The sequence below is a fragment of the Micromonospora chokoriensis genome (assembly GCF_900091505.1).
Classification (GTDB): Bacteria; Actinomycetota; Actinomycetes; order Mycobacteriales; family Micromonosporaceae; genus Micromonospora; species Micromonospora chokoriensis.
The window spans coordinates 4,945,240-5,000,973 of record NZ_LT607409.1; the positions used below are offsets into that span (position 1 = coordinate 4,945,240).

Annotated in this window: 55 protein-coding genes and 4 pseudogenes (1 of these 59 only partly in view); 17 read left to right on the top strand and 42 right to left on the bottom strand. The window is 71.8% G+C overall.

Annotation, left to right across the window (positions count from 1 at the left end; genetic code table 11):
* The first annotated feature begins 89 nt into the window (after positions 1–89).
* Both GA0070612_RS22940 and GA0070612_RS22945 read left to right on the top strand, forming a co-directional pair.
* The gene (locus GA0070612_RS22940) at positions 90–413 is read left to right on the top strand and encodes a DUF6355 family natural product biosynthesis protein (protein WP_088989793.1); all 324 of its coding nucleotides are present in this window, start codon (positions 90–92) and stop codon (positions 411–413) included.
* A gap of 227 nt (positions 414–640) precedes the next feature.
* Complete coding sequence (locus GA0070612_RS22945; protein ID WP_231924690.1) at positions 641–742, top strand: SDR family oxidoreductase; 102 nt, start codon at positions 641–643, stop codon at positions 740–742.
* Between the two features lie 145 nt (positions 743–887).
* Here GA0070612_RS22945 and GA0070612_RS22955 read toward each other — a convergent pair whose 3' ends face one another.
* The 8 genes from GA0070612_RS22955 to glgX all read right to left on the bottom strand — a co-directional run bounded on the left by GA0070612_RS22955 (position 888) and on the right by glgX (position 12,044).
* A complete protein-coding gene (locus tag GA0070612_RS22955; protein ID WP_088989794.1) occupies positions 888–2,138 on the bottom strand; it encodes a helix-turn-helix domain-containing protein in 1,251 nt (416 codons plus the stop codon).
* Positions 2,125–2,286 carry a hypothetical protein gene (locus tag GA0070612_RS31935; RefSeq protein ID WP_167393664.1) on the bottom strand — a complete coding sequence of 54 codons (162 nt, stop codon included), beginning with the start codon at positions 2,284–2,286 and terminating at the stop codon, positions 2,125–2,127. The genes GA0070612_RS22955 and GA0070612_RS31935 overlap by 14 nt, the downstream gene beginning before the upstream one ends.
* 124 nt (positions 2,287–2,410) lie before the next feature.
* The gene (locus GA0070612_RS22960) at positions 2,411–3,601 is read right to left on the bottom strand and encodes a helix-turn-helix domain-containing protein (RefSeq protein ID WP_088989795.1); all 1,191 of its coding nucleotides are present in this window, start codon (positions 3,599–3,601) and stop codon (positions 2,411–2,413) included.
* Between the two features lie 115 nt (positions 3,602–3,716).
* Entirely contained in the window at positions 3,717–4,280 is a 564-nt protein-coding gene (locus tag GA0070612_RS31580; protein ID WP_157742572.1) for a hypothetical protein, read from the bottom strand.
* Positions 4,281–4,429: 149 nt separating this feature from the next.
* On the bottom strand, positions 4,430–5,620 hold the full coding sequence (locus GA0070612_RS22965; RefSeq protein WP_088989796.1) for a helix-turn-helix domain-containing protein: 1,191 nt from the start codon (positions 5,618–5,620) through the stop codon (positions 4,430–4,432).
* 277 nt (positions 5,621–5,897) lie between these two features.
* The gene (gene treZ, locus GA0070612_RS22970; RefSeq protein WP_088989797.1) at positions 5,898–7,622 is read right to left on the bottom strand and encodes a malto-oligosyltrehalose trehalohydrolase; all 1,725 of its coding nucleotides are present in this window, start codon (positions 7,620–7,622) and stop codon (positions 5,898–5,900) included.
* Positions 7,619–9,925 carry a malto-oligosyltrehalose synthase gene (treY, locus tag GA0070612_RS22975; RefSeq protein ID WP_088989798.1) on the bottom strand — a complete coding sequence of 769 codons (2,307 nt, stop codon included), beginning with the start codon at positions 9,923–9,925 and terminating at the stop codon, positions 7,619–7,621. Before treY ends, treZ begins: the two co-directional genes overlap by 4 nt.
* 1 nt (position 9,926) lies before the next feature.
* On the bottom strand, positions 9,927–12,044 hold the full coding sequence (gene glgX / locus GA0070612_RS22980) for a glycogen debranching protein GlgX (RefSeq protein WP_088989799.1): 2,118 nt from the start codon (positions 12,042–12,044) through the stop codon (positions 9,927–9,929).
* A gap of 313 nt (positions 12,045–12,357) precedes the next feature.
* Here glgX and GA0070612_RS22985 point away from each other — a divergent pair, with 313 nt between their 5' ends.
* Both GA0070612_RS22985 and GA0070612_RS22990 read left to right on the top strand, forming a co-directional pair.
* Positions 12,358–13,815 carry a glycosyltransferase family 4 protein gene (locus tag GA0070612_RS22985; RefSeq protein WP_088989800.1) on the top strand — a complete coding sequence of 486 codons (1,458 nt, stop codon included), beginning with the start codon at positions 12,358–12,360 and terminating at the stop codon, positions 13,813–13,815.
* A 698-nt stretch (positions 13,816–14,513) separates the two neighbouring features.
* Complete coding sequence (locus tag GA0070612_RS22990; RefSeq protein ID WP_088989801.1) at positions 14,514–15,158, top strand: maleylpyruvate isomerase N-terminal domain-containing protein; 645 nt, start codon at positions 14,514–14,516, stop codon at positions 15,156–15,158.
* A 479-nt stretch (positions 15,159–15,637) separates the two neighbouring features.
* On the opposite strand, the gene GA0070612_RS23000 is transcribed toward GA0070612_RS22990, so the two are convergent.
* The 5 genes and pseudogenes from GA0070612_RS23000 to GA0070612_RS32160 form a co-directional block, all read right to left on the bottom strand.
* On the bottom strand, positions 15,638–16,921 hold the full coding sequence (locus tag GA0070612_RS23000) for a citrate synthase (protein WP_088989803.1): 1,284 nt from the start codon (positions 16,919–16,921) through the stop codon (positions 15,638–15,640).
* A gap of 317 nt (positions 16,922–17,238) precedes the next feature.
* Positions 17,239–19,338, bottom strand: coding sequence for a sulfatase-like hydrolase/transferase (locus tag GA0070612_RS23005; RefSeq protein WP_088989804.1), 2,100 nt, complete (start codon positions 19,336–19,338; stop codon positions 17,239–17,241).
* The gene (locus GA0070612_RS23010) at positions 19,331–20,761 is read right to left on the bottom strand and encodes a methyltransferase domain-containing protein (protein ID WP_088991701.1); all 1,431 of its coding nucleotides are present in this window, start codon (positions 20,759–20,761) and stop codon (positions 19,331–19,333) included. The genes GA0070612_RS23005 and GA0070612_RS23010 overlap by 8 nt, the downstream gene beginning before the upstream one ends.
* A 17-nt stretch (positions 20,762–20,778) precedes the next feature.
* Complete coding sequence (locus tag GA0070612_RS31940) at positions 20,779–20,928, bottom strand: hypothetical protein (RefSeq protein WP_165947858.1); 150 nt, start codon at positions 20,926–20,928, stop codon at positions 20,779–20,781.
* 271 nt (positions 20,929–21,199) lie between these two features.
* A pseudogene (locus GA0070612_RS32160) lies at positions 21,200–21,502 on the bottom strand (glycoside hydrolase family 15 protein); the annotation flags it as partial.
* On the opposite strand from GA0070612_RS32160, the gene GA0070612_RS32620 reads away from it, so the two are divergent.
* Positions 21,470–21,913 (top strand): aromatic acid exporter family protein, encoded by a 444-nt coding sequence (locus tag GA0070612_RS32620; protein WP_231924304.1) that lies wholly within the window; start codon positions 21,470–21,472, stop codon positions 21,911–21,913. The pseudogene GA0070612_RS32160 and the gene GA0070612_RS32620 sit on opposite strands and share 33 nt — an antisense overlap.
* Here the strand turns inward: GA0070612_RS32620 and GA0070612_RS23025 are convergent.
* The 3 genes from GA0070612_RS23025 to GA0070612_RS23035 form a co-directional block, all read right to left on the bottom strand.
* Complete coding sequence (locus GA0070612_RS23025) at positions 21,876–23,381, bottom strand: sensor histidine kinase (RefSeq protein WP_088989805.1); 1,506 nt, start codon at positions 23,379–23,381, stop codon at positions 21,876–21,878. The two genes, GA0070612_RS32620 and GA0070612_RS23025, sit on opposite strands and share 38 nt — an antisense overlap.
* Complete coding sequence (locus tag GA0070612_RS23030) at positions 23,359–24,099, bottom strand: response regulator transcription factor (RefSeq protein WP_408630578.1); 741 nt, start codon at positions 24,097–24,099, stop codon at positions 23,359–23,361. Before GA0070612_RS23030 ends, GA0070612_RS23025 begins: the two co-directional genes overlap by 23 nt.
* Before the next feature lie 119 nt (positions 24,100–24,218).
* Positions 24,219–24,449 (bottom strand): hypothetical protein, encoded by a 231-nt coding sequence (locus GA0070612_RS23035; RefSeq protein ID WP_088989807.1) that lies wholly within the window; start codon positions 24,447–24,449, stop codon positions 24,219–24,221.
* Between the two features lie 347 nt (positions 24,450–24,796).
* On the opposite strand from GA0070612_RS23035, the gene GA0070612_RS23040 reads away from it, so the two are divergent.
* From GA0070612_RS23040 to GA0070612_RS23050, 3 genes are all read left to right on the top strand, one after another.
* On the top strand, positions 24,797–25,729 hold the full coding sequence (locus GA0070612_RS23040; RefSeq protein ID WP_088991702.1) for a serine/threonine-protein kinase: 933 nt from the start codon (positions 24,797–24,799) through the stop codon (positions 25,727–25,729).
* Between the two features lie 68 nt (positions 25,730–25,797).
* Complete coding sequence (locus GA0070612_RS23045) at positions 25,798–26,223, top strand: OsmC family protein (protein ID WP_088989808.1); 426 nt, start codon at positions 25,798–25,800, stop codon at positions 26,221–26,223.
* Positions 26,224–27,012: 789 nt separating this feature from the next.
* A complete protein-coding gene (locus GA0070612_RS23050) occupies positions 27,013–27,864 on the top strand; it encodes a hypothetical protein (protein WP_167393665.1) in 852 nt (283 codons plus the stop codon).
* 30 nt (positions 27,865–27,894) lie between these two features.
* On the opposite strand, the gene GA0070612_RS23055 is transcribed toward GA0070612_RS23050, so the two are convergent.
* From GA0070612_RS23055 to GA0070612_RS23075, 5 genes are all read right to left on the bottom strand, one after another.
* Positions 27,895–28,416 carry an ATPase gene (locus GA0070612_RS23055; RefSeq protein ID WP_088989809.1) on the bottom strand — a complete coding sequence of 174 codons (522 nt, stop codon included), beginning with the start codon at positions 28,414–28,416 and terminating at the stop codon, positions 27,895–27,897.
* A 114-nt stretch (positions 28,417–28,530) separates the two neighbouring features.
* On the bottom strand, positions 28,531–28,977 hold the full coding sequence (locus tag GA0070612_RS23060) for a response regulator (RefSeq protein ID WP_088989810.1): 447 nt from the start codon (positions 28,975–28,977) through the stop codon (positions 28,531–28,533).
* Positions 28,978–29,044: 67 nt separating this feature from the next.
* Complete coding sequence (locus tag GA0070612_RS23065; RefSeq protein WP_088989811.1) at positions 29,045–29,395, bottom strand: STAS domain-containing protein; 351 nt, start codon at positions 29,393–29,395, stop codon at positions 29,045–29,047.
* A 119-nt stretch (positions 29,396–29,514) separates the two neighbouring features.
* Positions 29,515–30,552 carry a cobalamin B12-binding domain-containing protein gene (locus GA0070612_RS23070; RefSeq protein WP_088989812.1) on the bottom strand — a complete coding sequence of 346 codons (1,038 nt, stop codon included), beginning with the start codon at positions 30,550–30,552 and terminating at the stop codon, positions 29,515–29,517.
* Positions 30,549–32,306: a PP2C family protein-serine/threonine phosphatase gene (locus tag GA0070612_RS23075; RefSeq protein WP_088989813.1), complete on the bottom strand. Its 1,758-nt coding sequence runs from the start codon at positions 32,304–32,306 to the stop codon at positions 30,549–30,551. The genes GA0070612_RS23070 and GA0070612_RS23075 overlap by 4 nt, the downstream gene beginning before the upstream one ends.
* Positions 32,307–32,477: 171 nt before the next feature.
* Between GA0070612_RS23075 and GA0070612_RS23080 the strand changes: the two genes are divergently transcribed.
* A complete protein-coding gene (locus GA0070612_RS23080; protein ID WP_088989814.1) occupies positions 32,478–32,801 on the top strand; it encodes an STAS domain-containing protein in 324 nt (107 codons plus the stop codon).
* Positions 32,802–32,871: 70 nt separating this feature from the next.
* Here GA0070612_RS23080 and GA0070612_RS23085 read toward each other — a convergent pair whose 3' ends face one another.
* Entirely contained in the window at positions 32,872–33,186 is a 315-nt protein-coding gene (locus GA0070612_RS23085) for a hypothetical protein (RefSeq protein ID WP_088989815.1), read from the bottom strand.
* 201 nt (positions 33,187–33,387) lie between these two features.
* On the opposite strand from GA0070612_RS23085, the gene GA0070612_RS23090 reads away from it, so the two are divergent.
* From GA0070612_RS23090 to GA0070612_RS23100, 3 genes are all read left to right on the top strand, one after another.
* A complete protein-coding gene (locus GA0070612_RS23090) occupies positions 33,388–34,365 on the top strand; it encodes a DUF2267 domain-containing protein (protein ID WP_088989816.1) in 978 nt (325 codons plus the stop codon).
* Between the two features lie 115 nt (positions 34,366–34,480).
* A complete protein-coding gene (locus GA0070612_RS23095) occupies positions 34,481–35,266 on the top strand; it encodes a spermidine synthase (protein WP_088989817.1) in 786 nt (261 codons plus the stop codon).
* Between the two features lie 58 nt (positions 35,267–35,324).
* Positions 35,325–36,419, top strand: coding sequence for an AI-2E family transporter (locus GA0070612_RS23100; RefSeq protein WP_088989818.1), 1,095 nt, complete (start codon positions 35,325–35,327; stop codon positions 36,417–36,419).
* On the opposite strand, the gene GA0070612_RS23105 is transcribed toward GA0070612_RS23100, so the two are convergent.
* Both GA0070612_RS23105 and GA0070612_RS23110 read right to left on the bottom strand, forming a co-directional pair.
* Positions 36,390–37,691: an NAD(P)/FAD-dependent oxidoreductase gene (locus GA0070612_RS23105; protein ID WP_088989819.1), complete on the bottom strand. Its 1,302-nt coding sequence runs from the start codon at positions 37,689–37,691 to the stop codon at positions 36,390–36,392. The genes GA0070612_RS23100 and GA0070612_RS23105 overlap by 30 nt on opposite strands.
* Positions 37,692–37,770: 79 nt before the next feature.
* On the bottom strand, positions 37,771–38,298 hold the full coding sequence (locus GA0070612_RS23110) for a GNAT family N-acetyltransferase (RefSeq protein ID WP_088989820.1): 528 nt from the start codon (positions 38,296–38,298) through the stop codon (positions 37,771–37,773).
* Positions 38,299–38,434: 136 nt separating this feature from the next.
* Here GA0070612_RS23110 and GA0070612_RS23115 point away from each other — a divergent pair, with 136 nt between their 5' ends.
* Complete coding sequence (locus tag GA0070612_RS23115; protein WP_088989821.1) at positions 38,435–39,079, top strand: hypothetical protein; 645 nt, start codon at positions 38,435–38,437, stop codon at positions 39,077–39,079.
* A gap of 28 nt (positions 39,080–39,107) precedes the next feature.
* On the opposite strand, the gene GA0070612_RS23120 is transcribed toward GA0070612_RS23115, so the two are convergent.
* The 6 genes from GA0070612_RS23120 to GA0070612_RS23145 all read right to left on the bottom strand — a co-directional run bounded on the left by GA0070612_RS23120 (position 39,108) and on the right by GA0070612_RS23145 (position 43,294).
* Positions 39,108–39,767 (bottom strand): hypothetical protein, encoded by a 660-nt coding sequence (locus tag GA0070612_RS23120; RefSeq protein ID WP_088989822.1) that lies wholly within the window; start codon positions 39,765–39,767, stop codon positions 39,108–39,110.
* Positions 39,768–39,875: 108 nt separating this feature from the next.
* Positions 39,876–40,169, bottom strand: a complete 294-nt coding sequence (locus tag GA0070612_RS23125) for a DUF6510 family protein (RefSeq protein ID WP_088989823.1) — start codon at positions 40,167–40,169, stop codon at positions 39,876–39,878.
* 24 nt (positions 40,170–40,193) lie between these two features.
* Positions 40,194–40,958 carry a ferredoxin reductase gene (locus GA0070612_RS23130; protein WP_088989824.1) on the bottom strand — a complete coding sequence of 255 codons (765 nt, stop codon included), beginning with the start codon at positions 40,956–40,958 and terminating at the stop codon, positions 40,194–40,196.
* 7 nt (positions 40,959–40,965) lie between these two features.
* Positions 40,966–41,565, bottom strand: coding sequence for a sulfite oxidase-like oxidoreductase (locus GA0070612_RS23135; protein ID WP_088989825.1), 600 nt, complete (start codon positions 41,563–41,565; stop codon positions 40,966–40,968).
* A gap of 75 nt (positions 41,566–41,640) precedes the next feature.
* Positions 41,641–42,666, bottom strand: coding sequence for a TerC/Alx family metal homeostasis membrane protein (locus GA0070612_RS23140; protein ID WP_088991704.1), 1,026 nt, complete (start codon positions 42,664–42,666; stop codon positions 41,641–41,643).
* 217 nt (positions 42,667–42,883) lie between these two features.
* A complete protein-coding gene (locus GA0070612_RS23145) occupies positions 42,884–43,294 on the bottom strand; it encodes a DUF2267 domain-containing protein (RefSeq protein WP_088989826.1) in 411 nt (136 codons plus the stop codon).
* Positions 43,295–43,449: 155 nt separating this feature from the next.
* On the opposite strand from GA0070612_RS23145, the gene GA0070612_RS23150 reads away from it, so the two are divergent.
* On the top strand, positions 43,450–43,722 hold the full coding sequence (locus tag GA0070612_RS23150) for a DUF2795 domain-containing protein (RefSeq protein WP_088989827.1): 273 nt from the start codon (positions 43,450–43,452) through the stop codon (positions 43,720–43,722).
* A gap of 42 nt (positions 43,723–43,764) precedes the next feature.
* Positions 43,765–44,430, top strand: a complete 666-nt coding sequence (locus tag GA0070612_RS23155) for a DUF1345 domain-containing protein (RefSeq protein WP_197699222.1) — start codon at positions 43,765–43,767, stop codon at positions 44,428–44,430.
* A gap of 347 nt (positions 44,431–44,777) precedes the next feature.
* Here the strand turns inward: GA0070612_RS23155 and GA0070612_RS23160 are convergent, their stop codons facing one another.
* The 6 genes from GA0070612_RS23160 to GA0070612_RS23185 all read right to left on the bottom strand — a co-directional run bounded on the left by GA0070612_RS23160 (position 44,778) and on the right by GA0070612_RS23185 (position 50,312).
* Complete coding sequence (locus tag GA0070612_RS23160; protein ID WP_088991706.1) at positions 44,778–45,446, bottom strand: hypothetical protein; 669 nt, start codon at positions 45,444–45,446, stop codon at positions 44,778–44,780.
* Between the two features lie 216 nt (positions 45,447–45,662).
* Positions 45,663–46,637, bottom strand: coding sequence for a pirin family protein (locus GA0070612_RS23165; RefSeq protein ID WP_088989828.1), 975 nt, complete (start codon positions 46,635–46,637; stop codon positions 45,663–45,665).
* A 346-nt stretch (positions 46,638–46,983) separates the two neighbouring features.
* Entirely contained in the window at positions 46,984–47,952 is a 969-nt protein-coding gene (locus tag GA0070612_RS23170) for a hypothetical protein (protein WP_231924305.1), read from the bottom strand.
* 165 nt (positions 47,953–48,117) lie between these two features.
* On the bottom strand, positions 48,118–48,381 hold the full coding sequence (locus GA0070612_RS31590) for a hypothetical protein (RefSeq protein ID WP_157742573.1): 264 nt from the start codon (positions 48,379–48,381) through the stop codon (positions 48,118–48,120).
* A gap of 45 nt (positions 48,382–48,426) precedes the next feature.
* Positions 48,427–48,984 (bottom strand): hypothetical protein, encoded by a 558-nt coding sequence (locus GA0070612_RS23180; protein WP_088989829.1) that lies wholly within the window; start codon positions 48,982–48,984, stop codon positions 48,427–48,429.
* A 1,016-nt stretch (positions 48,985–50,000) separates the two neighbouring features.
* Positions 50,001–50,312, bottom strand: a complete 312-nt coding sequence (locus tag GA0070612_RS23185) for a MazG-like family protein (protein ID WP_088989830.1) — start codon at positions 50,310–50,312, stop codon at positions 50,001–50,003.
* Positions 50,313–50,839: 527 nt separating this feature from the next.
* Here GA0070612_RS23185 and GA0070612_RS23190 point away from each other — a divergent pair.
* Positions 50,840–52,210, top strand: coding sequence for an alpha/beta hydrolase (locus GA0070612_RS23190; protein ID WP_088989831.1), 1,371 nt, complete (start codon positions 50,840–50,842; stop codon positions 52,208–52,210).
* Positions 52,211–52,268: 58 nt separating this feature from the next.
* Here the strand turns inward: GA0070612_RS23190 and GA0070612_RS33130 are convergent.
* The 4 genes and pseudogenes from GA0070612_RS33130 to GA0070612_RS23205 all read right to left on the bottom strand — a co-directional run.
* Positions 52,269–52,709 (bottom strand): annotated as a pseudogene (locus GA0070612_RS33130) (hypothetical protein); the annotation flags it as partial.
* 80 nt (positions 52,710–52,789) lie between these two features.
* A pseudogene (locus tag GA0070612_RS33135) lies at positions 52,790–52,982 on the bottom strand (hypothetical protein); the annotation flags it as partial.
* A 436-nt stretch (positions 52,983–53,418) separates the two neighbouring features.
* A pseudogene (locus GA0070612_RS31945) lies at positions 53,419–54,124 on the bottom strand (DUF3626 domain-containing protein).
* Complete coding sequence (locus tag GA0070612_RS23205; protein WP_088989833.1) at positions 54,093–54,563, bottom strand: VOC family protein; 471 nt, start codon at positions 54,561–54,563, stop codon at positions 54,093–54,095. Before GA0070612_RS23205 ends, GA0070612_RS31945 begins: the two are co-directional and overlap by 32 nt.
* Before the next feature lie 48 nt (positions 54,564–54,611).
* Between GA0070612_RS23205 and tsaA the strand changes: the two genes are divergently transcribed.
* Positions 54,612–55,040 (top strand): tRNA (N6-threonylcarbamoyladenosine(37)-N6)-methyltransferase TrmO, encoded by a 429-nt coding sequence (tsaA, locus tag GA0070612_RS23210; protein ID WP_088989834.1) that lies wholly within the window; start codon positions 54,612–54,614, stop codon positions 55,038–55,040.
* Between the two features lie 48 nt (positions 55,041–55,088).
* On the opposite strand, the gene GA0070612_RS23215 is transcribed toward tsaA, so the two are convergent.
* Entirely contained in the window at positions 55,089–55,718 is a 630-nt protein-coding gene (locus GA0070612_RS23215) for an MBL fold metallo-hydrolase (protein WP_088989835.1), read from the bottom strand.
* On the bottom strand, positions 55,718–55,734 hold the end of the coding sequence (locus GA0070612_RS23220; protein ID WP_088989836.1) for an S-(hydroxymethyl)mycothiol dehydrogenase. It continues 1,069 nt past the right edge of the window; the window shows 17 of its 1,086 coding nt (coding positions 1,070–1,086); its start codon lies beyond the right edge, outside the window; the stop codon is at positions 55,718–55,720. The genes GA0070612_RS23215 and GA0070612_RS23220 overlap by 1 nt, the downstream gene beginning before the upstream one ends.

A 55,734-nucleotide genomic window follows, 5' to 3' on the forward strand; every position in this document is an offset into this window, starting at 1 on the left:
CAGCCAGTCAGCATCATCTAGGCCGCAGCGGCGGCTGACAGGAGACCATTGTGAAAATGTGGTGCAGAACGGCGTTTCGGATCTCGGCAGTGACCGCGGTCCTCGGCGCACTCACCCTGTCCGGGACCGTGGCACAGGCAAGTCCGGGTGCCGGCTCCCGCCTGTCCCAACCCGAAACCACAGCGGTTTCGGAGCAGGCCAAGCCCGGCAGCGACTTCGCCCCGCAGGTTTGCGGCTACTACGAAGACGCGGTGACGGCCTGGTACAACCACTGCGGGAGCACCCATGTGATCATCTACGTCGACGCGACGTGGCCCCGCAACGACTGGAGCTGGTGCATCGGCCCGGGAACGTGGGACATCGGCGGCGCCAACGCCGTATCCAACGCCTGGTACTCGGGTCAAACGTGTTGAACCGCCAGCCGAGCGCTGCGCGATTCTCCACCTGCGTTCGATGGTTGCGGATCGGGTCAGCGAGGCACATGAGGGCGCGGTCGGACACGGGAATCGCGGCAGGGTAGGACAACAGCGAGGCTTCCGGTCGGGGCATCGGATCTTGGTCGACTGCCGCCTTACCGGGAGCCTCGCCCCACGTCGATCCCTGCCGGCTCGGGCAACCCGCCGACATCACCGCGACGCTGCTGTTCCTCGCCTCACCCGACGCCGCGTTCATCACCGGCGCCGAGCACATCGTCGACGGCGGGCTGCTCCTCGGACCCGCCCTGAAGAACGAGGCCGGATGACGTCGCTGTCGCACCTACCGCCGGAGATCAGGCGAGCCGTCGAGATCACGCCCGCCGCCGGCACCCGCGAACGGATCGTGGACATCACGACCACCGGCCGGCCCCGCCGCATCGAGACCTTCTCCGACCGCGCGGCGATTGAGTCTCACCGGGTGAGGCCGACCAGCGTCGCCAGTCGCGCCACGCCGGCCGGCGCTGGCTGCGCGCGGGCGACATCCGCGATGACGGTACGCGCCGACGCCCGGCACCGAACCTCAGCCGGCGCGACACTGTCCGCGTCCACCAGGGCCCGTGCCGCCCCGCGCACGTCGCCCAGGTGCAGGTACGCCCGCGCGACGTCGACCAGGTACGCACCCCGATACTCGGCCGGCAACCGCCGCCACCCCTCCCGCCGCACGACGCTTGAGTGCCTCCGTAACACCTCTGCGGCGTCACCACGTTGTGCCGCAACGAGAACCCGAGCCAGCTCGACGGCGACCGGCCCGAAGCTGGTGCGGTGAGTGTCGTCGTACCCCCGCAGGCTGGCGGCGACGCCCGCAGCCCGCTCGATCAGCTCGTCGGCGCGGCGGTACTCGCCGCACCCAGAGGCGGCCAGCGCGGCCTGCACCAACAACGTCCCACCCACCGCCCACTCCCCCGGCGACCCCGCCGCCGCGAACGCACCCCCGCCCCCGCCGCGTTGATCATGAGGTTGACGGGCGAGTTGATCTCCACCAGACCCGCCAACCTCATGATCAACGGGGTGGGACCGGGCCGGGAGGAGGCGGTTGGCTGTTGGGAGGGCCGCTTTCAGGGCCAGGGGGTTGCGCTTGTTGGCCCGGAGGGCCTCGGCTACCGAAATGGTCGCGCTTGCCGCCAGGATCGGGTCGTCGCCGGCGGCGGACATCGCGCGGTCGGCGGCCAGCCACGCCAGGTCGGCCTCGTCGAGCTTCACCAGTACGGACGAGGTGATCCGGTACGCCTGCACCAGCACCTCTGCTCTCTGCGCGGCCCGAGCGGCGTCGAGCAGACCCGGCACCACCCGCACCAACTGCCCGTAGTGCGCATGCTGGTAGGTCAACCACGCATGCCCGACCTGCCGTCGCAGCTCATCCGTCTGCGGTGGAACCTCCGGGCTGTCGTAGCGGGCGAGCGCGGCCCGGATGTCATCCACCCCGTCCGGCGTGCCCGCCGGAGTGCTCTGCGGCTGGCCAAGCAGCACCTCCGGCTCCACCCGCAGGACGTGGGCCAACTCCTGGATCACCGAGTACCGGTCCAGGGTGCGGGCACCCCGCTCGATCTTGTCCACCCAGCTCTTCGACCTGCGCAGCCGGTCGGCAAGCATCTGCTGCGTCATCGACCGCCGTACCCGCCACCGGGCCACCCGACGACCGATCGGGAGGTCATCGCTGGTCACGCCGCCACCGCCGGTCCGGGACCGCGCGGGTCGTGTCGTCCACGGGTACGCGTTCCGCCTCGGCCTGCGCCAGAAGGCGCTGCTTGGCAGCCTCCCGCTCGGTCCCCTCAGGGCTGTTCTCCGGAGCGTTGTCGTCCTGACCGCTCATCCCCGCCTCCTTCGGTGGAGGCCCAGCAGCTCAGGTTCGACCGTTGCCCTGCTGGACCATCGGGACGTGCTCACGTCCCAAACCGGACAGTAGGGCGAATTGGTGATGCGGTGATTACTTGCAGTTATGCGGCGAGGCTGATGCCGATACGGCCAGCAAGTAGGCGCAGGTCGTCGGGGATGGCTCGGCGCTGGGCACGCTGAGCGAGGGTCACCACGGCATCGCGGGCAAGGGGATTGATGGCGAACGGGATCGGTGCGGCGCGCTCGGCCTGCACGAATGCGGCCAGCGCCTCGACGTCACGGCGGCCGCCGTCCGCCAAGGCACGGCCAAGGTCGAGCCAGTAAGACTGTTGGCGGATGGAAGCCGCGAGCACCTGCGGTCGGACCGTCTTCGACAGTTCGATGACCCGGCCGGACTCGCCCTGCTCGGCGGCGATGGACATCTCCCACAGCCCGACGTTGGTTGGTCCGAACCCACAGCCGTTGAAGCCAGCCCCGTCGACCGGATCGCCGAGCGTTGCCGCCTCGCGGGCGGCCTCAGCGAGGTGGTCGCGTGCGACGTCCAAGCGACCGCTCACCGACGAGGTCAGCGCAGCGGAGAGGTGAAGCTGTCCGAGCATCTGCCGGACTCGCTCGTCCGACGCATCGACCTGAAGCTCGGCGAGAGATCGGTCGGCAGCGCGGGCCGCGACGGGGGCGGACTCGATCGGCAAGCTCTGCGCGTAGGCGAAACGGGATGCTGCGATCCATGCTGGATCATCGGCTTGCTCCGCGACCGCCCCGGAGAGCCGGGCAGCGTTGAGGGCCAGGTGGCGGTATCCGAGGTTCCGCAGGCAGGTGGCGGCCTGGTAGGCCACCTGGACGAGCGCGGTACCGCCCACGGCGGCGGCTTCGAGCAGCAACGCGGGGAGCAAACGAGCCATCGCTGGGTAGTTGCAGGACGTGCGGAGTTGTTCGGCACGAGCGATCTCGGCGGTCAACCGCTCCGCTGTGTATGTCGACGGGCGGCGCTCGCCGTCCTCGATCTCGATCAGGGCGGACCAGATGGCTGGCACACACTCGGCGGCGCTCTCGCGGGCCGGGTCGCCGGGCTCGGTGCCCTGACCGAGCAGGTCCGCCACCGTGACCTGGAGGGCGGCGGCTAGAGCGACCAGAGTGGAGCGACGGTCGATGGTCTTCCGACCCGACTCGACCTGTGACACGTAGGACTGAGTGACGCCAGCGAGCCCGGCGAGGACGGCCTGAGTCATCCCGCCACGGCGCATCCGCCAGTACCGAATCCTGGCGCCGATGGTGTCCGGCTTCGTCACCATTCTTCGCCCACCCCCAGGTAGAGGACCGGGACAGCGACTACGCCAAGCTGCCCCGCACGTTGGACGGTACACCGAGAGAGCGTACAAGTGACGGCAGCCACTACAGGGTTTGTTTTTACCCGGTAGGCGCATCGTTATCTATCGAAGGTCCCGCATCACCCCGACCCTGCCGGGGAGATACAACCTTACGAGAGGGGGACCCTTCGAACCACGCTTCCTGCTGCTCGTTGCCATATATCGATTCATACTGCACGCGAATTCTGATTCGCTGGGTCACCGCTGTCCAGAATTCGACATCTCTCTCGTCGTCGTAATCCTCCAACGCAAGGAGCATCAGTTCCTGGCCGACCGGGATGGGCTTGCCCGGACGGAGGGTTGAAAAGTTTGGCCAGACCGCGAACGTACCGCGCAGTGGGTCGACGACCTGCTTCTCCCACGGCCCGACTTCCTCGCCGTCGAAATAAAACATAGTTACCCGAATGATAGCCGGGCCAAGGCCGGCATTTCGGATCCGGATGCCGGCGAGACCGCTATTCAGCCGCAGGCAGTCCAGGCTCAACAATGGGCGAACTGATTGGAAGTTATGTCTTCGGCTTGCTCTTGCCTCTGTAATCGAAACCACGAGCGAAGCTACGGCGATCACCGTTGCGGAGATGGCAGTAACCGAATTCGCGTCCACAACTCTCCTTATCAAACGGTGCGGCGGGCCTACTCTCGATCGGGAGGCGCCACCCCTCAAGCTACGTCGCTCAGACAACCGTCAGTGGACACGTGCTCGCATCCCAAACCGGACAGTATGGCTGATTAGTGATGCGGCGATACTGGCAGTTATTCGGCCAGGTTGATGCCGATACGGCCGGCAAGCAGGCGCAACTCGTCGGGGATGGCTCGGCGCTGGGCACGCTGAGCGAGAGTCACCACTGCGTCCCGGGCGAGAGGGTTGATGGCGAACGGGATCGGCGCGGCCCGCTCAGCCTGCACGAATGCGGCGAGGGCTTCGACATCACGACGACCGCCATCCGCGAGCGCTCGCCCGATGTCGAGCCAGTACGACAGTTGGCGATTCGACGCCTTAAGCACCTGCGGTCGGATCGCCCTGGACAGCTCGATCACCTTGCCGGACTCGCCCTGCTCGGCGGCGATTGACATCTTCCAAAGCCCGACATTCGTCGGCCCGAAACAGCAACCGTTGAAGCCGCCGCCGTCGGCCGGGTCTCCGAGACTCGCCGCCTCGCGCGCTGCCTCCGCAAGGTGGTCACGAGCAACATCCGGGCGAGCGTCCACGGTCGAGGCCAGCGCAGCCATGAGGTGGAGCTGACCGAGCATCTGCCGTACCCGTACGTCGGCGGCATCTCCTTGCAACTCCTCCAGCGACCGGTCAGCGGACCTCGCCGCCAAGCGGGCTGACTCGATGGGCAAGCTCTGCGCGTACACGAACCGGGACGCACCGATCCACGCTCGGTCCTCGACGCCCTCGGCAGCCGAAACCGAAACCCGGGCGGCACTGAGGGCCAGATGGCGGTAGCCCAGGTGCCGAAGGCAGGTGGAGGCCAGATAGGCGACCTGGGCGAGCGCCGTCCCACCCAGGGCGGCAGCTTCGAGCAGCAGGACCGGGAGGATACGGGCCAAGGCCGGGTAGTTGCAGGCATTGCGGAGCTGATCAGCGCGGGCGATCTCGTCCGCGAGGCGTTCCGCTGTGTAGGTCGATAGGCGGCGCTCGCCATCCTCGATCTCGATCAGGGCCGACCAGATCGTCGGAACACACTCGGCGGCGCCCTCGCGGGCCGGATCCCCGGATTCGGTGCCCTGGCCAAGCAGGTCAGCCACCGTGACCTGGAGTGCAGCAGCAAGAGCGACCAGAGTGGAGCGGCGGTCGATCGTCTTTCGGCCGGACTCCACCTGCGACACGTACGATTGGGTGACGCCAGCAAGCCCAGCGAGGACAGCCTGAGTCATCCCACCACGGCGCATTCGCCAGTACCGGATCCTGGCACCGATGGTGTCTGACCTCTTCACCATGCCTTCACTCACTTCCAACAGTGGACCGAGAGCGCGACCACGCCCTACCAGCCAGCACCGTTCGGACGGTACACCGACGGAGCGACCAACCCATGATGTTGATTGCCCGAATAACCGCACCTTGCGCAGTCACACCGCGCCAAAGCGTCAAGGTTGGCTACGGTCGCCTTGCGACTATGGCCGGCGGTCCGGCACCGAGCAGATCAGCGACCTGAGTCAAGCGGCGGCAGCTAGACGGCGCAGCCGTCACAGGATCCAGTCAACGATCCGCGCCAGATCAAAGCGCCACGATCGCCGCAGTCTCCGCAGGCAGCTCGATCCGGTCCCGCATCACCGTGACCCCCTCCCCCGTAGCCAGCAGCACCCGCCGAGCCACCCCAGGCATCGACACCCCTTGCCCCCGCCCAGCGAAGTTCGCCACCACAAGCGTGTCCCCCCGCCGCATCACCAGGAACTGGTCCCCGTGCTGCACAGAAACCGCGTGCAAACGAGGATCCGACAGGTCCGAATTAGAACGACGCAACGAGATCAACCGCTGGTAGAACGACAGCATCGAGGCATGCTCGGGCTTGTCCAGCTCCGCCCAGTCCAGCCGCGACCGGGTGAACGTCTCCGGGTCCTGCGGGTCAGGCACGTCCCCCTCCGGCCACCCGTGCGACGCGAACTCCCGCCGCCGCCCGGTCCGCACCGCAGAGGCCAACTCCGGCTCCGGGTGCGACGTGAAGAACTGCCACGGCGTGGAAGCGGCCCACTCCTCCCCCATGAACAACATGGGAGTGAAGGGCGCGGTCAGCAGCAGCACAGCCCCGACCCGCACCAGCGCAGGCGACAGCGAGGCAGAGATCCGATCCCCGGTGGCCCGGTTCCCGATCTGATCATGGTTCTGGAGATATGCGACGAGCCGGTGCCCCGGCACCCGCGCATCCAGCGGTCGCCCGTGGTGCCGGTTGCGGAAGCTCGACCAGGTGCCCGCGTGGAAGAACCCGCCGGTCAGCACGTCCGACAGCGTCTCCAGGGAGCCGAAGTCCCCGTAGTAGCCCTGCCGCTCCCCCGTCAGCAACGTGTGCAGCGCGTGGTGGGCGTCGTCGTTCCACTGGGCGTGCAGCCCGAACCCGCCAGCCTCCCGAGGGGTGATCAGCCGGGGGTCGTTGAGGTCGGACTCCGCGATCAGCGACAGCGGCCGTCCCAGATGAGTCGACAAGGATTCAACAGAAACCGCCAGCTCTTCGAGCAGAGGAACCGCCCGGGTGTCGGGCAACGCGTGCACGGCGTCCAGGCGCAGCCCGTCGACGTGGTAGTCGCGCAGCCACATGAGCACGCTGTCGATGATGTAGCGGCGTACCTCGTCGGAGTGCGGGCCGTCCAGGTTGATCGAGCGGCCCCAACTGTTGCTCTGCTCGGCCAGGTAGGGGCCGAACCGCGGCGCGTAGGCCCCGGAGGGCCCGAAATGGTTGTAGACAACGTCGAGGATCACCCCCAACCCCTTGGCATGGGCGGCGTCGACGAACCGTTTCAGGCCGTCGGGACCGCCGTAGGGCTCGTGCGGGGCATACCAGCAGACGCCGTCGTACCCCCAGTTGTGTTCGCCGTTGAAGGCGTTGACCGGGAGCAGTTCGATCAGGTCGACGCCGAGGTTCACCAGGTGGTCGAGGCGGTCGATGGCCGCGTCGAAGGTGCCCTCCGGGGTGAAGGTGCCGATGTGCAGCTCGTAGAGGATGCTGCCGGGCAGCTGCCGGCCCGTCCAGGAGGAATCACTCCACTGGAACGCAAGATGGTCGTAGCGGCGGCTCGGCCCGTGCACACCCGCAGGCTGCCACGGGGAACGGGGGTCGGGCAGCGGGGTTTCGTCGTCGTTCAGCAGAAAGGAGTAGTCGGGGCCGGCGTCGGGAACGTCGACCCGCCACCAGCCGTCAGCGGCGGCGTTCATCTCGTGGTCGGTGTCGCCGGCCAGGCGCAGTCGCACCCGGGTGGCGTCCGGCGCCCAGACGGAGAATTCGGTCATGAAGCGGCCTCCTCGGCGGCGGTGAGAGGAGCCAGGAGAGCGACGGGGTAGTCGGCCAGAAGATTGTCCAGCGGAATCTCCTCGCCACTGTAGACCCGCCCGGTGAACAGGTCCTTCACATCGTGAACAGGAAGCGACAGGGCTGTGTCACACCACCCGCCGGCACGGGCCAGGCGCAGCGGCAGGCGGGTCGCCACGGTGATCGCGCCACCCCGGTCGAACGCCACCACGTGGCGGCTCACCCGCCCGTGCGCGGCCACCGGCCGGTAGGTGGTGAACAGCTCCGGGTGCGCCCGCCGCAACCGCAGCGTCCGCGACACGACGAGCAGCTTCGCCGCTCCGTCGGTGTCGACCGGGGGACGCCAGCCGCCGTCGAGGCGTGCCAGCAGCTCTCGGCGTACGTCGAAGTCGACCGGCCGGCGGTTGTCCGGGTCGACCAGGGAGTTGTCCCACAGCTCGGTGCCCTGGTAGGTGTCCGGCACCCCGGGCATGGTGAGTTGGATCAGCTTCTGCCCCAGCGAGTTGGACCAGCCGGCCGGGGTGATCGCGGCGGCGAGTTCGGTCAGCTCGTCGTGCAGGCTCGGGTCGTCGTACATGCGGTCGACCACGTCGTGCAGCGCCTGCTCGAAGACCGGGTCCGGGTCCGCCCAACTGGTCGAGGCCGCGGCCTCCCGGGCGGCCTTCTCGACGTACGCGTGCAGCCGCTCCCGCTCGATCGGCCACGCGCCGACGGCGGTCTGCCAGAGCAGGTGGGCGAACGCCGGGTCGGGCAGCGGAGCGTACTCCATCCAGGTTTTGACCTGCTCCGCCCAGCGGCCCGGCAGCTCGCTGAGCACGGCGAGGCGGGCGCGGATGTCCTCGCTGCGTTTGGTGTCGTGGGTGGAGAGGGTGGTCATGCTCGCGGGCCAGCGGACCTGCTGGGCGGAGGCGAAGCGGTGGAACTCCGCCGGTGGCACCCCGAAGCGGGTGGGGTTGTCGCCGACCTCGTTGAGCGCCACGAACCGGGTCCACCGGTAGAACGCGGTGTCCTCCACGCCCTTGGCCATCACCGCGCCGGTGAGCTGCGGGAACCGCATGCCCAGCTCGTCGTGGGGGTCGCGCAGGCGGCGGGTGATCGCGTCCAGGGCGCGGGCCAGGTCGGGGCGGCGGCGGCCGGCCTCGGAGCGGGCGGCGGCGAGGTGCCGGGCGCCGTCGGGCGGGTAGCCCCGGTAGACGTCGAACGCGGCGGCCAGCTCGGCGAGCGCCGCGCGGGCCTGCTCGGTGGGCACCTCGGGGGCGAGGGCCGCCAACCGGGTCAGCTCGGCGGCGAGCAGACGGGTCGCGGCGGCCATCTTGGTGGAGTGGGTCAGGTCCTCCCAGGAGGTCTGCCGGCCGTTGAGGTGGGTGTCCAGCACCGTGAAGTCGCCCTCGGCGTCGATGTCGATGAAGAGCCCACCGACCATGGCCAGGGCGTCGTAGCCGGTGGTGCCGTCCACCGGCCAGTCCGGCAGCTCCTCGCCGTACTCCAGGATCTTCTCCACCACGAGCCAGGCGTCCGGGGCGGCCTCCCGCAATCGGGCCAGGTAGCCGGCCGGGTCGCGCAGGCCGTCCGGGTGGTCGACGCGGATGCCGTCGACCTCCCCGGCGGCGGCCCAGCGCAGGATCAGCTCGTGGGTGGCGGCGAACACCGCCGGGTCCTCCACGCGCAGGCCGGCCAGGGTCGTGATGGCGAAGAACCGGCGGTACGTCAGCTCGGCGTCACCCCGACGCCACGACACCAGCTCGTAGTGCTGCCGGTCATGCACCGTGCGGGCGTCGCCGTCGCCGGTGCCGTCGGCCACCGGGAAGCGGTGCTCGTGGTAGCGCAGCTCCCCGTCGACCAGCTTGAGGTCGTCCACTGCGGCCGGGTCGTCGGCCAGGACCGGCAGCAGCAGCCGGCCCCGGTCCCAGTCGATGTCGAACCAGTCGGCGTACGACGAGTCGCGCCCCCGGCGCAGCACGTCCCACCAGGCCGGGTTGGCCGGCGCGACGGCGATCCCGGCGTGGTTGGGCACGATGTCGACGACCAGGCCGAGCTGCTTGTCGCGCAGGGCGCGCAGCAACCGCTGCCGGGCGGCCTCCCCGCCCAGCTCCGGGTTGACAGCCCGGTGGTCCACCACGTCGTAGCCGTGCTGGGAGCCGGGCGTCGCGGTCAGCAGCGGGGCCGTGTAGAGGTGGCTGACACCGAGGTCGTTCAGATAGTCGAGGATCGCTGCGGTCGCGTCCAGGTCGAAGCCGGGGCGGACCTGGATGCGGTAGGTGGCCTTCGGAGGGGTGGCCGGCATGTCAGATCGTCCTCTCCAACACCACGAGGGAACGGTCCGGCACCCGGATGGTGCCGCCCGCGCTGATCACCGTCGCGTCGTCGGGCTCGGGGTCGGCCGTGCTGATCACCCGTTCCCACTTCTGGCCGTACTCGCTGCCGGGCAGTGTGAAGTCCAACGGCGCGTCGTGGGCGTTGAAGCAGAGCAGGAACGAGGCGTCGTGGTGCTTCTGGCCGTACTGGCCGCGTTCCCGGATGCCCTCGCCGTTGACGAACAGGGCCACCGAACGGCCGAAGTCGTTGCCCCAGTCCTCCCCGGTCATCTCCCGACCGTCCGGGGTGTGCCAGGCCAGGTCGGGCAGCGGCTCGTCGGTGCCGCGCCCGCCGACCGGCAGGCCGGTGAAGAACCGGCGGCGGCGGAACACCTGGTGCCGTTTGCGGAAGTCGGTGAGCGTCCGGACAAACGCCAGCAGATGCTCGTCGACGGTGTCCCAGTCGACCCAGGACAACTCGCTGTCCTGGCAGTAGACGTTGTTGTTGCCGCGCTGGGTGCGGCCCAGCTCGTCGCCGTGACCGATCATCGGCACGCCCTGCGACAGCATGAGGGTGGCCAGGAAGTTGCGCCGCTGCTTGGCGCGCAGGGCGAGGATCGCCTCGTCGTCGGTGTCGCCCTCGACGCCGCAGTTCCAGGACCGGTTGTGGCTCTCGCCGTCCCGGTTGTCCTCGCCGTTGGCCTCGTTGTGCTTGTCGTTGTACGACACCAGGTCGTTGAGGGTGAACCCGTCGTGCACGGTCACGAAGTTGATGCTGTGGAACGGTCGACGGCCGTCGTCCTGGTAGAGGTCGGCGGAGCCGGAGATGCGCGACGCGAACTCGGCCAGGGTGGCCGGCTCACCGCGCCAGAAGTCCCGCACGGTGTCCCGGTATTTTCCGTTCCACTCCGTCCACAGCGGCGGGAAGTTGCCCACCTGGTAGCCGCCCGGACCGACGTCCCACGGCTCGGCGATCAGCTTCACCCGGCTGACCACCGGGTCCTGCTGCACCACCTCGAAGAACGTGGACAGCCGGTCCACCTCGTAGAACTCCCGGGCCAGGGTGGCCGCCAGGTCGAACCGGAAGCCGTCGACGTGCATCTCGGTCACCCAGTACCGCAACGAGTCCATGATCAGTTGCAGGGAGTGCGGGCTGCGCACGTTGAGGCTGTTGCCGGTGCCGGTGTAGTCGACGAAGTAGCGCCGGTCCTCCTCGCTGAGCCGGTAGTAGCTCGGGGCGTCCACGCCCTTGAAGCTCAACGTCGGCCCGAGGTGGTTGCCCTCGGCGGTGTGGTTGTAGACCACGTCGAGGATGACCTCGATGCCCGCCGCGTGCAGCGCCTTGACCATGCCCCGGAACTCCTGCACCTGCTGGCCGAGCCGACCCAGTGCCGAGTAGCCGTGGTGCGGGGCGAAGAAGCCGATCGTGTTGTAGCCCCAGTAGTTGCGCAGCCCCAGATCGTCGAGCCGGTGGTCGTGCACGAACTGGTGCACGGGCATCAGCTCGATCGCCGTCACCCCGAGCCGGGTCAGATAGTCGATCATCGGCGGGGAGGCGATGCCCGCGTACGTGCCGCGCAGCTCCTCCGGGATGTCCGGGTGCCGCATGGTCAGCCCGCGCACGTGCGCCTCGTAGATCACCGAGTGGTGGTAAGGCGTGCGCGGCGGCCTGTCGTTGCCCCAGTCGAAGTACGGGTTCACCACCACCGACTTCGGCATGAACGGCGCCGAGTCGGTCTCGTTCATCCGCTCCGGCTCGTCCATGTCGTAGTCGTAGACCGCCGGGTCCCACTGGATGTCACCGTCGATGGCCTTCGCGTACGGGTCGATCAGCAGCTTGTGCGGGTTGCAGCGCAACCCGTTCGCCGGGTCGTACGGGCCGTACACCCGGTAGCCGTAACGCTGCCCCGGCTCGATGCCCGGCAGGTACGCGTGCCACACGTACGCGTCCACCTCGCGCAGCTCCACGCGGCGCTCCGCGCCGGTGTCCCACTCGTCGAAGAGGCACAGCTCGATCCGCTCGGCGACCTCGGAGAAGATGGCGAAGTTGGTGCCCATCCCGTCGTAGGTGGCGCCCAACGGGTACCGCTCGCCCGGCCAGACCTGCATGTCGCTCCCTTGCCCATGGTGAGGTGCGCGCCGGCCGACGCTGCCCGCACGCAAGCGGGTAGTGCCCCCGGCCCGGCCGCGCCAATCCATCCTTTCAGGCGCTGCCCGGAAACCACCCGTCTGATGTGCGGTAAACCCTCAGGTGTTGTCCGTCACGATGGCCGTTTTCGAGATGCGTTCTGGGGTCGGATGGACTTTCCTTGATCGGGGACAAGCGTTCGCGCGTGCCCGCCAGGCCCTCGGCCGCCCTTTCACCACTCACTCCGCCGCCACTGACGCCGGCGCATACCACCATGCATGGACGGAGATTGATGTGACGACCCTGCGGGTCGACGAGCAGCTCGCTGCCACCAAGGACCGGGCCCACCGGCCCACGCTCACCTCGCGGCACCCGCTACCCGCGTCCTCCGGGCCCGCCGCTGTCGTTTCGACACAGCCCGGCGCGGTCGTGCCGGCGCAGTCCGGCCCCGGGGTGCCCCCGCAGACCCGCCGCATCCTCATGCTGTCCTGGGAGTACCCGCCGGTGCTCGTCGGTGGCCTCGGCCGCCACGTGCACGCGCTGTCGGTGGCCCTGGCCGCCGCCGGCCACGAGGTCACCGTCGTCACCCGCCACACCGACGGCGCACCCCTGGAGGAGTACGCCGACGGCGTGCGCATCCTGCGCGCCCCCGAGGACCCGGTCACCTTCCCCCTCGCCACCAACAGCCTGCTGGCCTGGACCATGGCGTTCAACCACACCCTCACCCGCACCGCCCTGCGCGCCACCCAGGCCGGCTCGTACGACGTCATCCACGCCCACGACTGGCTCGTCGCGCACACCGCCATGACGTTGCGCGACCACCTGGACATCCCGCTGGTCAGCACCATCCACGCCACCGAGGCCGGCCGGCACCAGGGCTGGCTGCCGGAGGAGATGAACCGCACCATCCACGGTGTCGAACAGTGGCTCAGCAGCGAGTCCAACCGGGTGATCGTCTGCTCCGGGTACATGCGCGACGAGGTGAACGCGCTCTTCGGCGTACCGGCCGGACGCGTCGACGTGGTCGCCAACGGCGTCGAGCCGCACCGCTGGCGGGTGCCCGCCCGCGCCGTCGCCGCTGCCCGGGCCCGGTTCGCCGGGAACGGCCCGCTGGTCACCTTCGCCGGTCGCCTCGTGTACGAGAAGGGCGTCCAGCACCTGATCGCCGCACTCCCCCGACTGCGCGAGCGCCACCCCGGGCTGCGTGCCGTGATCGCCGGCGACGGCCCGTACCGCGCCGAACTGGAAGCCGAGGTGCACCGCCGTGGTCTGGGCGGCATGGTCACCATGCCCGGCTTCCTCGGCGGCACCGACCTGCCGGCGCTGATGGCCGCGTCCGACTGCTTCGCCGTGCCGAGCATCTACGAGCCGTTCGGCATGGTGGCATTGGAAGGCGCCGCCGCCGGCGCACCCCTGGCCGTCTCCGCCACCGGCGGCCTCGCCGAGATCGTCGAACCGGGCGTCACCGGAATGACCTTCCGCCCACACGACCCGGACAGCCTCGCCGACGCCGTCGACGCGCTCCTGTCCGACCCCGACCGGTCCCGCGTCATGGCCCGCCGCGCCCGTCGGATGGTCCACGACCAGTACGGCTGGGCGGCCATCGCCCACCGCACCGCCGCCAGCTACGCCGCCGCCATCCACTCCGACGCCACGTTCACCGCCGAACGTGCCGAGCGGCGGATGTCCCAGGGTCGTGCGCTACCGGCACTCCCCGACGGCAACCTGCTGGCCGCCGCCGGCCTGCGCTGACCTCGGGGGCCCCGCCACCCGGCACCACGCCCCTCGGCACCACGCCACCCCGGCACCACGCCACCCCGGCGCCACGCCACCCCGGCGCCGCGCCACCCCGGCACCACGCCACCCCGGCACCACGCCACTCGGCGCCGCGGGGCGCGCGCCACTCGGCGCCGCGGGGCGCGCGCCCCGGCCCCTCGGCGCTGCGCCCCGCCCCCCGCGCGTGATCAACTCGCGTTCCTTGAAGTCGGGGTGTCCTTGCGTCTCGGACACCCCGACTTCCTGCAAACCGAGTCGATCACGCGCGCCCGGCCGCCCAACGTGATGCACACCGACGCCGGCCGCGCTCAGCCCGCGCCGCCCGACACGGCGCTCGACCCCCACCTCGTCGCCGCGCTCAATCCGCACGACCCACCGCCGCGCCCCACCCACACGACCCCGCACCGCGCCCCATTCGCACGACCCACCACCGCACCGCGCCCCACCCACACGACCCCCGCACCGCACCGCGCCCCACCCACACGACCCACCGCCGCGCTCGGTCGACTTCATATCGCCGACCTGGCGGTAACGCCGCGCCGGGACACCGCCACATCGGCGACACGGAGACGATCGACGCCCGCTCGGTCCACGACCCGCTCCGTGAACGTGACGACCGATGAGCGGCGTCTTGCCGCGCGGCGGGGACCTGTCGGGGCTGCCAGAATGTGCGGATGTCTCGCCCTGTCGACGCCCTGGATTCCGCGTTCCCGATTGCCGCTTCCATCGCCTTGGACCTGATCCGCCGCCCCGAAGTGTCGGAGCAGTGGTCGCGCCCGAGTGCGCTCCCGCACCTCTCCATCGGCGGTTTGGCGTGCCACCTGGGACGTCAGGCGATCCGGGCGGCGGAGCTGCTGCCGACGCCGAGCGACCTGCCGGTGTTGGAGTCGGCCGACAACCACTACGAGCGGGCCGCCTGGGTCAGCGAGGGCACCCCGGACGCCGCCTCGGTCGCCGTGAGCAACGACGAGGAAGAAGCGGCCCGAGGCCCCGCCGACCTGCACGCCCGATCCGCCGCCGCAGTGAAGGAGGCGGGCGACCTGCTGGGACGCGGCGCGGCCCGGGACGTCGTACCCATTCCGTGGCAGGGCTGGGCCCTGCGGCGCGGTGACTTCCTGCTCACCCGCCAGTTGGAGATCGTGGTCCACTCCGACGACCTCGCGGTGAGCATCGGCGTGCCCACGCCGGAGTTCCCGGCGGAGGTCTTCGAGCCCGTCTGCGACCTGCTGGTCCGGCTGGCCGTTCGCCGCCGCGGGCAGTCCGCGCTGATCAGCGCGTTGAGCCGCAGCGAACGGGCACAGGACATCTCCGCCTTCTGACCCACCGCCCCGGCTTGATCGACTCGGTTTCCGTGAAGGCGCGGTATCCCAGCGCCGCCGATGCCCCGACTTCCAGGAACCCGAGTCGATCAAGCCCGCCTGACCGGGCCGGGACCGTCGAACGACGACAGGCCGACGCGACCGACACGACCGACGTAAGGCGACCGGCCGACATCACCGACGCAAGGCGACCGGCCGACGCGACCGACACCACCGACGCAAGGCGACCGGCCGACGCGACCGACACCACCGACGCAAGGCGACCGGCCGACACCACCGACACCACCGACGCAAGGCGACCGGCCGACACCACCGACACCACCGACGCAAGGCGACCGGCCAACGCAGCCCACCGAAGGCGACAGGCCGCCGACCCGAGCGGATCGACGGCCTGCGGTGGTACGACGAACGGTGGTACGACGAGCGGTGGTACGACGAGCGGTGGTACGACGAACGGTGGTGCTATAGAGCGACGGAGGTCAGCGCTCGTTGAAGGGGACGTAGTCCCGCTCGGCGGCACCGACGTAGACCTGCCGCGGACGGCCGATCTTGGTCTCCGGGTCGTTGATCATCTCGCGCCACTGGGCGATCCAGCCGGGGAGCCGGCCGAGCGCGAACAGCACCGTGAACATCTTCGTGGGGAAGCCCATGGCCTTGTAGATCAGGCCGGTGTAGAAGTCCACGTTGGGGTAGAGCCGCCGGGAGACGAAGAAGTCGTCGGCGAGGGCGATCTCCTCCAGCTCCATGGCGATGTCCAGCAGCGGGTCCGGCTTGGCCATCCGGCCGAGCACGTCCTGGGCGGCCTTCTTGACGATCGCCGCGCGCGGGTCGTAGTTCTTGTAGACCCGGTGGCCGAAGCCCATCAGCTTGACGCCGTCCTCCTTGTCCTTGACCTTGCGGACGAAGGACCGGACGTCGTCGTCGCCGGAGTGGATCTGCTGGAGCATCTCCAGCACCGCCTGGTTCGCGCCGCCGTGCAGCGGGCCGAACAGCGCGTTCACGCCGGCCGAGACGGAGGCGAACAGGTTGGCGTTGCTGGAGCCGACCAGGCGGACGGTCGACGTGGAGCAGTTCTGCTCGTGGTCGGCGTGCAGGACGAAGAGCATGTCCAGCACCTTCGACATCACCGGGTCGACCTCGTACGGCTCCGCCGGCACGCCGAACGTCATCCGCAGGAGGTTGTCCACGTACCCGAGGGAGTTGTCCGGGTAGAGCAGCGGCTGCCCGATGGACTTCTTGTACGCGTACGAGGCGATGGTGGGGACCTTCGCCATCAGCCGGACCGTGGAGATCTCCACGTGCTCGGAGTCGAACGGGTCCAGGCTGTCCTGGTAGAAGGTGGACAGGGCGCTCACCGCGGACGACAGCACCGCCATCGGGTGGGCGTCCCGGGGGAAGCCGTCGAAGAAGCGCCGCATCTCCTCGTGCAGCAGCGAGTGCCGCCGGATCCACTCGGTGAACTCGGTCAGCTGCTGCTCGGTCGGCAGCTCACCGTAGATGAGCAGGTACGAGACCTCCAGGAAGGAGGACTTCTCGGCCAGCTGCTCGATCGGGTACCCCCGGTAACGCAGGATGCCCGCGTCGCCGTCGATGTAGGTGATCGCGGATGAGGCAGCGGCGGTGTTGACGAAACCGGGGTCGTACGTGGTCATCCCGGTTTCCTTCAGCAGCTTGCTCACCCCGATACCGGCGGGGCCCTCGACCGCTGGATGTACCGGCATCGACAGCTGCCCACCGGGGTGATCGAGCTTGACTTCCGTCATGTGGTTCCTCGCTTCGCCGGCAGATCTACGTTGAATTGCCTTCGCTTCTACCGTAATTGCGGCTCGGTGGCCAATGCCGGCCGTGGTTCTGCGGTGAGGCATGCGTCACCCGATTCCCGACCGGGCCGCCGGGAAACCCGCCGTCCCGCCAGCCGGGACCCGGCCGAACCGGCCGGGACGCCGACCCGCAGCAGGTCGGGCGGACACCAGGACACCAGCCCCGAGCAGGCCGGTAATCCGCGGCAGGACACCAGCCCGGAGCACGCCGGCAACCCGGACCGCGCCGGGACTCCGACCGCACCGGACCGACGGCCGGGTCACGACAGGGTGAGGCGTCGCAGCGTACCGTCCGGCGTGACCTGGAGGACGTCGAGCTGGTTGGCGCCGGCGCGGAACAGCGTGTCGTCGGTGAGCAGCGCGGCGAACCGGCGGCCGCCGGGGTCGGCGGGCACCGCCGGGACGACGGCCCCGATCCGGCCGTTGACGGCCACGGCCAGCAGTGTGCCGTCCGGGATCTGGTCCGGGAGGTCGCCCCAGACGAGCGCCGGGAGGGTGCCGGTGTCCGGGTCCGTGGCGGTGAACGCGGCCAGGTCGGCCACCCGGGCGTTACCGGCGACCGGGCCGGCGCGCACCTGCGTACCGACCAGGGGGTGCGGGGTCGGCAGCGGTGGCGGGCTGGGCATCCCGCCGGGAAAGGTGGTCGGTTCGCCTGGGCGGTCGTAGAAGTGCTTCGTGCCGTCGGTGCGCGGGGCCTGCCGGGCGGAGCGGCCGTCGACGCGCCAGGGCAGCCGGATGTTGGCCTCGTCGGCGACGGTCGGCAGGAGGTCGACGTGCTCCCAGTTGCGGTCGTCCACCCGGCCGGTCTGTTGGCGGGGTTCCTTGACGAACATCGGCACCCAGGCGACCTCGCCGGCGGCGGCCTTGATCGCGTCCATGCCCCGGCCCTGCGCGCCCGGACGGAAGCTGACGCCGTGGTCGGCGGTCACCACGAGTAGGGACTGGTCGTAGAGGCCGCCGGCGCGCAGCGTCCGCAGGGTCTCGCCGATGAGCCGGTCGGTGTAGCCGAGTTGGGCGAGGTGGCGTTGCCGGGCCAGGTCGACCCAGCCGGCGCCGTCGTTGGGCAGGTCCTCGGGGGCGTCGTAGCGGGCACCCGACGGCAGGTACGCCCACGGCGAGTGCGGCATCAGCAGGTGCAGGAAGTGCAGCGTGGGCCGGGGCGCGGGTTTCAGCCCGGCCAGGAAGCTGGTGAACCGGGCCGGCTGGTTGTCGTCCAGGCTGTCCCAGCGGAACTTCGGGTCGGCCGGTACCGGCTCGGCGGCGTCCAGGCCGGCCTCGACGCGGGTCTGTTCCCGGTAGGAGTCCTCGGGGTCGACGGTGCTGTCGGTGGGCCCGGCGATCCGGCCGAGGAGCGTGCCGGTCTCCCGGACCAGCACGCCGAGCCCCTGCTCCGGGGTGACCGGTTGCTCGCACCGGCTGGGCGGGCAGAGACGGGTGATGCTCTCCTCGGCCCTGATGTCGTAGAGGCCGCCGAAGGCGGTGAAGATGTTGTCCGGGTACTGCGAGTAGTGCGGGGCCACGGGCTTCGCCGGGTAGCGGCCGGTGAGCATCGCGGGCAGCGCGTTGGGCGTCCACCCGCTGACGCCGGTGGCGTTGCGGTACCAGGTGGAGGCGCCGGCCAGCTCCGCGAAGTGCGGGAACCGCGCCGCGTCGATCGTTCCGTCGCTGCCGAGCAGGCTGACCAGTGGCAGCTCGTCGAGGATCAGCATCACCACCGGGGGGTGCACGCCCGCACCCTGCGCGGTGCCGGCCGCGCCGCCGTCGCCGCGCGGCAGGACCACCGCGGAGGTGGGCGAGGCGACCAGGAACAGCGCCACGAAGGCGACCTGTCCGGCGGCGGCCAGGCGCAGCACCAGGCGCGGGGCCCGCCACCGCCGGTGTGCGACCGCGCCGCCGGCCCCGACCGCCAGGGCCACGACCAGCAGGGGTACGCCCCGAAGCGGCGTTCCGTGTCGGCCCACCTGCACGGCGAGGGCGGCGGTCAGCAATCCGACGAGCCCGGTGTGGGTGAGCGCGCGGACGGTCCGGCCGGCCAGTCGGCTGGCCGCCCCGAGCAGCGCCACCCCGGTCGTGGGCAGCACCGCCACCAGGGCGACCAGCAGCAGGATCTGCGCCGGATCGGCGCGGTGGAACAGGAAGAAGTCGGGGCTGCGGCCGAGCACGTCCAGCAGTGGTTGGGTGATGACCAGCCCGACGAGCGCGGTCACCTCCAGCAGCCGACCCAGCTCACCGCGCCAGCCCCGGTCCCACCGCCCGGCAGTCGATCCGCCCGTTCGACCGGCGTTCGGGGCCGCCGACCGGTCGTCGGGGCCCGACTGCTCATCGGGCGCCGGCGTGCCGGCGGGGGCCGGTTCAGCCACCGATCACCGTTCGGTAGAGCGTGCGGGTGCCCGACGGCAGTTCCAGTCGCTCGGTGATCCGCCCCCGGGCGGCGAGCAGCGTCTCGAAGGCGTCGCGTCGGTAGTCCGGGAAGAGTCCGGCGGGTTTGTTGGCCAGCAGCCGGACGGCCATCGGGTCCTCCGGGTGGACGAACTCGACCACCACGGTGCCGCCCCGAGCGGTCAGCCCGGTCAGCCAGTCGACGACCTCCGGCAGCGGTACGTTGCGCCCGATCGCCAGGTGGTGCACGACGGCCAGGGCGAGCACCACGTCGGCGGACGCCCGGTCGGCGAAGCCGGCCCGTTCGACGCCCCGCCAGCCGCCGCCCGGGGACGGGTCGGCGAGGTCCAGCACCAGCGGCAGGATCCGGCGCTGCCCCTCGGAGCGCAGCGTGCGGTACAGCTCGTCGACCACCGCCGGGTCCTGTTCGACGGCGACCACGTAGTCGGCGTGCCCCGCCGCCAGTCGGGAGTACCGGCCGTCGTTGGCCCCGAGGTCGAGCACGAGGCGGGGGCGGGTGCCGGAGGCGACCGAGGTGACCACGAACTGTTCCTTGGCCACCCGGTCGCGGGCCGAGTAACCGCAGGTGACCTGGTAGTCCGACCAGTGGCTGCCGGTCGGGCGGTGGTCCAGCTTGCGGACCAGTTTCTCGATGCCGCGTACGGTGGCCAGCAGCAACTCCCGAGAGAAGCCGGCGGCCCGCAGTTGGTCGCGGACCTCGGTGGTGCTGGCGGCGGCGTTGCGCTGCTGCATCGCCCCGTGCAGGTGCAGGTGGGTCAGCACCCCGGGGCGCAGTCGGCGGGTGCCGCCGAAGAGTGGTCGCAGCTCGTCGGCCTCGATGCCGTCGACGCGGGCGCGCAGCCACGGCTGGAAGTCGACGCCCAGGTGGGCGGTGAGCATCAGCGGGTAGAGCACGGTCTGACAGAACTGCCGGTAGCCGGCCCACGGTTCACCGTCGCGGACCGGTTCGAAGGAGCCGATGTCGATGAAGACCGGGTCGACGCCGCGCCACTGGAGGTTGTACGCCGAGCCGTCCTTGGTGGTGAAGCCCTCGCCGAGCGCGGCGCGCAGGATCTCCAGGTGCAGCAGCGCGGCGTCGCGCAGCATGCCGAACGACCACTCGTACGGGTGGGACACGAACGGGATGCGCTCGTGCCGCAGCACGGCGGCCCACGGGCTGCCGGTCGCGGCGGGTACCAGGGCCGGCGGGGCGTCCTCGGTGGCGCAGACCTTGCGCGCGGCGACGAGCGTCGGGAAGAACGTGCTGCCGTTGAGTGCCCGCCAGTGCGCGGCGGCCTGGGGGTCCAGCCCGCGCAGCACCTCGTCGCCGACGTGGAAGACCCGGTTGGCCGGGTCGCGGAAGGAGGCCGGCTCGGGCCGTACCTCGGTGGGTGAGATCGCCATCGTCGGTGTCGGCCCGCTCAGCGCTGGTCGGTGGGTTGCCGGCGGAACCGGTCGACCAGGCGTCGCCAGTAGAGTTTCGCGGCGACCGCGGCGCCGGCCACCCCGCCGACGACCGCCTGCACGATCAGGCTGCCGGATCCCGCGTCCAGGTAGGCCAGATGTTCCACCGATCGCTCCTTGCGCTCGCCGTCTCGACACCGGCGTCCCGAGCATGCAGCGGTGAGGCTTTTGACCCAGAAAGCCGGACTTGTCCCTCACCGTACGCCGATCGCCATCCGCGTCGCGGCCACATCGCCGGACTCCCAGCCTCGCCACAGGATGTGACTCACACGCTCCGGTCCGCCCGTCGAGGTGGTCGAGGACCCGCTCCTCGCCGGTCGTCCCGTGGATCCCGACGAGCGGGGGCAGGTCGGCACCGGCACCGGCACAGGTCGTCAGCAGGAAACGAAGGTAGCGACGGCCCTCCTCGGCGTGACCCAGCCGGAACAGGGCGAGCAGCAGCAGCGCGGCGTCGCGGTGCCAGGTGAAGCGGTAGTCCCAGTTGCGGACCCCGCCGATCTCCTCGGGCAGCGAGGCGGTGGGCGCGGCGAGCAGCGCCCCGGTCTCGTCGAAGGACAGGCCCCGCAGGACGGTGGCGCTGTGCCACCCGGCGGCGCGGGCGCCGTAGCCGGTGCGGGGCGTCACCTCGGCGCGGACCCGCACCGCACCGTGGCGCACGGTGAGGCGGCGGACCAGCACCATTCCCGCGCGATCGTCTTCCTGGCGATCGCGGTCGCGGTGCTGGTACGCGGCACCGGGGCGCTGATGACCCAGGCCGGCGGTACGGCGGTGCTGATCGCCACCCTCACCCCGACCGTGCCCGACCTGGAGTGGCCGCGCACGATCAACGCGCTGGTGGGCGGGGCGGCCGGCCTCCCTCCGATGCTCGTGCTCCTGCCGACCAACCCGCTGCGGACGGTACGCCGGGCCGCCGAACCCGCCCTCGACCTGTTCGCCCGGGAGATGACCGCGTCGGCGCAGGCCCTCGCGCAACGACCTGCTACGGGCCACCGGCGTGCCCCGCGACGAGGCACGCCGGCTGGTGCGGGAGGCTGCCGCCGACTGACCGCAGCCGCTACCCGTCGACGGTCGGGTCCGGTACGCGGACGGTGAAGACGGTGCGCCCCGGGCGGCTGTCGACACCCACGGTCCCCCGGTGGGCCTCCACCACGGCCGCCACGATCGCCAGGCCGAGGCCGGTGCTGCCGTGCGCCCGGGAGCGGGAGCTGTCGCCGCGCGCGAACCGCTCGAACACCTCCGGTTGCAGCTCCGCCGGCACCCCGGGCCCGTCGTCGGCGACGGTGAGCACGGCGTTGGCCCCCTCGACGGCCAGTGTGGTGGTCACCGTGCTGCCCGGCGGCGTGTGCACCCGCGCGTTGGCCAGCAGGTTCGCGACGACCTGGTGCAGCCGGGCCGCATCGCCGGGCACCCGGATCGCCACCTCGGGCAGGCCGAGCTGCCAGCGGTGATCGGGACCGGCGACGTGCGCGTCGCTGACCGCGTCCACCACCAGAGCGGTCAGGTCGACCGGTTCGACGGCGAGGGGACGGCCGGTGTCGAGGCGGGCCAGCAGCAGCAGGTCGTCGACGAGCCTGGTCATCCGGGTGCTCTCCGACTCCACCCGGCGCAACGCGTGCGCCACGTCGGGGGGTACCTCGTCGCGACCGCGCCGGGCCACCTCGGCGTAGCCGCGGATCGCCGCCAGCGGAGTCCGCAACTCGTGGCTGGCGTCGGCGACGAACTGGCGTACCCGGGTCTCGCTGGCCTGCCGGGCGGCGAGCGCGTCGGCGACGTGGCCCAGCATCCGGTTCAACGCCGCGCCGACCTGACCGACCTCGGTGCGCGCGTCGGTGTCCGCGTCCGGGACCCGGACGGCGAGCGCCACCTCGCCCCGGTCCAGCGGCAGCTCGGTGACCCGGGTGGCGGTGGCGGCCACCCGGTGGAGCGGGCGCAGTGTGGCCCGGACGATCAGCGCGCCGGCCGCACCGGCGACCAGCAGCCCGACGGCGGCCACCGCGGCCTGCGCGGCCACCATCCACCAGACGGTCTCCTGCACCCCGGCCAGGGGAATCGCCACGACGCGTACCCGGCCGTCCCAGTACTGCCGGGCCACGGCCCGGTAGTCGCCGCGCGCCCCGAGGTCGACGGTGCGCGGTGCGGCGTCCACCGGCAGGCCCGCCAGCGCGGCGACGTCCCCGACCGGGACGGCCTGCTCGTCGGGGAACGGGTCGCCGCTGGACGGACTGTCGGTCAGGGTCCGGGCGCTGGTCACCCGCCCGTCGGTGATCACGGCGACCACCGTGCCCGACGGTGACCCGGGTGGCACGCCCGGCCCGTTGCCCGGGAACGCCGGCCGCCCCGGACGGTCACCCCGCATGGCCGTCGCGGGCGCCAGCTGGGCGTCGAGCCGCTCGATCAGGAAGTGCCGCAGCGCCACCGTGCTGAGGCCACCGATCGCCACGCTGACCACCGCCAGCAGCGCGAGCAGGGCGAACACCAACCGGGTACGCAGGGAGCGGCCGGCCAGCCACCGCCGGGCGGCCCGCAACGGTCGGCGGTCACTCGGCGGGTTTGAGGACATAGCCCGCGCCGCGCAGTGTGTGGATCATCGGCGGCCGGCCGGCGTCGATCTTCTTGCGCAGGTACGAGATGTACAGCTCCACCACGTTGGCCTGGCCGCCGAAGTCGTAGTTCCACACCCGGTCGAGGATCTGCGCCTTGCTGAGCACCCGACGCGGATTGCGCATCAGGTAGCGCAGCAGCTCGAACTCGGTGGCGGTGAGCGTGACGAGCTGGCCGCCCCGGCGCACCTCGTGGCTGTCCTCGTCGAGGCTGAGGTCGCCGACGGTCAGCACGGCGTCCTCCCGGGCGGCGACCGCGAACCCGGAGCGGCGCAGCAGGGCGCGCAGCCGGGCGATCACCTCCTCCAGGCTGAACGGTTTGGTGACGTAGTCGTCGCCGCCGACTGTCAACCCGGCGATGCGTTCCTCGACCGCGTCGCGGGCGGTCAGGAAGAGCACCGGCACCGTCGGGGCGTCCTCGCGCAGCCGACGCAGCACCTGGAAGCCGTCCAGGTCGGGCAACATCACGTCGAGCACCACCGCGTCCGGCTGGAACTGCCGGGCGGCGCTCAACGCCGCCATCCCGTTGCCGGCGCTGCGGACCTGCCAGCCCTCGTAGCGCAGGGCCATCGACAGCAGGTCGGTGAGCGTGGGTTCGTCGTCGACCACCAGCACCCGGACGGGTTCCCCGTCGGGGCGACGCAGCTCGATCCGGCTCGGTGCGGCCTGCCCGTTCATGACCATGCCGCCCATCGTGGCCGCCACGCCTGTGCCACGCCCCTGCGGAGCCTGTGTGCCGGCTGTGCGGCCGGGTCGACGGGACTCCGGCGTCGCCACCGGTCAGCCCCGCCCCGTGGTCACTCGGACACCCCGTACGCGTCGGTGCGCACGAAGCGCATGCTCCAACCGCCGGTGCCGTCCGGGCGGTCGCGTTCGTAGAGGTGGTCGGGGCCGGGCTGCACCGGGCCGGTGCCGTCCGGATGCCGCATGATCCAACGCTGCGGTGGGGCGCCGTCCGACCCGGCCGGCAGCAGCCGGACCAGCCCGTCCGCGGGCCCGCCGACGAAGCGTACGGTGACCTCGCTCATCGCGGCGCCTCTCGGGTGACCGTGCCGGCACAGTGAGTGACGCCGACTCTGGCTCGCAAGTTACCGCACCGGCCGCCGCGCCGCAGCGACGTGCGCGGGCCGGCCGGTCCCCGGTTCGCCCAGCGCGGCCTGTGCCGGTTCGCCCAGCGCGGGCTGTGCCGGTTCGGCGCGGGCTGTGCCGGTTCGCTCAGCGCGGGCTGTGCCGGTTCGGCGCGGGCTGTGCCGGTTCGCTCAGCGCGGCCTGTGCCGGTTTGCCCAGCGCGGGCTGTGCCGGTTTGCCCAGCTCGGCGCTCGGGTACCGCGACCTGAGCACCCGTCGTCGGCGGGGCGTGGAGGAGGAGTGGTCGATGCGCACGCTGGACGGGCGGTACCAGCTCGAGCAGCGCATCGGCGTGGGCGGCATGTCCGAGGTCTGGCGGGCACACGACCAGGTGCTGGACCGGCCGGTCGCGGTGAAGCTCATCCTGCCCGGTCCGCACCAGCAGGACAGCCCGGTGGAACGCATTCGCGCCGAGGCCCGGTCCGCCGCCCGCCTCGTGCACCCGAACGTGGCGAGTGTGCACGACTTCGGCACCTCCTCCACACTGCCCGGCCGCCCGGTGCCGTACATCGTGATGGAACTGGCCGAGGGTGAGACGCTCGCGGCGCACCTGCGGGCCGGGCCGCTGGACTGGCGGATCTCCGTGCGGGTCTGCGCGGAGGTCGCCGCGGCGCTGGCCGCCGCACACGCGGAGGGCATCGTCCATCGCGACGTCAAACCGGCGAACGTCATGCTCACCCCGGCCGGGGCGAAGGTCCTCGACTTCGGCATCGCCGTCCCCGCCGGCACCCCGGACCCGCTGCCCGACGGGATCGTGGTCGGCACCCCGGCGTACCTCGCCCCCGAGCAGCTGGACGGGGAGCCGGCCACGCCGGCCGCCGACATGTACGCCCTCGGCGTGCTGCTCTACTACAGCCTCACCGCCCGCCTGCCGTACCACGCGGTCACCGCCGGCGAACTGCTCGGCGAGCGCCGCCGACAGCCACCGGAGCGGCTACCCGCGATCGACGGGTTGCCGCCCGAGGTGGCCGACCTGTGCCACTCCTGCCTCGCCGACGAGCCCGAGCGGCGTCCGACCAGCCTGATGGCGGCACTGCTGCTGGCCGAGGCCGTGGACGCCCGGGTGTACGTGCCGATGACGATCCCCACCGCCCGGCGGCCCGCCCCGGCCTCGGCGTGGACCGAACGGGCCGCGACGGAGGTCACCGAGGCGGTGGCGGTGTTCGACGAGCAGCGCTGAGACCGCCGGTTCCGCGTTTCGCCGGGCTGGGGCCGGGTAGCCCGCCGGTGAGCGACGGGAGATACGCGATGCCGGATCAGAGTTCCTGGCTGCGTGAGGCCACAGCGACCGCCGAGGGCGGTCACGTACGTACCGACGACGGCGGGCTCTCCACCGCGCTGGCCTCGCCGCTGGCCGCGCACTGCACGGGTCTGCGACCAGAGCAGCTGCTGGCCGCCGCCTTCGCCTCCTGCCTGCACCACGCGGCGGTGGAGGCGGCCGGTGAGATCACCAACGAGGCGCACACCGTCCAGGTGCGGGCGGAGGCGAAGCTGGGGCGCGACGACGACGGCCGGTACCGGGCCGACGTCCACGCGCAGATCAGCTCGGCGGGCCTGAGTCGGGAGCAACTGGCCGACCTGGTCGAGTACGCCGACCGGCTGTGGCCGTTCTCCAGCAGCGACGCCAGCCGCCACCGGCTGACCGTCACACCCGCCGAGAACGGCCGACACTGACCCGGCGGGCCACCTCGCGCGCACCGCACTGATCGCCGCGGGCCCCCGCAGTCGCCGCCGCGCGGCCCGCACTCGCCACACGCACCGCCGCGCGCAGCGCCACACGCACCGCCGCGCGCACGTCATGATCCACTCGACATTGGCGAAGTCGGGGTATCCGGGCGGCTCGGACACCCCCACTTCAGGGAACCCGAGTGGATCAAGCCGGTTCGGGCCGCCGAGGACCAGGGGCGATCAGCGTCGCACCAGAGGCCCAGCCCGGCGGCTTTCGCAGGGCCGGCCCGGGGAGCGCGGGGCACCACCAGGAGCCAAGGCCCGGCAGGCGCGGGGCACCACCAAGAGCCAAGACCCGGCAAGCGCGGGGCACCACCAAGAGACCAGGCCCAGCAGGCGCGGGGGCACCACCAGGAGACCAGGCCCAGCAGGCGCGGGGGCACCACCAGGAGACCAGGCCCAGCAGGCGCGGGGGCACCACCAGGAGACCAGGCCCAGCAGGCGCGGGGGCACCACCAGGAGACCAGGCCCGGCAGGCCGACCGATCGGCTGTTCGGGGGAACCGCGCCTGACCGTTCGACGGACCGTCACGCAGGGCGAGGCCGGCGGGCCGGGCCACACGCTGAGCGACCGCAATCACACCCCGAATCGGAAATAACCGTCTCGCCTGTTGTGCGGTTTTGCTTCACTCCACTGCCGTTTTGCACCACCGAATCCCCCTGATCGGGGCAAAGTGTGGCGCATGCCACCGTACCGGCGGACGATATCGAGCAATTGGGTCTTTAGCCTCGGCAGGTGCATCCCGACGACCCCTCCGACCAGAAGCTGACCGACGCGCGACCGACTACCCATTCGGACGACGCCGCATCAACCGAACGGACGATCGGCCGTCACCGCGCCTCCGAGCCGCCCCGTCGCAGCCTGCTGGGCTCGACCCCGGTCCGGGTGGCGCTGGCCACCGGTGTCACCTGCTGCCTCAGCCTCGTCGCGGTAGCCAGCGCGCGGGGCAGCAGCGACGACACGTCCCGCGCCGTGGAGCCACTCGCCGAGGCGGTGGCCGACCGTGCGGCGATCGCCGACGAGCGCGCCTCGCGATCGCTGGACCGTGACATCGCCCCCGCCCGGATCCTGCCCAGCCCGACGGCGAAGCCCACGCCCAGCCCTACCGTCGCGCGCAAGGCGCCCAAGAAGCCGGTCAAGCCGCGCCGACCCCGACCGGTCGCCGGCCTCGACCAGGCGCAGATGGACAACGCGAAGATCATCGTTGACGTCGGCCTGGACATGAAGATGCCCCGCCGCGCCCTGGTGGTGGCGCTGTCCACCGCCATGCAGGAGAGCAACCTCTACAACCTGGCCAGCGACGTCCTGCCGGAGTCGGCGAACTACCCGAACCAGGGCAGCGGGTCCGACCATGACTCGGTCGGGCTGTTCCAGCAGCGCCCGAGCAGCGGCTGGGGCACCGTGGCCGAGTTGATGCGCCCCTCGTACGCCGCGCGGGCCTTCTACACGGCCCTCAACGAGGTCCCGGGCTGGCAGGACATGAGCGTCACCTACGCCGCCCAGTCGGTGCAGATCTCCGCCTACCCCGATGCGTACGCCCAGCACGAGGAGCGGGCGACGATCGTCGCGGCGGCGCTCACCGCCTGAGCCGGTCACCCACGTCGCGGCCCCGCCGGGTCAGCGGCGATCGGAGGGTGGTTCCGCGCTCGTGTCCAGCCCGCCGACTCCCACCCGACTCCCGGGTACGCCCGCAGCCGCGGTCGGCGTGTCGGCGGGCACCTGGTCGACGGTGAGCTGGCCCAGGATCTCGTCGACCCGGGCCTCACGCCGCCGGCGGAGGTACAGCGCCGCCTCGACGTCGCGGCGGGCCTGCACCGCCTCCGCGTACGCCTGCTCGCGTACCTGCCGGGCCTCCTCGCGGGCCTCGTCCAGCTCGACGCGGGCGCGGGCCAGGAGGTCCGCTGCCTCGCGCCGCGTCGCGTCACCGGCGTGCCGCCGGCCGGCGGTGTCGCCGAGGTCGAGCCGTCGGAGCAGCCCGCTGAGCCAGGCGGCCTCCTCGCGGATCTCGTCCCACTCACGGCTCGCGCCGGCCGCGCCCTGGGCCCGCGCCGCGAGCCGGGCCAACCGGATGCCCAGCTCGTCCAGGCAGGAATCCACCTGCCGCTGGTCGTAACCGGTCTCAACGACGGAGAACCTCATACTGTCGCCCCCCAGGCAGCTGCTGTTACTTCCCCATCTGGATCCTCGGCCCAGACCACGACGACCGAGGGGGTTCGGGAAAAATGTTCAGCATGCGTGCGCGGGAGTCGCGCGTCAGACGCGCTTGGGCAGCACCACCACCCGGCCGAAGAACTCGTCGATGCGGCGCACCACGTCGTTGAAGTCGTCCAGGTCGATCGGCTTGGTGACGTACGCGTTGGCCTGCAACGTGTAACTGCCCACGATGTCGGTGTCGGCGTTGGAGGTGGTCAGCACGACGATCGGGATGGTCCGCAGGTCCTCGTCCTGCTTGACCGCGCCGAGCACCTGCCGACCGTCCATCCGCGGCATGTTGAGGTCGAGCAGGATCACGTCCGGCCGGCGGGCATCCTGGTGCCGGCCCTCGGCGCGGAGGAACTCCATCGCCTCCTCGCCGTCGCTGACCACGTCGATGACCTTGTCGACGTCGGAATCCGCCAACGCCTCCTCGATCATCAGCACGTCACCCGGGTCGTCGTCGACCACGAGGATGCGTACCGGCTGCGGGCTGTCTGCACCCATCACTACCTGCTTCGGTCGGCGGGGACGGGACCTGACGGTCACCGCGTCGGCGGGGAAATCTAGCCCATCAGAGAACGGTCTGCGACGCCGGGTCGAGCGATCCGGGGTCGTGGCGCAACACGTCGGCGAGCCCGGTCACCCGCAACACCCGTTCGACCCGCCCGTTGGCGCCGGTGAGCCGGAGCCACCCTCCGTCGGCGGCGGCCTGGTTGTCTCCCCGGACAAAGACCGCCATGCCGGTGGAGTCGCAGAACGTGAGGTCGGTGAGGTCGAGCAGCAGCCGGGTCTCGCCGGCGGCGGCGAGATCCTCGATCGCGGTGGTCAACTGAGGGGCCGTGCTCAGGTCCAGCTCGCCGGTGAGCCGCAGCCGGGCGGCACCCCCGCCGTCGCGCTCGACGCGGCTGACACTGAACGTCACCGTGCTCCCCCTCGCTCCACCCCGTGGTGGGACGTTTGCAGTGCGACAAGTATACGCAGAGCTGACGCGTCGGCCGGAGGGCGCGGTGATCGACCCGGAGCGGCCGGTCGAGGGCCTCGTCAACGGTTGGCGACGGGCAGCGCGGCGCGGCCGAGGGCCAGCGCACGCGCCGCTCGGGGGAAGTCACGCAACGCGACACCGAAGTGGTCGAAGGGCAGGACCACCGCCTCGGCGGGCACCCCACGACTGACCAGGATCTCCACCAGCCACTCGGCGAACTGGGTGAACAACGACGGGTCGTCGACGTAGACCGCCGCGGCCAGGAAGTCCACGATGTGACCCAGGTCGCTCACTGTCGAGTCGAGCTGGGTGGCGCTGTAGGAGCGCACCGCCGGCACCCGCTCCAGCAGGTCGGCCAACGCGCCGTCGATCAGCTCACCTCGACGCCGCACCAGGCTGGCGTACTCGTCGTCGGCCAGGTGCGCCAACCGCGCCGGCGGCACCGCGCGCAGCGCACCCTCGTCGGAGATGAGGTCGGCCGCCGCGGGGGCGTCCGGCGCCCAGGCCACGCCGAGGCGACGCGCCCACCGGCCGTCCGTGCCGAACCCACGCCCACCGACCACCACGGGTACGTCTGAACGGCGGCACGCCTCGATCATCCGGTGGGCGTACGGCAGCCGCATCGGCAGCGCGCACGCCAACGCGACAGCGTGCGCGTCGTAGCGGTGCAGGTACGACACGAGGTGGGCCGCCGGCACGCTGGCGCCCAGGAAGGTCACCTGCCAGCCGCGCAACCGCAGCACCTCGGCCACCAGCCGGGGCGGCAGCGCGTGCCACTCGCCGTCCATGCAGGCCACCACCACCCGTCCGCCGGTCGGGCGGGGGTCGACGTGCGCGACCACCGCCGCGACCACCTGCTCGCTGATGTGGGTGGCGGCGTGCTCCTGGGCGACGCTCCACTCGTTGCGCGCCCACCGCTCACCCACCTCGGCCTGGGCGGGAGCGACCAGGTCCAACAGCACCCGCTCGGCCGGTACGCCGGCGTCGAGCAGGCCGATCGCCAGGTCGATCGCGCCGTGCTCGTCGGCGTCGGCGAGGCAGTCCAGGTAGCCGGCGAAGGCCCCGGCCGGGCCGGCGGCCGTCGTGGCGGCGGTCACGCGTCGGTCTCCCCCCGCTGGGCGATGCCGGTCAGCTCGGGCACCGAGTGCAGGTGCCGCGACCCGCGCCCGCCCGGGACGGTCGCCCGCAACGCCAGCACCGCGATGTCGTCGTGGTCGCCGTGCCCCAACCAGTCGCAGGTGACCTGCTCCACCCGCTCGGCGAGGGCCGGCGCGGGCATCCGTTGACAGCCGGTCACGGCGGCGACGAGCCGTTCCGTGCCGAACTGCTCGTCGCCGCGTCGGCCGCCACGGGCCTCGGTCACCCCGTCGCTGTAGAGCAGGCAGGTCTCCCCCGGCGCCAGTCGTACGGTCACCTCACCGACGCGGGGATCGGGCACCACCCCGATCAGCATGCCGCGCAGCGGCACCGCCTCCACCTCGCCGGAGGTCCGCAGCACCAGCGGCGGCAGGTGCCCGCCGCCGGCCATGGTGAGGGTCAGGCCTCCGTCGCGTCGCGGGCGGGCCACGCCGAGCACGATCGTGGCGAAGCGACCCTGGCCGTGCGCCTGGGTGGTCTCCAACAGCGCGTCGTTGAGCAACCGCAGCAACCGCCCGGGGTGCGACTCCAGCCGGTGCAACGCCTGCAGGCACTGCCGCAACTGGCCGGTGAAGACGGCCGCCTCGACACCCTTGCCGGACACGTCTCCGAGGAAGAACACCGAGCCGCCGTCGGCGAGCCGGTGGGAGCCGTAGAAGTCGCCGCCGATGCGCAGCCCCGCCTGCGCGGGCCGGTACGCGGTGCCCCACTGCACGCCCGCGGCCTCGGCCGGCTCGACCGGCAGCAGACTGGCCTGGAGGGTGTCCGCGACCTCCGCCTGGTCACGGTAGAGCAGCGCGGTGGTCAACGCCGCGCCGGCGCGGGCCGCGAACGCGCGGATCAGGTCCACGTCGGCCTCGTCGTACCAACGGGTCGCACGGCGGGCCACCAGCAGCACACCGACCGGCGCGTGCCGGCCGGGCAACGGGATCACCCGGGCGGCGCTCTCGGTGCCGGCGAGGGCGGGCAGCCAGCCGGCGTCGACCGCCTGCTCGACCAGCCAGTCCACCGCGTGCGGCTCGACCCCGGTCAGCCCGTCGGCGATGGCTGCCGGCAGGTCGCCGCCGGCCAGCGTCCCGCTGTCCACCGTCGGGGCCTCGTCGTCGGTGCGCGAGGCCCGCCACCAGCGGGCCCGACCGCCCCGTGGGGCGAGCACCAGCACGGCCACCTCGGCCAGGGTCGGTACGGCGAGACGGACGACCGCCGCCGCGGCCCGGTCGGGGTGCAGCGGATTGCCCAGCTTGTCGCCGACGACGGCCAGGAACGTCGAACGCGCCCGTTCGGCGAGCAACGCGTCGGCGCCGCTGACGCGGTCGGTGACGTCCTCGACGTACCAGCAGCAGCGGGCCCCGGAGAGGGGCACCCGGCGGGCGCTGAGCCGGCGCCCGCGATGGGTGAAGTCGCCCTCGGCCATCTCGGGCACACCGGCCGCGTCGAGCGTCTCGCCGGGCGTCACCTCGGGCACCAGGCGTTCCGCCACCGGGCTGACGTGCCGCACGACGCCGTCGGCGTCGCAGACGATCAGGCCCTCCCGGAAATGCTCGACGACCTCGAACCAGTCGGGGGCGGCGAGGTCGCGGTCGGGGGCGAGCGGCGGAAGCGCGGCGGCGGACCGGGGCAGCAGGCCGGCCGACCACGCCGGGGACCGTGTCGTACTCGGCGTGGGAAGCCGTCCGTCGCCCGGGTCTACGTCCCTGACGTCGGAAGCAGTCACCAGCTGAGCCTCACTCCTTGTCGTCCGCCCGTGCCCGCGCCGGAGACCGGCGCGTGGTCGAAACCCTTCAGGCCACCCTACGCCGGTCGGCCGATAGTGGCACCTCGGCGTATTCGGGGCGAACGGTCGTGCCCGCTTTGCGTTTCTGCACGCGGCTGGGAAAATGGCGGCATGTCCGACCAGCTGTTGACCATCGAGGCAACCCGGCTCGACGCCGGGCACGTCCGACTCCGGCTGACCGGCGACCTCGACTACGACACCGCCCCGGAGCTGGCCGCCGTGGCGGCCGACCTGCACGGCGACGAGGTGCTGGTCGACCTGGGCGGGGTCAGCATCTGCGACTCCTCCGGGCTCAGCGCGCTGCTGGTGGTGCAGCGCAGCGCCCGGGTGATGCACCTGACCGGGGTCGGCCCGCAGTTGCAACGGATGCTCGACCGCACCGGCCTCGCCGAGTTGCTGGCTGTCGCCGACGACGACCTCCGCGCCACCGGCTGATCGCCGACCACCCTGGAAGGGCGGGGTGGCCCCCGACCCTGGGACCTGGGGTCGGGGGCCGGAGGAATGTCTAGGGCGCCGTCATCGGCTGGAGCCGGGGGCCGTTCTGACGCAGTTCGCCGGTCGGAGGCGGTTCGACGTCCTCGGGCTCTCCCGAGTCGGGCGTCTGGTACAGATAGCGGACGAACTGCCCACCCGCCTCGTTGTCGTCCGCGCCGGGCCACTGACCGATGCAGTCCATGCCCACCACCTCACGGCCGGTCCCGTCGGCCTCCTCCAGCAGCGCCCACAGGCTCACCGGGTAACACCTGGTGGCCTCGGGCGTGACCTGCCAGCGCGCGTACCAGCCGGGTCGGGCGGGGACGATCTCGACGATCTGCTTCATGACGACCTTCCTTCCGCGTACCTCGGAAGAACGTTGGTCCTGAGGTGATCGTGCGGGCCGTGCGGGTGAGCACCCCTCACCCCCGCCGGATGAAGCGTCGACGAGGGCCCGCCCGACCCGGCCGGCAGTCCCCGTTTCCTTCTCATCGACGGCGGGAAGGCGACCGGCGCAGGCCACGATCCCCAGCGGAAGGGGTGCACGATGCGCAAGCAGATGGAAGGCGACAACCAGAGGCGTCGGGCGTTGGCCCGGCAGGCCCGCGAACAGAGCCGCCGGCCCAGCGAGATCGGCGCCAGCCTGAGCGCCTCCAAGCAGCTCACGAGCCTCGATGCGGGTAAGCGAGCCGGCCCACCGCCGGCCGGACCCCACAAACCGGACAGCACGCGTGGCGGCCCGGCCCCGCCGCAACTCGGCAGCGCCGACAATCCACGGCCGCGGCCGTCCCCGCCGAGCGGCGCGGCCGGCGTGAGCACGATGGGCTACCACGACCTGGTCGACGAGGTCCGACGTCGGGCCGGGGTCGACTTCAAGACCGCCAAGGTGGGTACGGAGGCGACAGTCCTCGTCCTCGCCTTCGCCCTGGAGACCGCCGAGCGGCAGCGCCTGCTCGCGGCGGTGCCGTCGTCGCTGCACGACGTGCTGCCCGTCGACGGCATCGAACGGCACCAGGACCTGCCCGGCTTCCTGGCCGAGGTCGGCCGGATCAGCGGCAACACCCCGGAGCAGGCCCGATACCAGGCGGAGGCCACGATGGCCGCCCTCGCCGAGCAGGACGGCGGCCTGGTCGAGTCGTTGCACGTACCCGACGGGTTGCGCGACCTGCTCAATCCGCCGGAGGCCGGCGGCGGTCTGGTCGGCGCGTCCACCACCACACCCACCATGGACGCCGACGAGATCGACGCGGCGTTGGACGACCTGCCCTACTGGTCCGGCGACAGCGAGGGCCTCTACCGGGTCGTCGCGCTGCCGCCGGACAACCTGGACCGGGTGCTGGCCCGCCTCGACCGGCTGCGCCAGGACACCGGTCGCGGCCCGAGCATCGGGCGTCCCGGCGACACCGCCGCGGTGTTGACCGTGCGGACCAGGCAGGCCAACGGTGTGACCGCGCTCGACGTGGACCTCGCCCACCAGATCGACGACGCGATCGACGAGGTGGGGGCCGGGATGGCCGGCGGCTGACCGGCCACCGTGACCCGGGCGGGCCGGCGGGCGGGGGCAGTCCCCGTCGCGCCGGTCCGTCGGCCGTGCCGGGCCGCCACCGGTGCGGACCGCCGGCTCGGTTAGCGTGCCGGTCATGAACCGCGCCGCCGACCGGCTGGAACTGGTCGTCGACCCGGCCCGCCGGACCGGGCGGACACTGCTGTCCGCCGGCGTCGAACAGTCGTACGTGGACGTCGAGGACCCCCGACACCTGCACTTCGAGTACGTTCGACGGATCGCCTCCGCGATGCGGGTGGCCGCCCCGGCCGGTGCCCCGCTGCACGTGCTGCACCTGGGCGGCGGAGCGTTGACGCTGCCCCGCTGGCTGGCCGCGACCCGACCCGGCTCCCCGCAGCGGGTCGTCGAACGGGACCCGGCGGTGGTCGAGCTGGTCGCCCGGGAGCTGCCGCCGCTGCCGCCCGAGGTGCGGGTGGAGGTCGCCGACGCCCGGGACGCCCTCACCGCCACCCCGGCCGGCCGGTACGACGTGGTGGTGGCCGACATCTACCGGGCCGCCCAGATGCCCCGACACGTCCGCACCGTCGAGTTCGCCGCCGAGGTGGCCCGTGTCCTCCGCCCGGACGGGACGTACCTGGTCAACGTCACGGACCTGCCGCCGCTGGTCGCCACCCGCGCGCAGGTCGCGACGGTGCGGGCGGTCTTCGCCGACGTGTGCGTCGTCGGTGACCGGCGGATGCTGCGCGGCCGGCGGTACGGCAACCTGGTGCTGGCCGCGACGTCACGCCCCGGTGGCCTGCCGGTCGGCCGGCTGGCGGTGGCGGCCCTGCGCGACCCGGTGCCCGGTGGACTGCTGCACGCCGCCGCGCTCGACACGTTCGTGGCCGGCGCCCGTCCCGTCACCGACACCGACGACCACTGAGCACCATCACGTCCGCAATGCCGGGTTTCCGACGACCCGCGCGGGGAAGGCGCGGCGGATGAGCAACGCCGACGATCGGGCGACCGCCCGCCGGACCCTGATCGTGATCGGTCTGGTGCTGGCGAGCGCGTTCACGCTGGCGTTCGTGTACGCGACCCGCCGGGTGCTGACCTGGGCCGTGGTCGCCGCGTTCTTCGCCGTGGCGCTCAAGCCCCTCGTCGACCGGCTGCAACACCGCCTCGTCCGGCGCCGCTCAGTGGCCACGCTGCTGGTGTTCCTCGCCGCGTTCGCGCTGCTGGCGATCCTGGGCGCGCTCATCGTGGTGCCGTTGTTCGACGAGGTGGGGCGGTTCGCCGACCGGGCGCCCGGACTGTTGCACGACGCCCGCGCCGGCCAGGGCCCGCTGGGGCGCCTGCTGGAACGCACCGGGGCGCGACGCTACGTCGAGGCGCACTCCGACCAACTGCGCGACCTCGGAACCCGGCTGCGCCAACCCGCTGTGGGTGTGCTGCGGGGCGTGGTCGAGACGGTCGCCGGGCTGGTCACAGTCATCGTGCTGGCGTACCTCATGGTGTTGGAGGCCCCGCGGATCACCCGCGGCGTGCTCGCGGCGGCCGGGGACGGTCGGGGCGAGCGCCTGCGCCGGGTCGGCCGGGAGGTGTCGCGGACCGTCACCGGCTACCTCACCGGCAACCTGCTGATCAGCGTGATCTGCGGGCTGTCGACCTACCTGGTGCTGGTCCTCACCGGGGTGCCGTTCGCGGCCGTGATCGCCCTACTGGTGGCGGTGGCCGACCTGATACCGCTGGTCGGTGCGACGCTCGGCGCGGTGATCGCGGCCGGGGCAGGGTTCCTGCACTCCCCCACCGCCGGGGTGGTGGTGCTGGTCTTCTTCGTGGTCTACCAGCAGGTGGAGAACCACCTGCTGCAACCGTTCATCCTGTCCCGGGCGGTGCGGCTCAACCCGCTGACCGTGCTGGTCAGTGTGCTGCTCGCGGCGGAACTGGCCGGTCTGCTCGGCGCGCTGCTGGCCATCCCCGCCGCCGGCATCGTCCAGACCCTGCTGCGGGAGTACGGGCCGCGCCGGCCCCGCCCCGATCCCGCCCCGCCGGGCGGTGCCCGGTCAGCGGGCCCGGCTCGCGACCTCCGGTGAGGTGCTCTCCAACGGCACCGCGTTGGCCGGCACCAACCCCAGCTGCACCGCCGACCGGGTCAGCGCGGCGTCCAGGGCCCAGTCGGCGCTCACCCGCGTGCGGTTCCCCGGCATCGCCATCAGGTGGTACGCCCGGGTGACCACCTTCGCCGGCAGCCCACCCAGGTTGACGTGCAACGGGTTCGCCGCCGCGTCCTTGCCGCCGAGGTCGACCACCCAGCCCAGGTCGTGGTGCTTGTACGGCTTGCGCCGGCCGAACCCGTACGACGCGGCGATGTTGTGCGCCGCGCGCTTGCCCTGCCGCTGCGCGTGCTGCGCCGTCATCCCGCACACCTTGCCCGGATTGAGCAGGTCGGGCACCGCGGCGGCGTCACCGATGGCGTACACCTCCGGGTAACCGGGCACGGTGAGGAACTCGTCGGTCACCAACCGGCCCCGGTCGGTGCGCAACCCCAGCTCGTTGACGAACGGGTCGGGGCGCACCCCCACACACCACACGAGCGTGCAGGTCGGCACGTACTCACCGTCGGTCAGCTTCACCCCGTCGCAGGTGGCCTCGGCCACCGACGTGCCCATCCGGACGTCCACCCCCCGCCGGTCGAGCACCTTGTGCGAGGTGTCCGACATCCGCTTGTCCAGCTCCGGCAGCACCCGGGACGCGACGTCGAGCAGCATCCAGCGCGGGCGGACGGTGAGCCGGGGCCGCTGGGCGTGCAACGCGTCGGTGAACAACTGCCCGTGCGCGGCGACCTCGGTGCCGGTGTAACCCGCCCCGACCACCACGAACGTGGCCCGTGCCTGCTGCTCGGCCGGGTCCTCGGCCTGCTCGGCCAACTCGATCTGCCGGACGATGTGGTCGTGCAGGTAGACGGCCTCGGGCAGGCCACGGAAGCCGTGTGCGTATTCGGTCACGCCGGGGATGGGCAGCAACTTGTTGACACTGCCCACGGCGAGCACCAACCGGTCGTACGCCAGCCGGTTCTTGTCGCCCTCCGCCTGGGTGAAACCGACCCAGCGGTTCTGCAGGTCGACGTGGTCCGCCTCGCCGATCACCACCCGGACGTTCTTGAGCGTCCCGGTCAACGGCACGGCGATCCGCTTGGGCTCGACCACCCCGGCGGCCACCTCGGGCAGCAACGGCAGGTAGAGGAAGTAGTCGGTGGAGTTCAGCACCACGATCTCGGCCCGGTCCCGGGCGATCCGGCTCAACGTCTTCGCCGCGTGGTAACCGGCGAACCCGGCCCCCACGATCACCACACGAGGTTTCGTCATTGCGGGCCGTTTCCCGTCGAAGCCCGGGACAAACGTCCAGGCCGCGCCGCCGTGGCTCGGCGGGTGGGGCAGGCGGCAGTCACGCGGCGGTTTGCGCGGTGATCGCCCACCGTTCATGGTCGCGCCAGGCGCCGTCGATGAACAGGTAGTCCGGGGAGAAGCCCTCCAACCGGAAACCGAGCTTGCGGGCCACCCGCCGCGACGGCTCGTTGCCCGGCTGGATGTTCGCCTCCAGGCGGTGCAACCCGACAGTGGTGAACGCGTGGTCGATCACCAGGGAGACGCCCGCCGAGGCGTGGCCGGTCCCGCTGAACGGCAGGAACGCCGCGTACCCCAGGAACCCGCCGCGCAGCGCGCCCAGCACGATGCCGCTGATGTTCACGTAGCCGGCGATCGCACCACTGGCCCGGTCACAGATCAGGTAGCCCGCGCTGTCGCGGCGGCGGATCCGGCGAAGGTAGAGGTCGTACTCCTCGGGGGTGCCCGGCGCGGCCAACCACGGGTGGTGCAGGTCCCGGCTGCGCCGCACGGCGGCGACGAACTCGTCGACGTCGGCGGGCCGGGGCCGGCGGATCGCGGCGGGACCGCCGGTACGCAGGTATCTCACGGCCGATCACTCTGACCGACCGGGGCGGTCGTTGTCCAACCGACGCGGGGTTGCCCTTCGAGAAAGCCCAGGACGGGGCGGGTCACCCGAGTAAACCGCCGAGCCCGTCGTCGACAGTGAGTGCGACGATCAACCGATGGACGACGATCTCACTGTTGCCCTGGCACGCGTGCGCGACGTGTTCGCCCGCTACCCGCGCCGGGCCGTGCTCGACGGCTGCCCGCACTGCACGGGCGACGTGCTGGTCGACGAGCACGACCTGTTCTCACTGACCATCAGGCTCGGCAACACGGTCGGCAGCCGCGACGACGTGAAGAGCCTACTCCCGGTGTTTCTTGAGTCGCTGGTCGTGTCCGAAGGCCTGTACCCCGGCGTCGTCCTGGGCAAGCTCCCCCGCGAGGGGTGGCGCACCTGGCCGCGGGACGAGCAGGAGGCCGTCGACGCGTACCTCGACGCGGTGTGGCGGTCGCTGCTCGCCCACCACCCGTCGCGACTGGGTGCCTTCGAGGACGTGGCGACGTTCCTCGACGCGGCCGGCTCGGCCGGCGAGCGCGTCGAACGATTCCTCGATGTCTGGGACTCCACGCCCACCTCGTCGGCAGATCGTCACCTCGCCGAGATGGTCGGCAGGCTCGACTTCGGGAAAAGGAAGCCGAGCCTCCTGGGTGACTGGTTACGCCGAGAGGCGGTACGCGACCGCCTGCACCGCGCGTTCGAACGGGACCACGACTCGGCCTGGGCCGACGACCTCGCCCGGGCCTACGACCTCCTCCGCCGCTGAATAACGTCAGCCGGTGCCGCTGAGCACGTCAATCCTGGCGGTCGTCGGCGGACAGCACCGGGCCGGGTTGCTTGCTGAGCGCTTCTCGCCTGCTCAGATGGCCCATCGCCAGGGCGCAGAAGATCAAGAGGGTGTTGACACCGATCATGGGAAGCCGCTCCGGAAGGCTGCTCACCGGGATGGTGCCATGAGTCTGGGAATAGGCAACGACCGTGGAATGCAGCGCTATCGCGACCAGGGCCGGGGCCACGGAGATCATCGCGAGCCACCGGAGAGGTCTGTCGAGGGCCAACCAGGTCGCGGACAGGCGTCCGATCTGAAAGATGATGATCAGAATTATCGGCAGCGCCACTGTCGTGTGCAGACGCACGGCCAGGGCGACAGCGTGATCAGGAGATTCACCGGGCGGAATCAACGGCACGAACCCAGCGACAAACCCACCAACCACGGCGTTGACGAACCACGTCAGGGCGGCGAGCGCCAGCACCCGACGTGCCAGCTTGGCACGAGGCACCGCCTCCAGTGGTTCCGGTGGCGGCCGGTTGTCTCTTCGCGCCACGCGCCAGAGCAGCACCACGGCGACGAACGCCGCCGCCGCGTTCGCCCAGTCATCTGCGCGGTTCTCCGCAATACCGATCTGACGCAGGGCGAGGTAGGTGGTCAGCAGGATCACCAGGGTCGCCCACACAACGGCAGTATCGTGTCGGTCGGTGAGCCCGACAAGACCTTCGACCGCCTACCGACACCTGGACGCCCCGAGACCGACGATCCCGGAGGGCGGCAGCCGACCCACTCGTCAGAGCGGGCCGGAGACCGGCTGCTGCATCGGCATGGGGACCTGGAGGAAGGTCGTGCCGCGCATGTCCAGCCAGGCACGGTCGGGCCCCCGGACCAGTCGCATCATCACCGCTTCGCAGGACGGGCAGCGCGCCACCAGCCCCGGGGCGTGCGAGTAGACGTGCAGGCTCGCCATCGAGCCGGTCATCCCGCAGTTCTCACAGCGGCCCATCGCGCTGCTGAGGTCCACTGTCAGCAGCTCGCGCATCGGGCCGTCGAGCATGTTGCCGTCCACGTACGACATCTCGGTCATCGGATCTCCTCGACAGGGCGTGCGTCAGCCGGTGGGGCCGAAGCGTTCGGTCTTGACCCGCCGCGACGGATGCCCGAGCCCCACCATCAGGTCGGCGACGGTCTCCACGAACGCGGTCGGGCCGCACACGTAGGTGAGCGGTTGCAGGTCCGGCGGCCAACCGTGGGTGTTGACGTCGGCCAGCCCGATGCGGTGCGGCTCACCGCGCCAACCCTCGGGCGCCTCGCGGGTGTAGACGTACGCGACGTCCAGGCCGAAGTCGTCGCGGACCCGGCGGCGCAGCTCGTCGGCGTAGATCACGTCACCGGGGGTGCGCACCGAGTAGATCAGCCGGAACGCCGACTTGTTGCCGGCGGCGCGGCGGGCCCGGATCATCGCCATCAGCGGCACGATCCCGGAGCCACCGGCGACGAGCTGCACCGGTGCGGTCTCCTCCGGCCGCCAGATAAACCACCCACCGAGCGGTCCGCGGACCTCCACCGGGTCGCCGTCGCCGAAGACATCGATGAGGTACGGGGACACTTCGCCGTCGTGCACGCGCTGGACGGTGACCTCGATGCGCGGGCCGCCCGGGCCGTCCACGACCGGCCCGGCGATCGAGTACGACCGGGCCGCCTGGTAGCCGTCCGCGGCGGTCAGGCGCAGGTCGACGTGCTGCCCGGGCAGGTGACCCGGCCAGTCCGGCACCTCCAGCACCAGGGTCTGTGCGGTGGGTGTCTCCACCCGGCGCTCCACCAGCCGACCGACCCGCCAGTGGTTGGCCGTCCGGGGTGGGCTGCTCGTCGCCACGGCGCGCTCAGTCACCCTGGTACCGCTGTTCGCGCCACGGGTCGCCGTAGTCGTGGTAGCCGGCGGTCTCCCAGAACCCCGGCTCGTCCATCGTCTTGAGCCGGATGCCGCGCACCCACTTGGCGGACTTCCAGAAGTACAGGTGCGGCACCAGCAGACGCGCCGGGCCGCCGTGCTCGGCGGCGAGCGGGGCGCCGTCGAAGGTGTGCACCACCCAGGCCTGACCGCCGCGCAGGTCGTTCAGCGGCAGGTTGGTGCTGTAGCCGCCGTAGGAGTGCGCGAGCGCGAAGTGCGCTCCCGTGTCGACGTCGGCGAGCAGGGTGTCCAGGGAGACGCCCTGCCAGGTGGTGCCGAACTTGGACCAGCGGGTGACGCAGTGGATGTCCACCGTCGGCGTCTCCTGTGGCAGGGCCATCAGCTCCTGCCACGACCAGCGGTGTTCGCTGCCGTTCTCGGCGGAGATGACGAACTCCCAGGTGTCCAGGGAGACCCGGGGCGTCGGGCCCGCCGAGAGCACCGGAAAGTCCTCGGTCAGGTACTGACCGGGCGGCAGGGCCGGCTCCTGCGTGCGGGGCCGACCCTGAAAACCCGGTGACACGATTCCCATTGCACAGTCGTACCACCCGCGCCGGTGGGGGCGGGACGTTTCCCGCGTACCCCCTCGTGGCCCGGCGCGGCGCGGTCAGTGCCGTTCGGCGACGACCTCGCGGTCCTTCGGCAGGTCGCCGCCGCGGGTGGCGCGCAGGCTGGTCAGCGTGACCACCACCAGCACACCGATGATCACGCCGAGCGAGGCAAGGGTGGGGATCTGCGGCACGCTGTCCCAGATGCCGTGCGCCCAGTGCAGACCCAGCTTGAGGCCGATGAACGCCAGGATGACGGCCAGGCCGTAGCTGAGGTGCACCAGCCGGCTCAACGCCGCGTGCAGGACGAAGTAGAGCGCCCGCAGGCCGAGCAGGGCGAACGCGTTGGTGGCGAAGACCAGGTACGGGTCCTCGGTGATGCCGTAGACCGCCGGCACCGAGTCGACGGCGAAGACGACGTCGGTGGCCAGCACCGCGACCACCACCAGGGCGAACGGGGTGAGTGCCCGCTTCGCGCCCTGCCGGACGGTCATCCTGGTGCCGTGGTATTCGTCGACTACCGGCATGATCTTGCGGAGCAGCTTCACCACCCGCATGTTGTTGATGTCGACTTCCTGCTGGTGCCCGGACAGGGCGTCACGCAGCAGCTTCACCGCCGTGGCGATGAGGATGATCGCGAAGAGCAGGAAGGCGAAGTCGAGGGTCTGCAACGCGGCCGCGCCGAGGGCGATGAAGACGGCCCGCAGCACCAGCGCGCCGGCGATGCCGTAGAGCAGCACCCGCTGGGCCAGCACCGCCGGCACCGCGAACGCGGCCAGCAGCAGCATGAAGACGAAGAGGTTGTCGACCGAGAGCGACTTCTCCACCAGGTAACCGGTCAGGTATTCCACGCCCTGCTGGGAGCCGTAGCGGGACCAGATCCAGGCACCGAACGCCAGGGGCAGGGCGATGTAGAACGCCGACCAGCCGATGGCCTCCCGCATGGACACCTCGTGCGGGCGTCGGGTGACCAGGAAATCGAGCACCAGCAGCAGGATCACGCCGATGATCGTGGCCGCCCACAGCGTGGGCGTGCCGACCGACGACAGGTCACTGGCGGCGGACAGGTACGACACTTCGCTCATTGGGGTCTCCTCGAACACCGTCATGTTCGAGGTCTCCTTCACCCATCACCGTGATGGGCAACCACCCGAGGCGCGCCGGGCGCGCCGTACTGACCGGAATGGTTTTTGGGAAGTACTCCCCTCGCACGACAAGGTTAGGCGAGGCCGAATCACCGTGCCAAGCGGGACATCGATGGTTGCCCTGGTAAACAGCTGTGTGCGGCCGGGAGGACCGCTGTCAGGCACGACGAAGCGTCACGCCCGGCGCCAGAGCCTGCTCGACCAGACCCCGGTAGTCACGCGGCAGCTGGGTCACCACGTCGTCGAACTCCCCCCCGGTGATCGCCTCGCGCAGGGTGGTGAAGACCGCCCGGACGGCGTCGTCGGCGGCCGGCTCCTCCACACCGGCACGCAACGCGACCCGCGCGACGAACTCGGCCGCACCGAACCGGTCGGCCTGCTCCGTGCTCGGGCTCGGCTTGAGCACCAACTGCAACGGCTGCGGCAGTTGCACGGCCAGGTCCAGGACCTCACCGCCGGTCAACCGCTCGGCGAACGTCTCCAACACCGCCCGGGTCAGCTCCACCGCCCGCTCGGACGACGTCGCGGTGCGCTGGGAAACCTGGTCGATGAAGGTGTCGTAGTTCATCGCGTACTCCCTCTGGGCTCGCGTCGGCGTCTGCGACTACCCGCCGCGACCCGGCGGAAACGGCGGGGTTTCCTGCGCCCGGCGGGCGTGACCGGCCGGCGGGCGGGTAACCGCCGCCGGTCGTCACCACACCGATGCCCGAGGGAGCTCCTGCCATGGCGAGTTACGCCGAGGTTCTGCAGTACCTGTCGAGCCTGGACTACCCGGCCGAGAAGGCCGACGTGGTCCGTGAGGCCGAGCGGGAGGGCGCCCCACCGGACGTGCTGAAGGCCCTGCGCGCGTTGCCGCCGGTGGACTACGCCAACGGCACCGAGGTCGCCCGGTCGGCCGGCATCGAGGCGGCACCCGAGGTCGGCGCCGCCCAGCGGGCCGAACAGGCCCGGGACAAGAAGCACAACCGGGTCTCGCAGCACCTGCGCGGCATCTGACCCCGCGGTGACGTCGACCGCCCGGACCCGGACTCGTCACCGGTGACCCACACCAGCCCGTCCCGGCCCATGGAGGTGCGTTTCCCCGCCGCGCGGCAGCTCGCCGTGGTGGCGGTGGTCGGCGTCGTCGCCGGCGCCCTCTTCGCGCTGCTGCTGCCACTGCCCCTCGCCGCACTGGCCGGCTGGGACGTGGGCGCCCTGAGCTGGCTCGTGCTGGTGTGGCTCAAACTCTGGCCGATGGACGCCGAGCGGACCGCCCAGCTGGCCGTGCACGAGGACCCGAACCGGGCGGTCCGCGACGCGCTCCTGCTGGTCGCCTGCCTGGCCAGCCTGCTGGCCGTGGGGTTGGTCGTGGCCAGCGCCCAGAGCGCGCCTCCCGGCCTCACCCGCGAGCTGCACAGTGGGCTGGGCGTGCTGAGCGTGATCCTCTCCTGGTTCGTGGTGCACACCCTGTTCGCCGCCCGGTACGCCCGGATCTACTACACCGGCCCGGACGGCGGGGTGAACTTCAACCAGCCCGAGCCGCCCAGCTACTCCGACTTCGCGTACGTCGCGTTCACCATCGGGGCGACGTTCCAGGTGTCCGACACCAACCTGACCAGCAACGAGATGCGCCGTACGGTGCTGCGGCACTCGATGGTGTCGTACCTGTTCGGGGCGTTCATCATCGCCGTGACAGTGAACCTGCTGGCGGGCCTCGCGCGCTGAGCCGTTCCTCGCGGTGCGGCCTGCCAGGGCCGCGCTCCTCGCGGTGCGGTCTGTGTCGGGGGGCCGCGTTTCTCGTGGCGCGGTCTGCTGGGCGGCTGTGGCGGCCCCGGCGGCGACACGGGGCGACGCTCGCACGAATCGCCGGGACAGGCGGGCGCCCCCTGGTCACGAACCGCGACCTGGGGCGCCACGCATGCCTGCCCAGGCGGTGAACCGCACCCGAACCGGGTGCCGTCACCAGGCGGTGGAGGGCCGCTCGAACCGAGCGGTCAACACTGCCGGGTCCAACCATACGACAGAACATCCTCCGTTCGGTCAGTATTTGGCGAAGTGTGGGCCACGGCACGTCATGATCGGCCGGTCACCTCCGCGTACCGGTGCTCAAGATCGACCCGCGCCAGCGCCCCCACCAGCCAGGCGAGCTGCTCCGACTCCCCACTGGCTAGACCGGCCAGATCGTCCGCCGACCTGCCCAGTCCCAGCCGACGAGCCGCCGCCAACGCACGCCGGTCGGCCACCGGGGCCACCTCCCGCCACAACGCCTGCGCCTCCCGGAGGAACAGGTCGACGACCTGGCCGTCGACACCGGGCAGCTCGGTGAGGAGCTCCCGCTCCCGAGCCGGATCGTGGTGCGCCAACGCCCGCAACCGGCGCAGATCGCCCCGGTACCGGTCGACCACTGTGCGACCCAGGTCACCCAGCACGGCGGCGAGGGCGTCCACGTCGCCCCGCTGACCGCTGGCACGCAGCACCCGCACCCGGTCCTCGTGCAGCGAACGGGCCAACCCCGCCGCGCTGTCCCAGCCCTCGTCGCGCAACGCCCGGGCACCGTCCACCGCCCGGCGGAAGTCACCCCGACGGGCCAGCAGCACCGCCAGGTAGAGCACCTGGAACAGGCTCGCCGGGTTGTTGGTCACCCGAAAGCCGTACTGCTCGGCGAAGCCCCGCCCGGTGCCGGCGAGCCGGCGCGCCAGGCGCTTCCGGTCCGCCATCGGGGTGATCAGAGTGGTCGGCATGCCGGCGACTACCCGCGCGACCGACACGTCACACGCGGGGTGCAGTCACGGGGCGATCAGCTCAGCCGGCCGGTCAGCTCTTGTCGGCCCGTCAGGTCTTGTCGGCCCGTCAGGTCTTGTCGGCCCGTCAGGTCTTGTCGGCCCGTCAGGTCTTGTCGGCCCGTCAGGTCTTGTCGGCCCGTCAGGTCTTGTCGGCCCGTCAGGTCGGCCGGTCGGTCAGCCGTGCAGGCCGCCGGTGCGGTCGCGGGCCTTGAGGCGCGTGGTGGGCAGGGCGGGCGCCGGCAGCGGCGGCGCCGCATCGTCGGCGACCACGCCGAAGCGCGCGTCCCCCGCCATCCAGTCCTCCCGGGCGGCGACGATCTCCTCGTGCGACCGGCCGACGAAGTTCCACCACATCACCAGCGGCTCCTCGAACGGCGTGCCGCCCAGCAACAGCAACCGGGCCCCCGACCCTCCCCGCACGGTCAGCTCGCGGCGGCCCGTACCCAGGTAGAGCAACGCCCCCGGCTCGAACCCCACCCCGGCGGCCTCCGCCGAACCGGACATCGCCAGCACGGCGTACTCGAAATCGGGCCGCAACGACAACGTCGTCGGCGCCTCACCACCCAGCTCCAGCTGCACCCCCACCAGCGGGGTGTGCACCACCGCCGGTGACCGCCGCCCACCGAACTCACCGACCAGCACCGTGACGTCCACCTCGCCGTCGCGCCAGCGCGGCAGGTCGGCGTGGTGCGCGAAGTCGGCCGCCCCGGCACGCGCCGAGTCGGGCAACGCCACCCAGAGCTGTACGCCGTGCATCACCGGTGGATGCACGGCCGGCGACCGCTCGGAGTGGGCGATGCCGTTCCCGGAGGTCATCACGTTCAACTGACCGGGCCGGATCGGCTGTACGTTGCCGAGGCTGTCCCGGTGCAGGATCTCGCCCTCCAGCAGCCAGGTCACCGTCTGCAAACCGGTGTGCGGGTGCGGTGGCACCTCCATGCCGGGCCGCTGCGCCACATCGTCCGGGCCGAAGTGGTCGACGAAACACCACGCGCCGACCATGCGGCGGGGACGCTGCGGCAACAGTCGCCGCACTGTGGTGTACCGCCCCAACGGCACGTCGTGGCCGGGCAACAGCACGCTGCCGGGATCCACGTCGGCCACGCCAGGTGGTCGGGTCTGCGCCAGCATCGACTCGGTACGCTCCACCGCCCGACTGTACGCTCACGCCCACCCACGGCCGCAGCGCTTCGGTTCGGCGACTGCTCGGCTCACCGGCCGCGGTCCAGCGTGCCGGCCGCTGGAACGGCTCGCGGTGGTCGTCGACTGCTCGGGTCTACGGGCTGCGGTCGTTCGCCGCTCGGTTCACCGGCGGCGGTTCTCGGCCGCTCGGTCTATCGGGCTCGGTCTTCGGCCGCTCGGTTTATTCGCGGCGGCCATCGGCCGCTCAACTCACCGGCCGCGGTCACCGGCCGCTCGGCTCACCGGCCGCTCGGTCTATCGGCGGCGGCCATCGGCCGCTCGGCTCACCGGCCACGGTCATCGGCCGCTCGGTCTATCGGTCACCGGCGGACACCGTCACCCGGTCCGCTCCCGCGACCAGGTCCACGTAGAGCCGTTCGGTCGCCCGGTCCCAACCCGGCGTACCGAGGACCGCACCCGCGCCCACCCCATCCCAGCGGTCGGGGCCCACCGCGACCGAACCGGCGCCCGCCCCCACGCGAACCCGCACCGGCGTCTCCCTCGCCGGCCGGATGTCGAGCTGACTGGTTCCACCAACGAGTCGTACCGTCAGGATGCTGGCGCCCTCCTCGCTGCCGGCACCGGTGCTGGCCGCGGTCACCGGCGGCAGCAGGACCTCGGTGTGAGCCGACCCGCCGGCGAGTTCCACGCCCAGCAACCGGGCCCGGGTCAGGTCCAGCACCTGACGGCTCACCCCGCCGACGAGGTGCAGACGCCAGGCGACCCGCTCGTTGAGCAGAACCCGGACGGCCCGCGGGCCACGCTCCCCGGACTCCGCGAGCTCGAGTCGGACGGTCTCCCCGGAGACGCTCGGTCGACCCACCACTGACGAGTCGGCCGGGCTGCTGATTCGGTACAGGTCGTTGCCCAGCTCGGCCATCCGCAGGTCGAACGAGGACACCCCGTCCGCGAGCACGAAGGTGCCTCTCTGCCGACCCGCCAGTGGCGCTGTGAGCAGCCGATCGTCGGCAGCCGTATCGGGTCGACCGTCAGCCGCGCCCGGATCGGCAACGCCTCCCGCGCGCCCAACACCGTCGGGGCGCGTGCCGTCGGGGCGCGTGCCGTCGGGGCGCGTGCCGTCGGTTCCACCGGCGTGGGTCGCGCCGAGTCGCCCGGGGTCTGCGATGACCACCGCCACCGCAGCCGCGCCCAGCAGCAGCACGAAAGCCGCCGCAGCCACCAGTAGGCGGGACCCCGTGGACCACCGCAGCGGTACGTCGTCACCGGCCGGTTCCGGCGGCGCCTCCGGTTCACGGTTCGTGCCGTACCCCACCGCGGTCATGCCCCTGTCCCTCCGCCGGTCCCCGACGGGAGGTACGTACCCGCCAGCCGATCGGATCACTCCGCGCCACCAGCGCGACTCCACTACATCGCCGAACGCGAGATCTTGGACAGTTTCCGTTCTCGCGTAACGGAAACTGTCCAAGATCTCGGTACAGAGGTGGCGTCACCCACGTTCGCGTGGCAGGGTGCCGGTGCCGGTGCCGGTGCCGGTGCCGGTGCCGGGGCCGGGGCCGGGGCCGGGGCCGGGGCCGGGGCCGGGGCCGGTGCCGGGGCCGGGGCCGGGGCCGGGGCCGGGGCCGGGGCCGGGGCCGGGGCCGGGGCCGGGGCCGGGGCCGGGGCCGGGGCCGGTGGCGGTGCCGGTGGCGAGGCGGGGCCGGGGCGGGTGCCGGGGCCGGTGCGTGGTGGTGGATATGCCGCTGGCCGGCACCCCGGGTGTGGGTGCCGGCCAGCGGTCGGATGGTTTCGGTGGGGGTCAGCTGTTCCAGTACTGGCCGACCAGGTCGGTGGCCTGCTGCTCCCACTGCGCGTACGCGTCCGGGTAAGCCGACACCTGCACGGTCTGCGCCGCGACGGTCAGCGGCATGTCCTGCCACCCGTCGACCTGCTTCAGACCCTTCAGGAACGCCGTCGTCGAGTAGGCCGGGTCGGTGATCTGCTCCGGCGTACCCCAACCCGAGCTCGGGCGCTGCTGGAACAGGCCCAACGAGTCGTGGTCGTTGGCGTCGCCGAGGTGGCCCAGGTTCTCCAACTTCGACTCCTGCAGACTCGTCGCGATCGAGATCACCGCGGCCCGCTCCGGCAGACCGGCCTTCTTCGTCGCGGCGATGATCGCCTTCACGTTCGCGGTCTGCTCACCGTCCAGGGAGATGCGCGACTGCTCGCCCTGCGGCTTCGACACACCCGCCTGCACGGCGGCGGCGGGCTTGGCATCCACGGGGTTAGCGTGGGCGGCGATCGGACCGGCGAACACACCACCGGCGAACGCCAGACCCGCAACGGACAGCACACTCTTACGCATGATCGTGTTCATGAGGGAAGCTCCTTCGGGGGTAAAGACACCCGCCCAAGGGGACACGGGTGAGAGCACCTCGTCCGGCGCTGCAACAAAAGCCTTGAAGAGGGGATCATCGGCAGCCGACCAGCAGCGGGCTCGCGGCGCCGGGTCCCTGTGCAACGACCCGGGGGTCGGGGTCATTCCCAGGGGCGGACCGTCCGCTGGCACCCGGTGAAGCGGGGTGCGGGTCGGGCCGGGGTCCAGATGTAACGACCAGGGGCCGGGGTCATTCCGGGGTCGGCCCATCCGCCGGTGAAACGGGGCGCCGGTCGGGCCGGGGTCCAGGTGTAACCACCCGGGGCCGGGGGTCATTCCCGGGGGCGGACCATCGCGCCGACAGGCCGCGGTCCTGCGATCGTCAGGGTGTGTAACGACCCCGACCCGGCCAGCATTCCGGCCGACACGTGCCCCCGACCACACGCCGATACCACCCACGCCGGACAACACACACGGCCCCACCTGACCCGAGGCACCAAACCACCCCGACCGGCAGGCAGAACACTCCGACTCACGCATGATCCACACGACTTCACCGAAGTCGGGGTATCCGCGAGGGATTGATACCGCGACTTCACCGAAACCGAGTCGATCATGCCCGTGCGGGAGGTTCGGGCGGCGTTGCGCCGGCAAGGGTCGAGGCTCGGGCGGCGCTGTGCCCTCCGGGGTCGAGGTTCGGGCGACGTTGCGGCAGCGGGGGTTCGGGCGGCGTTGCGCCATCGGGATCGAGGGTTGGCCGCCAGTCGGCCAAGCGCCCAAGCGGACGCCCCGGCCAAGCGGCCAAGCGGACGCCCCGGCCAAGCGGACGCCCCGGCCAAGCGGGGACGCCCCGGCCAGTCGGCCAAGCGCCCAGGCGGGCGCCCCGGTCAAGCGGACAACACGGTCAAGCGGACAACACGGCCAAGCGGCCAAGCGCCCACGCGGACGACACGGCCAAGGGAAGAACCGGCCGACCGAGCCGGACCGGGACGGGGATGACGGGGTGACGCGCTCGTTCAGGTGGCGAGGCGGGAGCTGACTTTCGCGGCACAGGTGCCCAGGACCGTCTGGGCGTCCAGCCCCAGACTCTCGATGGCCACCAACGCGGTGAAGGCGACGTCTGCCAACTCGGCGGCGACGTCCTCGTGGGTGTGGGTGACGCCCTTGCGCGGGTTCTGTCCGAGCAGGCCGATCCAGGCGGCGGACGCCTCCCCCGCCTCCTCGGTCAGCTTCAGGATGCGGCAGGTCAGTTCGGTCTGCCCGGTGCCGTTCGCGTTGTCCAGCCAGCTCCGCGACGCGCGGGCCGCCTCCCAGATCGACTCGTCCACGGCGACAAGTCAACCCGACAGGTCTGCCTGCTCAGGCAGCCGGGTACCGGTGCCGGGCAGCTCACCGATCAGCACGCCCGCTGACCCGGCGCCGCCAGCGCTCTGCGTCTCGCGCGCACGCACGGCCAGGCGCACGCAGAGCAAGGCGCACGCGCAGCCAGGCGCACGCACGGCCAGGCGCACGCAGGGCAAGGCGCACGCGCAGCCAAGCGCACACCCGGCCAGGCGCACGCAGGGCAAGGCGCACGCGCAGCCAAGCGCACGCACGGCCAAGCGCACACGCAGCCAGCCACACCCACGGCCGGGCCCACGCGCGGCCGGGTCGACGCGGGCATGGGCTCGCCGCGCCGGCCGCACCAGCGGCGTAGCACCCGGGCCTGATCAGCCGGACAGTCGGGCTTGACCGGCCGATCAGCACAACCATTGACACTGGTCGACGGCGGTCCTAGGTTCAGGGCGCTACCGGCCGGTAGGCAACCGTCCCGCCTGGTCGCCCCCGGGCGACGTCCGTCCGATGGGAAGCATCGATGCTGTCCGCACCCGTTCGTACCCTCCGCCGGCTGCTCGCCGCCACCGCGACGCTGACTCTGGCGGTCGGGCTGGCCGGTGCCGCGCCGGCCTCCGCCACCGGCCGTGACCCGAGGGGCGGGGAGCCGCTACCCGGGTACACCATCGAGAATCCGCCGTTGACGCCGCTGGTGGTGGGCGGCAAGCCGACGACGGTACGTCAGGGCGTGCACCGCCACGCCGGGTACGTCATCGAGGTTCCCGCCCGGTGGAACGGCGACCTGGTGTTGTGGGCGCACGGCTACCGCGGTCAGGGCACGGTGCTCTCGCCGGAGCCGCCGGGCTTCGGGCTGCGCGAGCGACTTCTGGAGCAGGGGTACGCCTGGGCGTCGTCCTCGTACGACCGCAACGGCTTCGACATCCGTTCGGGGGTGCTGGGCACGAAGGATCTCGCCGACCACTTCGGGCGGACGATCCGCCGGCCGCAGCACACGTACGTCGCCGGGGTGTCGATGGGTGGGTACGTCATCGGTCGTTCGCTGGAGCAGTACCCCGGCTTCTACGACGGGGCGCTGCCGTTGTGCGGGGTGCTCGGCGACCAGACGCTGTTGGACTTCTACCTGGACTACAACCTGGTGGCGCAGACCCTCGCCGGGGTGCCGGCGTACCCGACGCCGGCCGACTACCTGACGAACGCCGTACCCCGGATCCAGGTGGCGCTCGGTCTTGCCGGGCTGACCCCCACCGGGCCGGACACCACCACGGACCGGGGTAAGCAGTTGCGGGCCATCACGGTGAACCGTTCGGGCGGGCCGCGTCCGGGCGCGGACGCGGCGTTCGCGGTCTGGAAGGATTTCCTCTTCTCGATCAGCGTGCCCACCGGGAGCGGCAACTCCCCCGCCCAGCGGCCCGGTCAGTTGTCCACCAACCTGCTCACCCGATACACCCCGAACAGCCCGGTGAACGTCAACGCGGCCGTGCGGAGGGTCGCGCCGGAGAACCCGGTGCAGCGGCTCCTGCCGACCCTGACCGAGGTGCCGCGGATCGCGGGTCGGCCCACCGCGCCGGTGCTCAGCCTGCACGGTCTCGGTGACCTGTTCGTGCCGTTCAGCATGGAGCAGGCGTACGCCGCGGACGTGGCGCGGCACGGCCGCAGCAAACTGGTGGTCCAACGGGCCATCCGGGCCACGCAGCACTGCGAGTTCACCCCGGCCGAGGCCGGCGCCGCCTGGGACGACCTGGTGTCCTGGGTACGCACGGGCAAGCGCCCGGCCGGCGACACCGTGACCGACCCGGCGGTGGTGGCGCGACCCGACTACGGCTGCCGGTTCAGCGACCGGGAGGCGTACGCCGCCGGCGTCGGCACCCGCCGCCTCTATCCGGCCTGCTGAGACACGACGACGCCGGCCGGTCCCCGTGGGAACCGGCCGGCGCGTGTGTGTGCGGGTGTCACCAGAGCTGCTGGACGATGTCCGCCGCCTGCTCCTCCCACTGCGCGTACGCGTACGGGAACGCGGAGACCTGGACGGTCTGCGCGGCGGTGGTCAGCGGCAGGTCCTGCCAGCCGCCGACGTTCTTGAGTGCGCTGAAGAACGCGGTGGCGGAGTACTCCGGGTCGGTGATCTGGTCGGGCGTGCCCCAACCGGACGACGGGCGCTGCTGGAACAGGCCCTGCGAGTCGTGGTCGTTGTACGCGCCCAGGTGGCCGAGGTTGTAGAGCTTCGACTCCTGAAGCGAGGTGGCCACGCCGATCACCGCGCCCCGGTCACCGACGCCGGTCTTCTTGGCGGCGTCGACGATGTGCCGGGCGTTGGCGAGCTGCGCGTCGTCGAGCGGGATGCGCGACTGGGCGCCTTCGATGCCGTGCGGGATCAGCTGGGCTCGGCTGGGCTTGCCGGCCGGCGGCTTGCCGGTGGCGGAGCCGGTGGTGAGGCCCGACTCGACGGGCTGGTCGTCCTGCTGAGCCGACGTGGCGGCCTTGCCGGTGGCGAGGTCGATGGCGGCGACGGCGCCCTGGTGGGGCCCGGTGGTGACCGGAGCGGCGGCTGCGGTCGGCGCGAGGGCCAGGCCGCCGAGGGCGGCCACGCCCGCGACGCTCAGCGCGGTCTTGCGGTACGAGTCCTTAGCGATGGCGGGGAGCCATCGAGTGAAGTCGACCTTCACGATGGTTGCCCTTTCGATCGTGCGGAGCGCTCCGGGGTGAACACTCCTCGGGAGATGACCGCGGAAAGGGGTTTGGGCTCCGGCGGTACGGGGGACACAACCAGGTTCACGTGTCGGTCATTCCGGAAATGGCTTCACGCCGGCCCGCTGCGGTCCCGGTCACGGGGCAGAACCGGACAGACGCGGCTTGGCACCCATCGGACCTGACGATGGTGACGCAGGGTGATAGCGGCGGTCGGAGACGGAACGTCGTCCACACCCTTTGCTCTGCATCCCTATAGGCACCAGACACCGCGCGTGACGGCGGTGCGGAACGCCTCCGGCGGGCAGCAACCGCTCGTTCGCCGCTCGGGAGACGTGGTGCGGATCCGGGTGCAAAGCAAAGGGGGGATGCACCGAGGTGGGAGGCGGGCGGCTAGCGGGGTGGGCGCTACCGTCAGTGAACGGGGGGCCCAGCACTGTGTGTGAGGTTGGCGTGCGGCTCGCCGTAGCGGACGAGAACATGCCAGAGTTGCTTGAGGTGCTGGAGGGCTTCCGCGACCGGGCCTCGGTCGGCCCACCGCTCCGGCTCGGTGACGACCACCGACACCGCGCCTTGCCCGACCAGCGCCGCGTGCACCGGTTCGCCCGGTCGAGCGAACTCATGATGCAGCCGCGCCGCCAGCACCGGAGTCGCCGGCCCTCGGAGGTCGGCGTCGACCCGATTGACGAGCAACGCGAAACCCGGGTGCCACAGCAGCGGGAAACCGTGCCGCTCGGCGATTGATTCCAACGTCGCGCCGGTCGGGGCACCGGCGAGGGCCGGGTCCACCACCAGTTCCTCGACATCGCGCGCGACGTCGAGGGTGCCGTGGATCTGGGCCTCCACGTAGTCGTCGAGCGCGCGACCGACAGCGGCCGGCGTGGTCGGTACGTCCCGCACCGTCGCAACGATGGTGCCGACGTCCGTTCCGGCGCGTCCCAGCCACTCACCGGTGGCGACGACACCGGCCAGGAGCCCGGCGAGGACCGCCTCGAAGGCGTCGGCGGTGCCGCAGGTGACAGGAACCGAATCGGGGACAGGCGCCGTCGGCGTGACCGAGCAGGTTCAATCCGCCGTACGTGGGGCGGTCAGTTGTCGCTGTCAGGGCCGGGTTCCGCACCCCGCGTCCCCGCCCGCACGTCCGGCGTGAGCAGTTCCTGGAAGACGGTGATGTGCAGGCCGGCGGGGGCGTCGATGCGGGAGTTGAGAGAATCCCACGGGGTACGCGTCGGCGGCGCGACCTCGCTCGCCCCGGCGGCGACCAGGCGGGAGGTGGTCGCCTCGGCGTCGTCCACCTCGAAGGCCACCCGCATCCGCGGGGCGACCTGCCGTCCCACCTCGACCTCGTCGATCATGCGTTTCTGGGCCGGGTTCGCGAGTTCGAGGGTGGCACGGCCGGCGTCGAGGATCATCACCCGGGCGTCGCCGTCGCCGACGAACTCTGCCTCCTCGGGCAGGCCGAGCGCGTCCCGGAAGAACGCGACGGCGGCCTCGTAGTCGTCGGCCTCCACCACGAGGCGCAGCTGACGGACGACAGGTGCGGGGTGCTCGGCGGCCATGCGCGCGATCCTAACGCCGTAGGCTCGCACCGTCGGGAAGGGAGCGTCATGGCCGGGACCCCGCACGACGAGACGTACCCCCTGCGCCCGGTCGGCCGGGTCGCCTCGCCGCTGACGGACACGGCGGACGCTCCGCGCCAGGGTGACGAGGGCGCCCCGACCGCCTGGTTGATCTTCGACCCGCAGGTCGGCCCGGCTCTGCGCGACCTGCGGAAGGGCGCGGAGCTGCTGGTGCTGACCTGGTTGGACCGCGCCCGCCGCGACGTGCTGGTGGTGCACCCGCGCGGCGACCAGAGCCGGCCGGAGACCGGGGTGTTCCGCACCCGGTCCCCGCACCGGCCCAACCCGATCGGCCTGCACCGGGTGCGGGTCCTGGGCGTGGACGGGCTGCGCGTCGAGGTGGCCGACCTGGAGGCCCTCGACGGCACCCCGATCCTGGACGTCAAGCCGGTGCTGGGCGCGGTCGACGAACGCTGAACCGCACAGCGGCCCACGAGCGCTGAACCGGGCACCCGCACGCGGGGCTCAGTGGCCGCGCGCCAGCCACTCCTCAAGGTGCGGGGCCTCCGCGCCGATGGTGGTGTCGTCGCCGTGGCCGGTGTGCACGACCGTCTCCGCCGGCAGGGTGAGCAGGCGGGTACGGATCGACCTGACGATGGTGCCGAAGTCGCTGTACGAGCGACCTGTCGCACCCGGGCCGCCGGCGAAGAGCGTGTCCCCCGTGAAGACCACGCCCAGGTCCGGGGCGTGGAAGCTGCACGCCCCTGGGCTGTGCCCGGGGGTGTGCAGCACCCGCAGCGTCGTGCCGCCCACCTCGATGCTCTGCCCGTCGTGCAGTTCGCCGTGCGGCGGCAGGTGCGGGTGGACCAGGTCCCACAGCACCCGGTCGGCGGCGTGCAGCAACACCGGCGCGCCGGTGGCCTCGGCCAGCTCTGGTGCCACCCGGACGTGGTCGTCGTGGGCGTGGGTGGCCAGGATCGCGCGGACCCGCCGGTCACCCACCAGGGCGAGGATCGCGGCGGCGTCATGCGGGGCGTCCAGGACGACGCACTCGCTGTCGTCACCGATCACCCAGACGTTGTTGTCCACGTCGAAGGTCTGTCCGTCCAGCGAGAACGTGCCGGCGGTGACCGCGCGGTCGATGCGGGCGCCCATCAGAACACCACCACCG

Coding starts and splice junctions, on each gene's coding strand:
- GA0070612_RS23160 (WP_088991706.1), bottom strand. CDS start 45,446: ATGCCGACCACTCTGATCACCCCGATGGCGGACCGGAAGCGCCTGGCG.
- GA0070612_RS23205 (WP_088989833.1), bottom strand. CDS start 54,563: ATGGCCGCCGAGCACCCCGCACCTGTCGTCCGTCAGCTGCGCCTCGTG.
- GA0070612_RS23100 (WP_088989818.1), top strand. CDS start 35,325: ATGAGCAACGCCGACGATCGGGCGACCGCCCGCCGGACCCTGATCGTG.
- GA0070612_RS23215 (WP_088989835.1), bottom strand. CDS start 55,718: ATGGGCGCCCGCATCGACCGCGCGGTCACCGCCGGCACGTTCTCGCTG.
- GA0070612_RS23180 (WP_088989829.1), bottom strand. CDS start 48,984: ATGAACACGATCATGCGTAAGAGTGTGCTGTCCGTTGCGGGTCTGGCG.
- GA0070612_RS23140 (WP_088991704.1), bottom strand. CDS start 42,666: ATGAGCGAAGTGTCGTACCTGTCCGCCGCCAGTGACCTGTCGTCGGTC.
- GA0070612_RS22960 (WP_088989795.1), bottom strand. CDS start 3,601: ATGGTGACGAAGCCGGACACCATCGGCGCCAGGATTCGGTACTGGCGG.
- GA0070612_RS23030 (WP_408630578.1), bottom strand. CDS start 24,099: ATGAACGGGCAGGCCGCACCGAGCCGGATCGAGCTGCGTCGCCCCGAC.
- GA0070612_RS23125 (WP_088989823.1), bottom strand. CDS start 40,169: ATGACCGAGATGTCGTACGTGGACGGCAACATGCTCGACGGCCCGATG.
- GA0070612_RS23145 (WP_088989826.1), bottom strand. CDS start 43,294: ATGAACTACGACACCTTCATCGACCAGGTTTCCCAGCGCACCGCGACG.
- GA0070612_RS23090 (WP_088989816.1), top strand. CDS start 33,388: ATGCGCAAGCAGATGGAAGGCGACAACCAGAGGCGTCGGGCGTTGGCC.
- tsaA (WP_088989834.1), top strand. CDS start 54,612: ATGGCCGGGACCCCGCACGACGAGACGTACCCCCTGCGCCCGGTCGGC.
- treZ (WP_088989797.1), bottom strand. CDS start 7,622: ATGACCGAATTCTCCGTCTGGGCGCCGGACGCCACCCGGGTGCGACTG.
- GA0070612_RS23010 (WP_088991701.1), bottom strand. CDS start 20,761: ATGGCGATCTCACCCACCGAGGTACGGCCCGAGCCGGCCTCCTTCCGC.
- GA0070612_RS23095 (WP_088989817.1), top strand. CDS start 34,481: ATGAACCGCGCCGCCGACCGGCTGGAACTGGTCGTCGACCCGGCCCGC.
- GA0070612_RS23190 (WP_088989831.1), top strand. CDS start 50,840: ATGCTGTCCGCACCCGTTCGTACCCTCCGCCGGCTGCTCGCCGCCACC.
- GA0070612_RS23170 (WP_231924305.1), bottom strand. CDS start 47,952: ATGACCGCGGTGGGGTACGGCACGAACCGTGAACCGGAGGCGCCGCCG.
- GA0070612_RS23045 (WP_088989808.1), top strand. CDS start 25,798: ATGCCGGATCAGAGTTCCTGGCTGCGTGAGGCCACAGCGACCGCCGAG.
- GA0070612_RS23105 (WP_088989819.1), bottom strand. CDS start 37,691: ATGACGAAACCTCGTGTGGTGATCGTGGGGGCCGGGTTCGCCGGTTAC.
- GA0070612_RS23115 (WP_088989821.1), top strand. CDS start 38,435: ATGGACGACGATCTCACTGTTGCCCTGGCACGCGTGCGCGACGTGTTC.
- GA0070612_RS23000 (WP_088989803.1), bottom strand. CDS start 16,921: ATGACGGAAGTCAAGCTCGATCACCCCGGTGGGCAGCTGTCGATGCCG.
- GA0070612_RS23060 (WP_088989810.1), bottom strand. CDS start 28,977: ATGGGTGCAGACAGCCCGCAGCCGGTACGCATCCTCGTGGTCGACGAC.
- treY (WP_088989798.1), bottom strand. CDS start 9,925: ATGCCGGCCACCCCTCCGAAGGCCACCTACCGCATCCAGGTCCGCCCC.
- GA0070612_RS23040 (WP_088991702.1), top strand. CDS start 24,797: ATGCGCACGCTGGACGGGCGGTACCAGCTCGAGCAGCGCATCGGCGTG.
- GA0070612_RS23150 (WP_088989827.1), top strand. CDS start 43,450: ATGGCGAGTTACGCCGAGGTTCTGCAGTACCTGTCGAGCCTGGACTAC.
- GA0070612_RS23055 (WP_088989809.1), bottom strand. CDS start 28,416: ATGAGGTTCTCCGTCGTTGAGACCGGTTACGACCAGCGGCAGGTGGAT.
- GA0070612_RS23080 (WP_088989814.1), top strand. CDS start 32,478: ATGTCCGACCAGCTGTTGACCATCGAGGCAACCCGGCTCGACGCCGGG.
- glgX (WP_088989799.1), bottom strand. CDS start 12,044: ATGCAGGTCTGGCCGGGCGAGCGGTACCCGTTGGGCGCCACCTACGAC.
- GA0070612_RS31935 (WP_167393664.1), bottom strand. CDS start 2,286: ATGAGCGGTCAGGACGACAACGCTCCGGAGAACAGCCCTGAGGGGACC.
- GA0070612_RS23025 (WP_088989805.1), bottom strand. CDS start 23,381: ATGTCCTCAAACCCGCCGAGTGACCGCCGACCGTTGCGGGCCGCCCGG.
- GA0070612_RS23135 (WP_088989825.1), bottom strand. CDS start 41,565: ATGGGAATCGTGTCACCGGGTTTTCAGGGTCGGCCCCGCACGCAGGAG.
- GA0070612_RS23085 (WP_088989815.1), bottom strand. CDS start 33,186: ATGAAGCAGATCGTCGAGATCGTCCCCGCCCGACCCGGCTGGTACGCG.
- GA0070612_RS23035 (WP_088989807.1), bottom strand. CDS start 24,449: ATGAGCGAGGTCACCGTACGCTTCGTCGGCGGGCCCGCGGACGGGCTG.
- GA0070612_RS22965 (WP_088989796.1), bottom strand. CDS start 5,620: ATGGTGAAGAGGTCAGACACCATCGGTGCCAGGATCCGGTACTGGCGA.
- GA0070612_RS22990 (WP_088989801.1), top strand. CDS start 14,514: ATGTCTCGCCCTGTCGACGCCCTGGATTCCGCGTTCCCGATTGCCGCT.